This window comes from Sphingomonas sp. CCH15-F11, from assembly GCF_001557005.1.
Lineage (GTDB): Bacteria > Pseudomonadota > Alphaproteobacteria > Sphingomonadales > Sphingomonadaceae > Sphingomonas.
Map to the genome: position 1 here is coordinate 1 of NZ_LSKG01000068.1, position 45,171 is coordinate 45,171.

36 protein-coding genes and 1 tRNA gene are annotated in these 45,171 nt (G+C 67.2%); 23 read left to right on the forward strand and 14 right to left on the reverse strand.

Going from position 1 to position 45,171, the window contains the following annotated elements:
- From AX709_RS06210 to AX709_RS06225, 4 genes are all read left to right on the forward strand, one after another.
- Positions 1–224: enoyl-CoA hydratase-related protein (locus AX709_RS06210; protein WP_231727442.1), on the forward strand; the 224-nt coding region annotated here is incomplete at its 5' end.
- A 4-nt stretch (positions 225–228) separates the two neighbouring features.
- On the forward strand, positions 229–489 hold the full coding sequence (locus AX709_RS06215; protein WP_066482401.1) for a hypothetical protein: 261 nt from the start codon (positions 229–231) through the stop codon (positions 487–489).
- The gene (mmsB, locus tag AX709_RS06220; protein WP_066547945.1) at positions 489–1,379 is read left to right on the forward strand and encodes a 3-hydroxyisobutyrate dehydrogenase; all 891 of its coding nucleotides are present in this window, start codon (positions 489–491) and stop codon (positions 1,377–1,379) included. Before AX709_RS06215 ends, mmsB begins: the two co-directional genes overlap by 1 nt.
- Complete coding sequence (locus AX709_RS06225) at positions 1,376–1,768, forward strand: hypothetical protein (RefSeq protein ID WP_066547947.1); 393 nt, start codon at positions 1,376–1,378, stop codon at positions 1,766–1,768. Before mmsB ends, AX709_RS06225 begins: the two co-directional genes overlap by 4 nt.
- A 105-nt stretch (positions 1,769–1,873) precedes the next feature.
- Here AX709_RS06225 and lepA read toward each other — a convergent pair whose 3' ends face one another.
- Positions 1,874–3,670, reverse strand: a complete 1,797-nt coding sequence (lepA, locus tag AX709_RS06230; RefSeq protein WP_066547950.1) for a translation elongation factor 4 — start codon at positions 3,668–3,670, stop codon at positions 1,874–1,876.
- A 218-nt stretch (positions 3,671–3,888) separates the two neighbouring features.
- Between lepA and AX709_RS06235 the strand changes: the two genes are divergently transcribed.
- Both AX709_RS06235 and AX709_RS06240 read left to right on the forward strand, forming a co-directional pair.
- Positions 3,889–4,707, forward strand: a complete 819-nt coding sequence (locus AX709_RS06235; protein ID WP_066482781.1) for a CsgG/HfaB family protein — start codon at positions 3,889–3,891, stop codon at positions 4,705–4,707.
- A 93-nt stretch (positions 4,708–4,800) separates the two neighbouring features.
- Positions 4,801–4,877: transfer RNA gene (locus AX709_RS06240), tRNA-Pro, on the forward strand.
- Between the two features lie 111 nt (positions 4,878–4,988).
- On the opposite strand, the gene AX709_RS06245 is transcribed toward AX709_RS06240, so the two are convergent.
- Both AX709_RS06245 and AX709_RS06250 read right to left on the reverse strand, forming a co-directional pair.
- Positions 4,989–5,711 carry a hypothetical protein gene (locus tag AX709_RS06245; protein WP_156454176.1) on the reverse strand — a complete coding sequence of 241 codons (723 nt, stop codon included), beginning with the start codon at positions 5,709–5,711 and terminating at the stop codon, positions 4,989–4,991.
- Positions 5,712–5,773: 62 nt separating this feature from the next.
- Positions 5,774–7,915 (reverse strand): carbohydrate-binding protein, encoded by a 2,142-nt coding sequence (locus tag AX709_RS06250; protein ID WP_082731655.1) that lies wholly within the window; start codon positions 7,913–7,915, stop codon positions 5,774–5,776.
- Between the two features lie 343 nt (positions 7,916–8,258).
- On the opposite strand from AX709_RS06250, the gene AX709_RS06255 reads away from it, so the two are divergent.
- On the forward strand, positions 8,259–9,341 hold the full coding sequence (locus AX709_RS06255) for an FAD-dependent oxidoreductase (RefSeq protein WP_066547955.1): 1,083 nt from the start codon (positions 8,259–8,261) through the stop codon (positions 9,339–9,341).
- Here the strand turns inward: AX709_RS06255 and AX709_RS06260 are convergent.
- Positions 9,330–10,142, reverse strand: a complete 813-nt coding sequence (locus AX709_RS06260) for a DUF1499 domain-containing protein (protein ID WP_066547958.1) — start codon at positions 10,140–10,142, stop codon at positions 9,330–9,332. The two genes, AX709_RS06255 and AX709_RS06260, sit on opposite strands and share 12 nt — an antisense overlap.
- 220 nt (positions 10,143–10,362) lie before the next feature.
- Here AX709_RS06260 and AX709_RS06265 point away from each other — a divergent pair, with 220 nt between their 5' ends.
- Positions 10,363–12,036 (forward strand): alkaline phosphatase D family protein, encoded by a 1,674-nt coding sequence (locus tag AX709_RS06265; protein WP_231727443.1) that lies wholly within the window; start codon positions 10,363–10,365, stop codon positions 12,034–12,036.
- A gap of 97 nt (positions 12,037–12,133) precedes the next feature.
- On the opposite strand, the gene AX709_RS06270 is transcribed toward AX709_RS06265, so the two are convergent.
- The gene (locus AX709_RS06270) at positions 12,134–12,619 is read right to left on the reverse strand and encodes a DUF6702 family protein (RefSeq protein ID WP_197417187.1); all 486 of its coding nucleotides are present in this window, start codon (positions 12,617–12,619) and stop codon (positions 12,134–12,136) included.
- Positions 12,616–14,997: a M1 family metallopeptidase gene (locus AX709_RS06275; protein ID WP_066547995.1), complete on the reverse strand. Its 2,382-nt coding sequence runs from the start codon at positions 14,995–14,997 to the stop codon at positions 12,616–12,618. The genes AX709_RS06270 and AX709_RS06275 overlap by 4 nt, the downstream gene beginning before the upstream one ends.
- Positions 14,998–15,127: 130 nt before the next feature.
- On the opposite strand from AX709_RS06275, the gene AX709_RS18555 reads away from it, so the two are divergent.
- The 8 genes from AX709_RS18555 to AX709_RS06310 all read left to right on the forward strand — a co-directional run bounded on the left by AX709_RS18555 (position 15,128) and on the right by AX709_RS06310 (position 23,276).
- Positions 15,128–15,319, forward strand: a complete 192-nt coding sequence (locus AX709_RS18555) for a hypothetical protein (protein ID WP_156454177.1) — start codon at positions 15,128–15,130, stop codon at positions 15,317–15,319.
- Positions 15,320–15,437: 118 nt separating this feature from the next.
- Complete coding sequence (locus AX709_RS06280; RefSeq protein ID WP_156437826.1) at positions 15,438–16,151, forward strand: response regulator; 714 nt, start codon at positions 15,438–15,440, stop codon at positions 16,149–16,151.
- On the forward strand, positions 16,148–17,473 hold the full coding sequence (locus AX709_RS06285; RefSeq protein WP_066547961.1) for a sensor histidine kinase: 1,326 nt from the start codon (positions 16,148–16,150) through the stop codon (positions 17,471–17,473). The genes AX709_RS06280 and AX709_RS06285 overlap by 4 nt, the downstream gene beginning before the upstream one ends.
- A gap of 167 nt (positions 17,474–17,640) precedes the next feature.
- Entirely contained in the window at positions 17,641–19,164 is a 1,524-nt protein-coding gene (locus tag AX709_RS06290; protein ID WP_082731004.1) for a SulP family inorganic anion transporter, read from the forward strand.
- Between the two features lie 122 nt (positions 19,165–19,286).
- Complete coding sequence (locus tag AX709_RS06295) at positions 19,287–21,218, forward strand: S9 family peptidase (RefSeq protein ID WP_197419081.1); 1,932 nt, start codon at positions 19,287–19,289, stop codon at positions 21,216–21,218.
- A gap of 102 nt (positions 21,219–21,320) precedes the next feature.
- Positions 21,321–21,887: a sigma-70 family RNA polymerase sigma factor gene (locus AX709_RS06300; RefSeq protein WP_066482367.1), complete on the forward strand. Its 567-nt coding sequence runs from the start codon at positions 21,321–21,323 to the stop codon at positions 21,885–21,887.
- Positions 21,880–22,632 carry an anti-sigma factor gene (locus AX709_RS06305; protein WP_066547964.1) on the forward strand — a complete coding sequence of 251 codons (753 nt, stop codon included), beginning with the start codon at positions 21,880–21,882 and terminating at the stop codon, positions 22,630–22,632. Before AX709_RS06300 ends, AX709_RS06305 begins: the two co-directional genes overlap by 8 nt.
- A gap of 80 nt (positions 22,633–22,712) precedes the next feature.
- Entirely contained in the window at positions 22,713–23,276 is a 564-nt protein-coding gene (locus tag AX709_RS06310) for a fasciclin domain-containing protein (protein WP_066482364.1), read from the forward strand.
- Between the two features lie 182 nt (positions 23,277–23,458).
- Here the strand turns inward: AX709_RS06310 and AX709_RS06315 are convergent, their stop codons facing one another.
- On the reverse strand, positions 23,459–24,199 hold the full coding sequence (locus AX709_RS06315; RefSeq protein WP_066482361.1) for a sulfite exporter TauE/SafE family protein: 741 nt from the start codon (positions 24,197–24,199) through the stop codon (positions 23,459–23,461).
- Between the two features lie 104 nt (positions 24,200–24,303).
- On the opposite strand from AX709_RS06315, the gene AX709_RS06320 reads away from it, so the two are divergent.
- The gene (locus AX709_RS06320) at positions 24,304–25,557 is read left to right on the forward strand and encodes an MgtC/SapB family protein (protein ID WP_066547966.1); all 1,254 of its coding nucleotides are present in this window, start codon (positions 24,304–24,306) and stop codon (positions 25,555–25,557) included.
- Between the two features lie 75 nt (positions 25,558–25,632).
- Entirely contained in the window at positions 25,633–26,172 is a 540-nt protein-coding gene (locus AX709_RS06325; protein WP_066547968.1) for a hypothetical protein, read from the forward strand.
- 221 nt (positions 26,173–26,393) lie between these two features.
- Here the strand turns inward: AX709_RS06325 and rpoC are convergent, their stop codons facing one another.
- Positions 26,394–30,671, reverse strand: a complete 4,278-nt coding sequence (gene rpoC, locus AX709_RS06330; protein WP_066547971.1) for a DNA-directed RNA polymerase subunit beta' — start codon at positions 30,669–30,671, stop codon at positions 26,394–26,396.
- Between the two features lie 132 nt (positions 30,672–30,803).
- The gene (gene rpoB, locus AX709_RS06335; protein WP_066482351.1) at positions 30,804–34,973 is read right to left on the reverse strand and encodes a DNA-directed RNA polymerase subunit beta; all 4,170 of its coding nucleotides are present in this window, start codon (positions 34,971–34,973) and stop codon (positions 30,804–30,806) included.
- Positions 34,974–35,338: 365 nt separating this feature from the next.
- Between rpoB and AX709_RS06340 the strand changes: the two genes are divergently transcribed.
- From AX709_RS06340 to AX709_RS06350, 3 genes are all read left to right on the forward strand, one after another.
- A complete protein-coding gene (locus AX709_RS06340; RefSeq protein WP_066547974.1) occupies positions 35,339–36,757 on the forward strand; it encodes a M16 family metallopeptidase in 1,419 nt (472 codons plus the stop codon).
- A complete protein-coding gene (locus tag AX709_RS06345; protein ID WP_066482347.1) occupies positions 36,757–38,169 on the forward strand; it encodes a M16 family metallopeptidase in 1,413 nt (470 codons plus the stop codon). The genes AX709_RS06340 and AX709_RS06345 overlap by 1 nt, the downstream gene beginning before the upstream one ends.
- A 236-nt stretch (positions 38,170–38,405) precedes the next feature.
- A complete protein-coding gene (locus AX709_RS06350) occupies positions 38,406–39,650 on the forward strand; it encodes a threonine synthase (RefSeq protein ID WP_066547977.1) in 1,245 nt (414 codons plus the stop codon).
- Between the two features lie 122 nt (positions 39,651–39,772).
- Here the strand turns inward: AX709_RS06350 and AX709_RS06355 are convergent, their stop codons facing one another.
- From AX709_RS06355 to AX709_RS06365, 3 genes are read right to left on the reverse strand one after another with little or no spacing between them, the layout of a single operon-like run.
- Complete coding sequence (locus tag AX709_RS06355) at positions 39,773–40,978, reverse strand: RNA polymerase sigma factor (protein ID WP_197419080.1); 1,206 nt, start codon at positions 40,976–40,978, stop codon at positions 39,773–39,775.
- A gap of 5 nt (positions 40,979–40,983) precedes the next feature.
- Complete coding sequence (locus AX709_RS06360; RefSeq protein ID WP_066482340.1) at positions 40,984–41,349, reverse strand: YciI family protein; 366 nt, start codon at positions 41,347–41,349, stop codon at positions 40,984–40,986.
- 59 nt (positions 41,350–41,408) lie between these two features.
- Positions 41,409–41,816, reverse strand: coding sequence for a YciI family protein (locus AX709_RS06365; protein ID WP_066547980.1), 408 nt, complete (start codon positions 41,814–41,816; stop codon positions 41,409–41,411).
- Between the two features lie 165 nt (positions 41,817–41,981).
- On the opposite strand from AX709_RS06365, the gene AX709_RS06370 reads away from it, so the two are divergent.
- Both AX709_RS06370 and AX709_RS06375 read left to right on the forward strand, forming a co-directional pair.
- Positions 41,982–42,419 carry a hypothetical protein gene (locus AX709_RS06370; protein ID WP_066547982.1) on the forward strand — a complete coding sequence of 146 codons (438 nt, stop codon included), beginning with the start codon at positions 41,982–41,984 and terminating at the stop codon, positions 42,417–42,419.
- Between the two features lie 85 nt (positions 42,420–42,504).
- Positions 42,505–43,497, forward strand: a complete 993-nt coding sequence (locus AX709_RS06375; protein WP_156454178.1) for a hypothetical protein — start codon at positions 42,505–42,507, stop codon at positions 43,495–43,497.
- Between the two features lie 105 nt (positions 43,498–43,602).
- Here AX709_RS06375 and rplL read toward each other — a convergent pair whose 3' ends face one another.
- Both rplL and rplJ read right to left on the reverse strand, forming a co-directional pair.
- Positions 43,603–43,986 (reverse strand): 50S ribosomal protein L7/L12, encoded by a 384-nt coding sequence (rplL, locus tag AX709_RS06380; protein ID WP_066482330.1) that lies wholly within the window; start codon positions 43,984–43,986, stop codon positions 43,603–43,605.
- A gap of 63 nt (positions 43,987–44,049) precedes the next feature.
- The gene (gene rplJ, locus AX709_RS06385) at positions 44,050–44,571 is read right to left on the reverse strand and encodes a 50S ribosomal protein L10 (protein ID WP_066482327.1); all 522 of its coding nucleotides are present in this window, start codon (positions 44,569–44,571) and stop codon (positions 44,050–44,052) included.
- Positions 44,572–45,171 lie beyond the last annotated feature (600 nt).

Below are 45,171 nucleotides of genomic sequence, written 5' to 3' on the forward strand. Positions count from 1 at the left end.
ATCTGGTCGCTGAGGCGGTGAAGACCGCCGCCACCATTGCCGCGATGCCGCCGCTGGCGGCCAAGGCGAACAAGGAAATGGTCAACGCCGCGTTTGAAACCGGGCTGGCCCACGGAGTGGCGTTCGAGCGCCGCCTGTTCTTCGGCCTGTTCGGGACCGAGGACCAGAAGGAAGGCATGACCGCGTTCGTCGAGAAGCGGCCGGGGAATTGGACGGGGCGTTGAGCAGTTGGGTGCCGTTGCCGGACTGCTGATCGCGATTGCGGTGATCGCGGCGTGCCTTGCGCGATGGACCAGGGTCCATCCGCTGCTGATCGCGGCGCTGGGCGGTGTGCCCGGTGGGCTAGTTGGCCTGTTGCTGCCCGGGGAGGTGCCACACAGCATGGATTGGGCATTTGCCGGCATCGTCTATACGGTAACTGCCGTTCCTGCGGCGCTGGGCGCGTTTGCTGGATGGCTGCGACGGAAAACCCGTGAGAGGAATGACTGATGGCACGTATCGCGTTCATCGGGCTGGGCAACATGGGCGGCGGCATGGCCGCGAACCTGGCCAAGGCGGGGCATGACGTCCGCGCCTTCGACCTCTCCGCCGACGCACTCGCGCGCGCGAAGGACGCGGGTTGCCTGCCCGCCGACAGCGCCGATGCGGCGTGTGCGGACGCCGAGGTGGTCGTCACCATGCTGCCCGCCGGCCGCCATGTCGAACAGGTCTATCGCGGTCATGTCTTCGGCGCGGCCGATACCGGCGCGCTGTTGATCGATTGTTCGACGATCGACGTCGATACCGCGCGCCGGGTCGCCGAGGCGGCGGCGGGCAAGGGGTTGACCGCGGTCGACGCGCCCGTGTCCGGCGGCATTGCGGCGGCGCAGGCCGGCACGCTCACCTTCATGGTCGGCGGCCTCGACGAAGCCTTTGCGCGTGCCGAGCCGATCCTGGCCGACATGGGCAAGGCGGTGATCCACGCCGGCGGCAATGGTGCGGGGCAGGCGGCAAAGATCTGCAACAACATGCTGCTCGGCGCGACGATGGTCGCGACCTGCGAGGCTTTCGGGCTGGCGGAAAAGCTCGGCCTCGATCTCCAGCGCTTCTACGACATCAGCTCGGTCTCGTCAGGGCAGAGCTGGTCGATGACCAGCTATTGCCCGGTGCCGGGCGTCGGGCCGGAAACGCCCGCTGATCGCGATTATCAGGGCGGGTTCGCCGCCGCGCTGATGCTGAAGGATTTGCGGCTGGCGATGGAGGCGGCCGCGTCATCGGGGGCCGACGCGCCAATGGGCGCGCGCGCGGCGGAACTGTACCAACAGTTGGTCGATTCCGGGCAGGGCGGCCGCGATTTCTCCGCGATGGCGCTGATGCTGGCGGGGAAGATTGTGAAATGAGCGGACTGCTGCTGGCGATCGCGCTGGTCGCCGCGCCGCTTCAGGAAACGCAGCCCGAAGAGGCCGACGACATCGTCGTGATCGGCAAGCGCCTGGGCCTTTGGCGGGGAAGTTATCGGATCGTCAAGGACAAGGTGCGGTGCAAGACGCGCCAATCGATAGGCGATCGCGCGATCGACGCGATCGGCTGCGATGCGCTTGTCAAGTGCGCGGGCATGCTGGCACCACGCCTCGCCGCGACGGATACGCCCGCGCTGGAGCCATCGGTGCAGGCGACAATGAAGGCCGATGTCCAGCGCCAACTCGGCGCGTGCGTGTTCGAGAAGCGGCGCGACGGGATTGCCGACCTCGCGCGCCGCCGCGCCGAGGCACGACGGTCGGCGAGGTAGGCGACTGTCGGGCTCAATTTGTCCTGCCCGGCGTAGGCCTGAGCCATCGGGCCATCGGGCCGATCGCCTGAGATGCCCGTTTTCACCGGCATGACGACCGTCAGGTTACTTGTCGTCCCCCATGCGCAGCGCGGCGATGAAGGCTTCCTGCGGGATCTGGACGGAGCCATATTCGCGCATCCGCTTCTTGCCTTCCTTCTGCTTTTCCAGAAGCTTGCGTTTGCGCGTCGCGTCGCCGCCATAGCATTTCGCGGTCACGTCCTTGCGCAGCGCCGCGATCGTCTCGCGCGCGATCACCTTACCGCCGATCGCCGCCTGGATCGGAATCTTGAACAAGTGGCGGGGGATCAGGTCCTTCAGCCGCTCGCACATGTGGCGGCCGCGCGCTTCCGCTGCGTCGCGGTGCACGATCATGCTGAGCGCGTCGACGGGCTCGTTGTTGACCAGGATGTTCATCTTGACCAGATCGCCGGGCCGATGGCCGATCTGTTCATAGTCGAACGACGCATAGCCGCGGCTGATCGACTTCAGCCGGTCATAGAAATCGAACACCACTTCGTTGAGCGGCAACTCGTAGGTCATCTGCGCGCGCCCGCCGACATAGGTCAGGTTCTTCTGGATGCCGCGCCGGTCCTGGCACAGCTTGAGCACGCTGCCGAGATATTCGTCGGGGACATAGATGACCGCGTTGATCCACGGTTCGCTGATCTCCTCGATCTTGTTGGGATCGGGCATGTCGGCGGGATTGTGCAGTTCGATCTCGCCGCCGCCATGGGTCAGCTGGATCTTGTAGACGACGCTGGGCGCGGTCGTGATGAGGTCGAGGTCGTATTCGCGCGTCAGCCGCTCCTGGATGATCTCCAGATGCAACAGGCCCAGGAAGCCGCAGCGATAGCCGAAGCCCAGCGCGGCCGACGTCTCCATCTCGAAGGTGAAGCTGGCGTCATTGAGGCGCAGCTTGGAAATGCTCTCGCGCAATTTATCGAAGTCGTTGGCATCGACCGGGAACAGGCCACAGAACACCACCGACTGCACTTCCTTGAACCCCGGCAGCGCCTCGGCAGCGGGCTTTTTCGCGTCGGTGATCGTGTCGCCGACCATCGTCTGCGCGACTTCCTTGATCTGCGCGGTGATGAAGCCGATTTCGCCGGGACCGAGGTCGGTCAGCTGCTCGATCTTGGGCCGGAAACAGCCGACCCGGTCGATCAGGTGGGTGGTGCCCGCCTGCATGAACTTGACCTGCTGGCCCTTCTTGAGCGTGCCCGCCATCACCCGGACTAGGATGACGACGCCCAGATAGGGGTCGTACCAGCTGTCGACGAGCATCGCCTTGAGCGGCGCATCCGGATCGCCCGTCGGCGCCGGGATGCGGTCGACGATCGCGTCCAGGATTTCGTCGATGCCGATGCCCGACTTGGCACTGGCCAGAATCGCGTTGGAGGCGTCCAGGCCGATAATGTCCTCGATCTCCGCCTTGACCTTTTCGGGTTCGGCGGCGGGCAGGTCGATCTTGTTGATGACCGGCACGATTTCGTGGTCATGCTCGATCGACTGATAGACATTCGCCAGCGTCTGCGCCTCGACGCCCTGCGCGGCGTCGACCACCAGCAGCGCGCCTTCGCACGCCGCCAGGCTGCGGCTGACCTCATAAGCGAAGTCGACGTGGCCGGGCGTGTCCATCAGGTTGAGGACATGCCCCTTCCATTCCAGGCGCACGGTCTGCGCCTTGATCGTGATGCCGCGTTCCTTCTCGATGTCCATGTTGTCGAGCACCTGCGCGCTCATCTCGCGCTCGGTGAGGCCACCGGTGCGTTGAATGAGGCGGTCGGCGAGCGTCGACTTGCCGTGGTCGATATGGGCGATGATCGAAAAGTTGCGGATGCGCGAAATGTCGGTGGCCATGATCGCGGCGCGATAGCACCGAACCGCGCAAAGCCAAATGCCTCCCTTCGGGCCACGGCGACGCGGTTTGTACTTACGTGCGACGGGCGGCTTTGATAATGGACGTGCGTCCGGCTGACGGCGCGTGGGGTTGTGGTGCCCGAACGGACATTCGGTTGGGACGCATGCCGGCAACGGACGGCGCGGCGTCCCGTGAAGTGAAGGGGGAGTTCTTCGAGATGCGCGCTTTGTTCACCACCGCGGCCGCCCTGTCGGTCGCCCTGTCGCCCGTGCTGGCGACCGCTGCGCAGGCACAGACCGCCACGTCGTCTTCGGGCAAGACCAACAAGGACGGCACCACCAAGGGCGCATCGTCCGGCCGCCGCGATCAGGAGCGCGCGACCGCTCAGATCCCGCGCTGCACCAAGAAGCTGGGTGCCGTCGCGATCGTCGAGCCCGACAATCAGTGGTGGCGCGAACTGAGCCTGGGCAGCCCGGAGGCGATTCTGCGCGTCTTCGTCCAGCAATCGGGCTGCTTCACGCTCGTCAATCGCGGCCGCTCGTTCCAGAACCGGGCGATGGAACGCGCGCTCGCCGATCAGGGCGAGCTTCAGGCCGGGTCGAACCTCGGCAAGGGCCAGGTGCGCGCCGCGGACTATTTCCTGCAACCCGACATCGTGTCGTCGAATCGCAATTCGGGCGGCAATGCGCTGGGTGGCCTGGTCGGCGGGTTGCTGGGCGGCGCGGCGGGCGGCCTGATCGGCGGCATCAACATCCGCAAGCGCGAAGCCAATGTCACGCTGTCGGTCGTCAATGCACGGACGACCGAGGAAGAGGCGCTGGTCGAGGGGTACGCCCGCAAGAGCGACCTGAGCTTCGGCGCGGGCGGCGGGCTGTTCACCGGGGCCGGCGTGTTCGGGGCCGGCGGCGGCGGCTATCAGAACACCGAAATCGGCCAGGTGATCGTCCTCGCCTATCTCGACGCCTATACCAAGCTCGTGACCGAGCTCGGTGGCCTGCCGGAAAACGCGTCCGAGGCGGCCCCGCGGGCGCGCTGAACAATTGGTGGCGCATCCCCCCTTGCGGGGCGTGCGCCACCCGCTTATAGCGCGCGCTCTCAACGACCGGTCCCGCCAGGGGCCGGCCCCGGTCGGGGAATAGCTCAGCCTGGTAGAGCACTGCCTTCGGGAGGCAGGGGCCGGAGGTTCGAATCCTCTTTCCCCGACCAATTTTCCAAATCATCGCGATTGATGCCGGACGCGGACATGGGTCCCGGCCGTTCAGTCATTGGGCGCGCCTTTCACAGGATCGGCGAGCGCGCGTCGGCTCGCGTGTCCGTTTAGGCGGGCCCGATGCGATAATCTTCGACGGGAATGTCGCGGGGAAGGGCGATCGCGGCGGCGAGCGGCCGGATGGGGCCTTCCAGGTGGATCCCCGCAGAATCATCGAGCACGGCAAGACCCCTGCCGACGATGCCGGCAGGCCAGGTTGCGATCAACCGCGCCACCGCGTCGCCGCACAGGCTCATGTTCATGCCGGCCGACAGGCGCGCGCCCGCCGCATATTGCGCGCGCGCGAGCCCCGGAAGCCGGGCGACGATCAAGCGGCGACCCGACCCGTCGTCAGGGCGGGGGGGACCCACGGCTTCGAAAAGCGGCGCTCGCACCTGCCACTGTTCGGCCCGGTCATTGTCCAGGCGCGCCGGTTTGAGCGCGGGATTGGCGCTTGTCCGGTCCGCGCCCGCAGCATCGGGGGCAAGCCGACCGAGCAGGAGCAGGCGCGCGCTCCCGGCGGAGGCAATCGACGGCGCCACATAGAGATAGATGTCGCCGTCCGCGACGATCGTGCTGCCTGGCCCGGCGTCGGCGGACAGGCTGAAACGATCCGCCTTCTCGAAGTCGAGCCGCACGCCGCCCGCACCCGGAAGGAGGAACCGGGCGCTGAACGCAGCCGGTTGTTCGGACGCTATGCCGGCGTCGCCCGCGCTGCCGTCCTGCTCTGTTTGTCCGCATGCGGCGATCAGGCTGACCGGCAGCGCACCGATCAGGGCCGCTGCCGTCAACACCGCCCGGCGGGATAAGTCGGGGCGCGCGGCCTCGGGCCAGCCGCTCGTTCCGCGCCCCGTCAATTCGGCGACCTGATGCCGTTGCGGCCACCCGCGGAATGATCGACGTTGGGCACCCGGCTCGCCTGGCCGTCCACCTTGTAGTGGAAACCGACCGTCGGGACGGTCTGGCGGAAGATGATTCCGCGCGACGGATCGGGGGTCAGCGACATGTTCTGGCCCCAGGCATTGGTATAGATCGTGCTGCTCGCCGAATTGGCGAACGCCATCGTCGAGAAGTGCGTGTTGACATGCACCGATCCCCGGAAGCTCGAGCGCGGATCGTCAAAGCCGATGCGCGACGCTGACGACGCAACGGTCTCCTGGCATTGCTGCGACGACGCGACGGGATGGGTCGGATCATAGCACAGGTCGACGATGCGCCCCAGGCGGTTGACGAGGCTGGGATCATAGAAGCGCGACGGGTTGCCGATCGTGTAATAGAATGATCCCCCGGTCAGACCCGTCAGCCAGAATTCGATGAGCCGGTTGCTGGCCAGGCGCTTCTGGTCGTCCGTGCTGCCACGCAGGAAGCACGCCGCGCTGGGAATGGCGCGATGGACGCCGCCGACCGGCTGGTTGGCGGGGCTCGGCGCGATCCCGGGGGACACGCCCAGGCCGCAACCTTCCGCTTCGGGTTCCTTGAACGAGCCGGGAATGCCGAACAGCGTGAAGTAGCGAAGCGCGAATGGCTCCAACCCCTCGCATTGCCCGGCGGTTTGCACCTCATGGGCGCTGTTGGCAAAGGCGTCGGGCGAATGCGTGCCGACATGGAGCGACGTCAGCAGGCTGCACCGCTTGGTCTGTGCCGGGTTGGAAGCGTTGTACAGCTGGAATGCGTTGGCGACGATCACCTTGTAGCCGACATGATCTTCGATGCGCTGCAACGCGGGTGCGTTGGGTTCGTGGTTTTCGCTGACATAGCCAAAGGCGAGGTTTCCGGCGAGATTGAAGACGGCCGAGCCCTTCGGGTCACTGCCGTGCTCATGCCCGAACGTGCAGTAGGCGCCCGTTTCCTTGTTGTAGTCGACCGCCGGGTGCCAGGTGGGATAGGCCTTGCCGTCGTCGCCGCGCACCCAATAGGTGTCGTGCAACCATTTCGGGCAATCGCCGGCCTGGCTCGGCGACCATTTGCCGTAGGTGCGCGCCGCCGGAATATCGGAGGTGGGCAGCAGCGCCTCGGTCCGCGTGGGTTTGCCCGCCTGCGGTGTTACCGGCGTCGCCGGATTGGCGTCCGCGGTTCGCTGGACCTTCGACAGCGAATCGATCTGCTGGACCGTGCCGCGCGCCCAGAAGCCGAACCAGTTGAACCGGAGCGCGGGATCGCTGCCGGTAAAGCGAAACGCCAGCGTCTTGTCCGCACCGCGCGCGATCGACGGGTCCACCGCGCAGCGAATGGTCCGGTAGGAACCGACGCCGCCGGTCGAGGGGATGGTGCAGACCGGGCCGGCCAGCGGTCCGGTGGCCGAGTTCATCCGGACCTCGACCGCGCTGCTCCCAGCGGGCAGCGAGACGCGCAGCATGACGCCATCGATCCCGTCGCCCAGGTCGAGCCCGGCATAGGTGGCGTTCGCGCCGTTGGCGGCATTGCCCAGTTCCTGCGTCTGCTGCTGCTCGAGGACATAGGTCGGGTCCTCGGTCCTCTCCCAATAATCGCCCCAGACGGTCGTCAGTCCCTCGCGGGACGCAAAGCGGAGCGCGTTGATGCGTTGGGGAACCAGCCAGGGCGCAGTCGCCGTTGCGGGCACGGTCGCGCTGGCGACCGGGGTGGGTTCGGGGGCGGGCTGCACCGTCACGGTGACCCGATCGGTGCTGGTCGCGGTGCGGGTGCCTTTGGTCCGCAGCTCGAACGTCCACACACCGGCCCCGGGGAACGTCACCTTGGTGGTCAACTGTCTGGACGTGTGAATCTGGACCCCGCTTGGCCCTTTGACGACTGCCCAGATGGGCGTCCCGCTCGGCAGTCGCCCGGTCAGGGTCGTCTCGGTCTGCGGCAGGACGATCGTCTGGTCGGGACCCGCGTCTGCGCGCGTGACGACGGCGCCGGACAGGGTGCTCGACGGCGTCACCACCATGACTCCCGCAGTCGCCAATGCTGCGCCGCTCAGCACGATGGCCCATGCCGTTGCACCGAATTTCTGGCTACGAACTGCACCGATCATGTACGCCCCCAATCTCTTGCGCCAGGGCGAGCCTTGGCTCACCTGCTCCCGACGGGAAGCGGTGGCGCGGATATGCAACGCTAGGGAATTGTTGGCCGAGCCGTACGCAAAAGCGACGTTAATTCCTTATTATTCATGATCTTAGCGACATTTTGCGCAATAAACAGAAAGCGGCAGTCATCATCGCAAAACCGATATTGACGATCACAAGACGAAGCGCCCCGAACGATCGTCGGGCCGTTGAACGCCAATTCCTTGCCGTCGAGGCGGGCGATTCGGCGTGGGCGACGTGCGGGTTGGATCGCACCCCGCCGGACCACGCGATGCCGCGGCCGCTTCGCGCATGAGCGGTCGACTTGTCCTTGTCGGTGGGGGGCACGCGCATCTGGGCGTGCTTGCCGACTGGATCCGGCGCGGTCCGCCCCCGGCCGAGACGATCCTGGTCACGCCGGCTCGCGTTGCGCTTTATTCGGGAATGGTGCCCGGCTGGATTGCCGGACGTTACACGGCCAGCGATGCCGGGATCGACCTGCAGCCGCTCTGCGCGCGCGCCGGCGTCCAGCTGCTCCTGGCCCATGCAATCCGGCTCGACCCGGTCGCCCGGCGGCTCGGTCTCGGCGATGGTTCGGAAATCGGCTGGGATCTTTTGTCCATCGCAACGGGCAGCACGCCTCGACTTCCGCCGGGCGCTGGCGATGGATCGACGGTGCTGGCCGTTCGGCCGATCGAGCGATTGATGGCCGAAATCGCGGAAATCCCATCGGCTGATGCGATGGCGGTGCTGGGCGGCGGCGCGGCCGGCGTCGAGCTCGCCTTTGCCCTCGATGCGGCCGGACATCGGCCGGTCACGCTGGTCACCGGGGATCACGGGCTGCTGCCCGCTTTTGCAGCAGGCGTTCGGCGTCGCGCGGAGGATGCCCTGCGTGAACGCGGCATCGCGATCGTCGCGGCCGACGGCGAGATGCGCGACGATGGCCCGCTATGCGCGGCCGGGCGCATGATCGAGGCTCGCAGGGTCATCGCCGCGATCGGCAGCGGTGCGCCCGACTGGCTCGCCAATTCAGGCCTGGCGCGCGATCCCGCGGGGTTCATCCGGGTCGATGCCGCCCAGCGATCGCTTTCCCATCCCCGCATCTATGCGGCCGGCGACGTGGCGCGTCGGATCGACCGGGCGCTGCCGCCATCGGGCGTCCATGCCGTCTTCGCCGGGCCGGTGCTCGCCGCCAACCTGCGCGCCGCGATCGATGGCCGGCCGCCGTCGCGGCGTTATCGCCCGCGCCGCTGGACGCTGTACCTGCTGTCGACCGGCGACGGGCGCGCGATCCTGTCCTGGGGGCCGTTTGCTGCGCAGGGCAGGTGGGTGTGGTGGCTCAAGGACCGGATCGACCGGCGCTTTATCGCGCGTTTCCGCCGGCTAGCGCGCTGAGCCGAGTTTGGCGCGGATATCCGCCGACACCCCCTCGATCCGCCTGGCATTGGCGCCCAGATCGCTCAACCCAACCCGCGAAATCGAGCGCAGGTCGATCCGCGACCCGGCGCCGTCGGGACGGACGCGCACGATCAGGTCGTCGTCGAACCCGAACCAGAACGATGTCGCCACCGCCTCGATCCGGCCAGTCGCCCGGTCGGCCGTGTCAACGCGCAGCCCCGCGGCGCGCACCGCCGCCAACGCCGCGTCGAACGCGGCATCGGGCGTCGCGGCGACCCGGATCGGGCAGACGTCGGGATAGGCGGTCGTGCTCAATTCGCCGATCGAACGCCTGGCGATGTCGGCAAAGCGCGGTCCCTGATACGCCTTGAGCGTCGCAAGCGGCGCGTCCAGCCGTGCGACCGGGTTGGCGCCCGCGGCGTCGCGTGCCTTCGCCAGCGCGGGCGATGGGGCCGGCGGGTCGGCGACATCGGTGGCGATGTCGTGGATCGGCGGGATGGCCGCGCTCTGGCTGCGCACATAGCCGAGATAGCCGAGCGCGACCGCCGGGATCAGCAGCGCGATCAGCGAGGACCGCCAGCCCCGGCGCGGCCGGCGGACCAGCGCGGCGATCAGCGCCAAGAGCGCGAGGACGAACGCCAGGCCGATGACCCGCGGTCCCCAGGTGACGATCAGGGTCAACAGCCCCGTCTGCCAGCCCCACCAGCCGAATTTGGTGCCGAGCGCCGCGACCGCGAAATAAACCGGCAACGCGAGGGAAAGGACGAGCGCGATCCGCGCAAACGCCGCGCGGGTCAACGCCGCGCTCCACGCATTGGTGTCGAATGACGCTGCATCGCAATTTCCCCTGCCCGTAACGAGTATGTCGGCGCTTATGGGCGATGCGCGCCAGTGGCAACAGGGGGGTGGAGCGCGTGTCGCCGGGCCGGCGGCTTTGGCAAAGCGGTGCGGCCTTCCACGATGTTGCGCACGATCGTCGCGGCCGGGCGGCCGGACGACGGCCTGTCACGGCGATGACATGTTGCCGATTATAGACCCGGCGATGGAATGCGGGCAGCAATGGCTCGCCGGAAAATGGGGATATCGCGTCATGGGTGACTGGGATCGGCTGCGTTCGGCGCGGCTTGACGTTTCGCGGCGCAGTGCGCTCAAGGGCTTTGGCGCAGCCGCGGTGACCGCGCTGGCCGTCCAGCCTTGGCGCCAGGCGATCGCCGATCCGATCTTTCGCACCGATCCGTTTCAGCTCGGCATCGCGGCCGGCGATCCGGCGCCCGACGGCTTCGTGATCTGGACCCGCCTCGCGCCCGAACCGCTGGCGTTCGACCACGGGATGCCGGCGCTCGCGGTGCCGGTCGACTGGGAAGTCGGCGAGGATCAGGGCTTTCGCACCATCGGGGCAAAGGGCACCGCGCTCGCGCGGCCCGAACTTGGCCATGCCGTCCACGTCGAGGTCGCCGGGCTGAAGCCGGGTCGCCCCTATTGGTATCGTTTCGTTGCCGGGCGCGAGCGCAGCGGCGTCGGCCGGGCGATGACGACGCCGCTACCCGGTGCGGCGCTCGATCGCATCCGCTTCGCGGTGGCGGGCTGCCAGCATTACGAGCAGGGCTATTTTACCGCCTATCGCAAGCTCGCCGCCGAAGCGCCCGACTTCGTGTTCTGCTATGGCGACTATATCTATGAAGGCCGGGGCGGCCGCGTGCGCAACACGCGCGAGGGACCGGTCGAGACGATCCGCCAGCACGACGGCGACGAAATCTACTCGATCGTCGACTATCGCCGCCGCTACGCCCAGTACAAAATGGACCCCGACCTTCAGGCCGCGCACGCCGCCGCGCCGTGGTTCACGGTGTGGGACGATCATGAAATCGACAACAACTGGGTCGACCTGTTCGATCAGGACGATACGCCGCCCGGCATTTTCGCGCTGCGCCGCCAGATGGCGATGCAGGCTTATTACGAGCATATGCCGCTGCGCGCCTCGGCGCTACCGGTCGGGCCGCAGATGCAGATCTATCGCCGCGCGCGCTTCGGCAATCTGCTCGACCTCAATCTGCTCGACACCCGGCAGTATCGCACCAACCAGCCGTGCGGCGACCGCTGGCAGCCCGATTGCCCGGGTATCAACCAGGCCGATGCGCAGATGCTGGGCGCGGCGCAGGAAAAATGGCTGATGGACGGCCTCGGCAAGTCCGACGCGCAGTGGCAGGCTTTGGCGCAGCAGGTGATGGTCATGGACCTCGACCGCAATGGGGAACCCGGTGCGACCTATAATCTGGACAGCTGGGGCGGATATCGCATCCCGCGGGCGCGGCTGCTCAAGGGTATTCAGGATCGCCGGCTCGACAACGTCGTCGTGCTGACCGGCGACGAGCACCAGAATTATGCCGGAGAGCTCCACCTCGACGGGCGCAATCCGGGGGCAAAGGCGATCGCGACCGAATTCGTCGCGACCTCGATCACCTCGGGCGGCGACGGCGTCGATGTCCGCCCCGACATGGTGTGGGTCCAGGCGAACAATCCCCAGCTCAAGTTCAACAATGCCCAGCGCGGCTACATGCTGTGCGACGTCACCCGCGAACGCTGGGAAACCAAGGTGCGGGTGATGGATCGCATCTCCGACCGAAACGGCGAAATCTCGACCCGCGCGACAATGGTGGTTCCGGCGGGTGAAACGAAGGTGGTGGCGGGCTGAGCCGCATAGCGCACATCCGCGTAACCCGTTCGCTTCTCTACTTCGCTCGAAGCGAACGGATCGTGATTTGGGGTCAGATCAAGACGTCTCGTCCGCGCTACTCGAAGCTCACCGTCCGCGCGGTTCCGCCGCTCAGCTGCACCGTGCGCACCGTGCCGCGGGCGCGGACATTCACCTGATGCTGCTGGCGGGGATAGACGTCGGTCAGGATGCCCGAGCGCAACGTCACCGCGTCGATGCGGCCGCGCGCGCGCCCGGCGAAGTCGACGCGGACTTCGGCGGTGCTCAGGTCGGTCGCGCGGTGGGCGAGCGCCACCGGCTTGCCGTCGACGATCAGCGTGAAGCGACGTGCCAGATAGGCCTCCAGCGCCGCGATCGCGTCCGGGTCGTCCAGGCTGGTCTGGGCGTTCGGCGCGATGCGGGCCAGCGCAGGCTCGATGTCATGCGCTTCGAAACGGTGCGAGACCGTCACCGTGCCATCCTTCTCGATCATTACCACGCTGATCGCATCATGCCCGCGATGCGCCGATGCGGGCGTGGCGGCCAGCATCGCCATCGCCAGCGCAACGAATACCCCCCTCACTTCGACGGCGGCGCCGGATAGGTGCGCAGCGATCCCGGCTTCACCTGCAGGTCGCTGTCCTTCATCCGGTCCTCGACCTCCTCGGCGTCCTCGATCTCGATCGCCACCCGGTCGATCCGGCCGCGCCAGACATTGTTGGTGCGATCGGCATCGGCGGTTTCCCAAAGCGGATCCAGCTCCGCGCCGGTGATCGTCCGGGGGGTGACATATTGCCACGTCACCTGCTTGGGATCGTAGCGCCACAGCTCCGCGGGAATGCGCACCGTCTCGCTCGCGCCATCGGCGAAATCGAGCTTCAGGATCACCGGCATCACCAGACCGCCCTTGTTGGCGAAGGTGAAGCGATAGAATTTGTCCTTCACCGCCAGCGCGGCGCGCTCCTCCGCGGTCAAGTCATCGACCTTTTCCGCCAGGTCGCGGCGGTCCTGCGGCGTCACCGCGAAACGATCGCGGTCGGTGTAGAAGTCGCGCGTGGCGGGATCGCGCTCGACGACGGTCGCTTCGCCGGCGTTGCGGGTCGCGGTCAGCGATTTGGGCTCGGCGTCGCGCACCCGGCGCTTGGCCGCCGCTTCGCCTTCCAGGTCGGAGCCGACGATCCTGCCCTCGACGATCTTGTCGAGCGAGATGTCGACATGGTCGGTCGAATAGAACCAGCCGCGCCAGAACCAGTCGAGATCGACGCCCGAACTTTCCTCCATCGTGCGGAAGAAATCATAGGGCGTCGGGTGCTTGAACCGCCACCGATTGGCATATTCCCGAAACGCGCGGTCGAACAGCTCGCGACCCAGGATCGTCTCGCGCAGGATGGTCAGCGCGGTCGCGGGCTTGCCATAGCCGTTGGCACCGAACTGCAGGACCGAATCCGACTGGGTCATCAGCGGCACCTGATCCTCGGACAGCATGTATTCTGCGATGTCCTTGGGCTCGCCGCGGCGTGAGGGGAAATCCTTGTCCCACAATTTCTCGGCCTGGAACTGAAGGAAGGTGTTCAGCCCCTCGTCCATCCAGGTCCATTGCCGTTCGTCGGAATTGACGATCATCGGGAAATAATTGTGCCCGATCTCGTGGATCACCACGCCGACCAGCCCGTTCTTCGCGCGCTCGGTATAGGTCAATGCGCCGGTTTTCCTGTCCTTCACCGGGCGCGGTCCGTTGAAGGTGATCATCGGATATTCCATCCCGCCCACCGGCCCGTTGACCGACTGCGCGACGGGATAGGGATAGGGAAAGGAAAAGCGCGAATAGACGTCGATGGTGTGCGCAATCGCCTTGGTCGAATAGGCGTCCCACAACGGCCGCGCTTCCTTGGGGAAGAACGACATCGCAATGACCAGCGGCATCTCGGCCGATGCCTGCTTCACCCCCATCGCGTCCCAGGCGAACTTGCGCGACGACGCCCAGCCAAAGTCGCGCACGTTGCTGGCCGCGAACTCCCAGACGCGCGTGCCGCCGGCCTTGCCCCGCTCGGCTGCCTCCGCTTCCTCCGGCGTGACGATATAGACGGGCGCCTTGGCGGTCCTGGCGGTTTCCAGCCGCTCGCGCTGGCGGGCGCTCAGCACCTGCTCGGGGTTCTGCAGCAGCCCGGTTGCGGAGACGACATGATCGGCGGGGACAGTCAGCGCGACGCGATAGTCGCCGAATTCCAGCGTGAATTCGCCCGCGTCGAGGAACGCCTTGTTGTGCCAGCCTTCATAGTCCGAATAGACCGCGAGCCGCGGAAACCACTGCGCGCCCTGAAAGATGCAGTTGCCGTCCTCGCCGGGCTGGGTGAAGCATTCATAGCCCGACCGTCCGTCGACGACCTTCTGTTCGGCGAGCGGAAAGGACCAGTCGATCGAGAACGTCGTCTCGCCGCCATTGCCCGCGACGGGCTGGGGCAGCTCGATCCGCATCAGGCTGTCGGTGATGGTAAAGGGCAGGGGCTGGCCGTCGGGCCCGCGCACCGCGGCGATGGTGAAGCCACCTTCCCATTCCTGCATCCGCTTGGCCCGGCGGATCTCGCCGATCGTGATCTTGTCCGACGCGGGCACGGTCAGGGTGCGTTCGGCGATCGAGTCCCGCTTGTACTGGTTCTGGTCGAGCAGCAGCCACAGATAGGGCAGGGCATCGGGCGAATTGTTGCGATAGCGGACCGTCTCGGTCCCCGTCACCGTCCTGCGCGCCTCGTCCAGCGTGACCCGCACGTCATAGTCGACCTTTTGCTGCCAGTAGCGATGCCCCGGTGCGCCCGAAGCATTGCGGTAATCGGTCGGCGTCGGCCAGTCCTCACCCTCCAGCTGGCGAAACTTGTCTTCCCAGCTGCCCTTGGTCTGGCGAACGGGATCGGCAAGCGCGGGCGCAACGGTGATCAGGCTGGCGCCCAGCAGCAACGCGGTCATTCGCAGCAAGTCGGATGGTCCTTCGATGACGGGATGTCCCTTCATCGTCGAGCGTGGTTGCCGGGCTGTCAAGCATGCTGGGGAACACCTGGCGCCGCCCGCCGTTGCCCTGTCTAGAAGGAGATTCGAAATGGATACGAGCGATACCATTGGTAGCCTTATGTTTTTTACGCTGATTGCGGTCGCGCTGATCGCGGTGGTGATGCTGGGCGTGTTCCTCCAGCGCCGGTCGAACCGTCATCCGATGGCCGATCAGCCCGAACGCAACGCGGCCGAAATCGAGGCGCATGTGATGCCGGAGAGCGACCGCAACCACCGCTGATCGGCCGGACCACCAGGGAAGCGCGCTGGCAGCGGAGTTGACCTGTCGTGCCGCGTCGGATTAACCCGGCGCGTCGCGCGGTCTTGCGGCCATTATAGAAGTCGACCTTGCCGACCCGATGCAGTCGCCCGGAAAGATCCTGATCGTCGAGGATGACGCACCGCTGCGCATCCTGGTCGCGCGCGCGCTTCGCGATTACGGTTACGAGCCGGTCGGCGTGTCGACCGCTGCGGAAATGTACCCGCTGCTCGAGGCCGGCGACTTTCAGGCGTTGCTGCTCGACATCATGTTGCCCGGCACCAACGGTCTCGACATTTGTCGTGCGGTGCGCGCGACGACATCCATCCCGATCATCATCATCTCCGCGCGCGGCCAGGAAAGCGACCGCATCGTCGGGCTTGAAATCGGCGCCGACGACTATCTTTCCAAACCGTTCGGCCCCGGCGAACTGATCGCGCGGATCCGCGCGGTGTTGCGCCGCGCGGGGGGCGCGCTGATGGCCGCGACAGCGGCGCGCGAAGTCCGCTTCCAGGGCTGGTGCATCGACACCTCGCGTCGCGAACTCGTCGCGCCCGACGGTTCGCAGGTGATGCTGTCGGGGGCGGAATACGACCTGCTGATCACACTCACCGACACCGCCCAGCGCGTCGTCAGCCGTGATTTCCTGCTCGAACAGTCGCGCGATCGGCTCGCGGGCGTGTCGGATCGCTCGGTCGACGTGCTGGTCAGCCGGCTGCGGTCGAAGCTGGGCTCGCACGCGGGCGGTGCCGACCTGATCAAGACGGTGCGCGGCGTCGGTTACATGTTTCTGCCTTCGGTCGAACGGCGATGAGGCGCGTCCGCCTGTGGCCCTCGGGCCTGACCGGGCGGGTGACCCTCGTATTGCTCGCCGCGATCCTCGTCGAGTTCCTGGGCAGCGTGCTCGTCTTCGGCGAGGCGGAACGACTGCTGATGAGGAATGAACAGTCGCAGCGGATCGCCGAACAGCTCGTCGTCGCCGAGCGCGTGATCCAGACGGCCGCCCCGGCCACGCGCGTGCAGACCGCAACCGCGCTTTCGACCCGCCACGTCCGCTTCGACTGGTCGCGTCAGCCGCCCGGCATCGATCGCAAATCGGCGAAGACCGCAGCGATCGTCAGCGAAATCCTGTTGTGGGAGCCGACGCTCGCCCGCCATGCGCTGCGCCTGGGCACGCGGGACAAGGGTGGCGAGAGCTATCTGATCGGCGGCGTCCGGCTCGATGACGGGACGTGGCTCCAGTTCAAGTCGAACGAACCATTGACGCCGTGGGCGACAGCGATCGAGACGCTGCTGTCGGTCGCGATCGTCGCGCTGGCGGTCGTGCTGGTCGCGGCGGTGCTGGTCCGCACGCTTGCCGCGCCGCTGCGCGCGCTGGCGGCCGCGGCGGGCGAAATCGGCTTCGAGCATCGCGTCCATGTCGAGGGCGCGGGGCCGCGCGAGCTGAGCCAGCTCGCCGAGGCGCTCAACGCGATGCAGGACCGGATCGGGCAGCTGATCGACACCCGCACCCAGGCGCTGACCGCGGTCAGCCACGACCTGCGTACGCCGCTGTCGCGGCTGAAGATGCGGATCGGGGCGCCGGCGGCCGCACTGGATGCCGACGCCATGCGCGAGGATGTCGACGAAATGGAGGCGATGCTCACCTCGATCCTCGATTTCATGCGCGGCGGCGAGCTGGAAGCGCCGCGCCGGATTGATGTCGCCAGCCTGCTCCAGACGATCGCCGACGACGCCGCCGACATGGGGCACGATGTTAGCTATGCTGGCCCCGCGGGTCTGAACGCGATGGCACGCCCCGTGCTGCTGCGCCGCGCGATCACCAACCTGGTCGACAATGCCGTGCATTATGGCGGATCGGCGACGATCGGGCTGGAGGCCGGACGTGGCGCGGGTGGTCGTGCCGGGCTTAACATCATCGTGCGCGACCGCGGGCCGGGGATCGACGCAGGGGAAATTGCGCGCGTCACCGAACCCTTCATGCGCGGCGATCATGCGCGTGCGCGCGATACGAAGGGGCTGGGGCTCGGCCTTGCCGTGGCCGATCAGGCCGCCCGCGTACACGGCGGCACGCTGACGCTTGAAAACGCCGATCCCGGGCTGCGCGCGACGCTGTTCCTGCCCGATCACGCCTGAATCGCCGCGCCTGCTCCAGCAACACTTTGTTACGTGCGGGCTGCGCCGCAGCAAAGAAGCCGCGCCATCTTCACAGCGACCACGCTGCGTGTCGGTCGGCTCGGGGAGACGTTCCCGCCAAACGCCGGCGCGCAGCCGACAGGTGAAAGGCGTCGCGAACGATGGACATGAGCAACACACCGACCGGGCCGAAAGCGGGCTTCGACAAGCCGACGATGCGCGATCTGGCGGCATCGTTCGTCGTTTTCCTCGTCGCGCTGCCGCTTTGTCTCGGGATCGCGATCGCCTCCGGGGCGCCGCCCGAAGCCGGGCTGGTGACGGGCATCGTCGGCGGTATCGTCGTCGGTCTGCTCGCCGGTCAGCCGCTGCAGGTCAGCGGGCCGGCGGCGGGGCTGGCGGTCATTGTCTTTGACCTCATCCAGAAGCACGGCATCGAGACGCTCGGGCCGGTGCTGATGCTGGCCGGCGTCATCCAGCTCGTGGCCGGTGCGGCGCGGATGGGTGGATGGTTTCGCGGCGTTTCCCCGGCAGTCGTTCACGGCATGCTTGCCGGAATCGGCGCGCTGATCGTCGTCCAGCAGTTTCACGTCCTGTTCGATGATACCCCGCGCAGTTCGGGGCTCGCCAACCTGAAGGCCATTCCCGAACAGTTCATCGGCCTGACCCAGGGCAGCACGATCGCCGCGGTAATCGTCGGCCTCGTCACGATCGCCGGCATGGTCGGCTGGGAAAAGTTCAAGCCAGCGGCGCTCAAGCTCGTTCCCGGCGCCCTCGTCGGTGTCATGCTGGGCACCCTCGTCTCGCTGCTGGGGATGACCGCGGTGAAGCGTATCTCGCTCCCCGAAAACATCCTGGGCGGGCTCAACATCGCGGGCGGTTCTGACTTCGCTCGGCTGGCCGATCCCACCGTGATCGGGCTGGCGATCGCGATCGGCTTCATCGCCAGCGCGGAAACGCTGCTGTCGGCGGCGGCGGTCGACCGGATGCAGGATCGTACCCAGACCGACTATAACAAGGAACTGCGCGCCCAGGGCGTCGGCAATTTCCTTTGCGGGATGCTCGGGGCGCTCCCGATGACCGGCGTGATCGTCCGAAGCTCGGCCAATGTCCAGGCGGGCGCGACAACGCGCGCATCGACGGTGCTGCACGGCATCTGGCTGCTGGCGTTCGTCGCTTTCCTGCCAGCGGTGCTGGCAGTGGTGCCGACCGCGACGTTGGCCGGCGTGCTTGTCGTGACCGGGTGGAAGCTCGTCAAGTTCAAGGATGCCCGTCACCTGTTCGAGCGATATGGCCTGCTGCCGGCGGCGACCTGGGCGGTGACTTTCATTCTGGTGGTGACCGTCGACCTTTTGACCGGCGTCATGGTCGGCCTGGCGATGTCGATGCTGGAACTGGTGCCGCAACTGCGCCGCATCGGGTTCAAGGTCCATGAAAGCGGCAGCGCGGACGACCATCGCGTCGCCCTGACCGGCGGTGCGACCGTTCTGCAGATCAACCGGCTGACCAAGCTGCTCGACCGGTTGCCCGCGCGCGGACGACTGAAGCTCGACCTTTCGGGCCTGCATTTCGTCGATCACACCAGTAACGAATTGCTGGCGGAAACGCTCAAGCGCAAGCAGCGGTCGGGGCTGCGCGTCGAGCTGATCGGCGAAAACAGCCAGCGCGAGCGACTGGCTGCCAGCCTCGCCTGAGCGCAGCCCCGGCCGCTCGATCGTCACCGCGATCAATGCGCGACCCGCGGGGTCGCGCCGCTTCGCAGTCGCTGACCGCGCGTGTAGGGTGCGCCCGAATCGAACGGGGGACGGGGGTGGCGATGCGTCGAATTGCCTTGGGGCTGTTGCTGGTTGCGGGCAGCGCATCGGCGCAAACGAGTGATCCGATTTTCCTGCCCGAGGACGTCGTTCGCGCCGCACCCGTAACCTTGCGTGGCGCGGACAATGCGGCGGCGGACGTCGCCCGCTTCCTGCTGGTGCGCAGCGCGCGCAGCCCGGTGCTCAGCGCGGACGGCCGCACCATCGCCTATCTGAGCGACGTGACCGGCGTGCCCCAGATCTGGGCGGTGCCCGCGACGGGCGGCGTGCCCGACCAGCTGACCTATGGCTCGGGCGTCGATTGGATCGAGGCCGCGCCGGGCGGCGGCTGGCTCTATGGTGCGGATACCGACGGGGACGAGCGGGTCGGCATGTACTGGCTGTCGGCCGACGGCACGCGCGAGCGTGAAGTCATCGCCAAGACGCCCGCATTTCGCCAGTTCGGTACCTGGTCCCCTGACGGCCAACGCTTCGCCTATGCGTCGACCGAGCGCAACGGTCGCGACTTCGACATCCATGTGGCGGATACCGCAACCGGCCGGAGCCGGCTGGTGTTCGAGGGCAAGGGCGGCTTCTATCCCGTCGCGTGGCAGCCGGGTGGCGATCGCGTCGTGGTCAGCGAGACGCGCGGCGGCCAGGGCAACAATCTCTATCTGCTCGACATCGCGACGGGGCGTGCCGAACCCTTGTTCAAGCCGCGCGACACCGCCGAATATATCGGGGCGGAATTTTCGCCCGACGGCAAAAGCCTGTACCTCGCGAGCAACGAGGGCAGCGATCATCACCGCCTGATCCGCTACGACATCGCGACGCGGCGGACGACCGTGCTTGCCGATCCCGGCCGCGACATCGACGGCGTGACGCTTGGCGCCGACGGCCGTTATCTGGCCTGGACGACGATCGAGACCGGCTTTTCGCACCTGCATGTGCGCGACCTCGCCACGGGCCGCGACGTCGCGGTGCCCGACCTGCCGCGCGGCGTCTTCACGATGCGCTTTGCGGCCGGGGCGCCGGTGCTGGTCATCAACGCCAACGGGCCGACGACCGCGGGCGAGGTGCGCGTGTGGCGCGTGCCGGATGCGCAAGCAACGGTGGCGGTGCCCGCCGACACGCCGGGGCTCGATCTGGCGACGATGGTCGTGCCCGAACCGGTGGCGTTTCCCGCTCGCGACGGCGCGCCGCTCACCGGTCTGCTCTACATGCCGCGCCTGGCGGCCGGTGCGCCGTTGCCGCCGGTCTACCTCAAGGTTCATGGCGGGCCGAGCGCCTATGCCGCGCCCACATTTTCGGCGGAGACGCAATATTATGTGTCGCGCGGCATCGCCGTCCTCGACTTCAACTATCGCGGCTCGACCGGGCAGGGCAAGGCGTTCGCCGAACTGAACGACCGCGAAAAGAAGGTCGACGAGGTCGGCGACCTCGCCGATGCCGTGGCCTGGCTCAAGTCCACCGGCCGGGTCGATGCGTCGCGGGTCGCGGTCGGCGGCGGGTCCTATGGCGGCTACCTGACCAATCAGGCGCTCGGTACCTATCCCGATCTGTTCATTGCCGGCGTCTCGGCGGTCGGCGTGTCCGACTGGGTGACCGCGCTGGAGGGCGCAAGCCCGGCGCTCAAGGCCGCCGACCGGCTCGAATTCGGCGACATCGCCGATCCCAAGGTGCGCGCCTTTTTCGCGAAGCTGTCGCCGATCAACAATGTCGACAAGATCAAGGCCCCGCTGCTCGTCATGCACGGGGCCAATGATCCGCGCGATCCGGTGAGCGAGAGCGACCGGCTGGTCGCCGGCATCCGCGCCAATGGCGGGCAGGTGACCTATCTGCGCTTTCCCGACGAAGGCCACGGCATCGCCCGGCTCAATAATCGCGTTCACGCCTATCGCCGCGTGGCCGAGTTTCTGGAACAGCGATATGCGCAGGCGCGCGGCGGCCAATAGGCGGGTCGGCGCGCATTCGCGCATCTTTTTGGCGGACGAGCCCGTTTTTCCCGGCGCGTGCGGGGGGATTTACGGGTGCTTGGTAAGGTTTAGGATCGCATCATGACGAGGGAGGACGACGATGCGCGCCGCGCCAGGCTGACGGCCGCGCTGGAGCGTGTGGGCAGGGGGGATCGTGACGCATTGCGCGACGTCTATGACATGACCGCCGCGAAACTATTCGGCATTTGCCTGCGTATCTCGAAAGATCGGGAGATCGCCGAGGATATTTTGCAGGACGTGTTCATCAAGGTGTGGAACCGCGCGGGGCGGTTTGAGGCGGGGCGGGCAAGCCCGATCACGTGGCTGAGCGTCATCGCGCGCAACACCGCGATCGACTGGCGCCGCGCCCAGCCGCGTGCGCGCTTCGTCGATCAGGATCACGCGATGGATGTCGCCGATGACCGGCCCGATGCGGTGGCGGCGATCGGCGCGGCGCAACAGCGCGCGCGCGTCCTCGACTGCCTCGACGCGCTCGACCCGCGCCAGCGCGATGCGATCCGCCAGGCCTTTTTCGACGGCTTCACCTATGCCGAGCTGGCCGACCGGCTGCAGGTGCCGCTCGGCACGATGAAGAGCTGGGTGCGCCGCGGCCTGCTCCAGATGCGGGAGTGCGTGGGCGATGCCTGATCCCGCGATGACCGACGAGGAGCGCGACGTGCTCGCGGCCGAACTGGCGCTCGGCGTGCTCGACGGGGCCGAACGCGCGGCCGCCCAGCGCCTCCGGCTCAGCGATCCCGATTTCGCGGCAGCGGTCGAGCGTTGGGCGAGCCAGCTTGCGCCGATGAACGACGCCGCCGCCGATGTCGCGCCCGACGACGGCGTGTGGGCGGGCATCGACCGGCGGCTGGGCGGTCCGGCGGAAGCGCCGGGGGACGCCGACGATGCGCGCGTCGTCATGCTGGAGCGCCGCGTGCGCGGATGGCGCTCGGGCGCGTTCGTCTCCGGTGCGGTCGCCGCGGCGCTGGCGCTGGTGATGATCCTGCGTCCGGCACCCGCACCCGTTGAGATCGTCCGCGCGCCCGACCAGCTCGTGCTTGCGCAGTTGACCGGCAGCCCGGACGGCGCGCTGCTCGCGGCGCGCTATGATCCCGAACCCGGGGCGCTGCGCATTCGCGCCATCGCTCTGCCGGAGGGCGAGCGCGCCGGGCCCCAGCTCGCGCCCGAACTCTGGGTCATCCCTGACGATGGCGTACCGCGGTCGCTTGGCCTCGTGGCCCAGACCGGCACGAGCATCGTCGCGGTCGCGTCGGAGAACCGCGCCTTCATCCGCGACGGCGCGACGCTGGCGATCACCATCGAGCCTGTGGCCGGTGCACCCCACGCCGCGCCCGGCAGCGCGCCGGTCGCCGCCGGAAAAATTTCCACGCTCTGATGCATCCGGCCCGCTTCGGGCTGCGTAGCTTCCTCCGCATCCCCCGATGAGGGTTGCAGGAATTCAGGAAGGAAGCTCGAATGACGAAGCGTGTTCTCAGCCGCGTGTCGATGTCGGCGCTGGGCGCCGTCGCCCTGCTCGCCGGATCGGCGGTGATCGCCAAGGATTACCCGATGGTCGGCGGTGCCGCGATGTATCCGACCAAGACGATCGTCGAAAATGCGGTCAATTCAAAGGATCACACGACGCTGGTCGCCGCAGTGAAGGCGGCGGGGCTGGTCGACACCCTGTCCGGCCCGGGTCCGTTCACCGTGTTCGCGCCGACCAATGCCGCCTTTGCCAAGCTGCCCGCCGGAACGGTCGAGACGCTGGTGAAGCCGGAGAACAAGGCGACGCTGACCTCGATCCTCACCTATCATGTCGTGCCGGGCAAGCTGATGGCGGCCGATGTCGCCAAGGCCGTCGCGGCCGGCGGCGGCAAGGCAATGCTGACCACGGTCAACGGCGCCAAGCTGACCGTCAGCAAGTCGGGTTCGGGCTATATGCTCACCGATACCAAGGGCGGCACCGCCAATATCACGATCGCCGATGTCGGCCAGTCGAACGGCGTCATTCACGTGATCGACGGGGTGGTCCTGCCCTGATCTGACGGGACGTTACGGTTTGGCGCGGCAATTTCCCGGGCCGCGCCGGGACGCCGATCGATCGTTGCCCCCTTTCGATCGACGGCGTCAATCCAGGCCGGGGTTGGTTGCCCTCCGATTTGCCATCCCCGGCGCCGCCGCCCGGTCGTTCCCACCGGGCGGCGGCACTTTTTCGTGGGGTGTCAGGTCAGCACCAGCTTGGCACCCGCGATCAGCAGCACGAGCCCCAGCACCTGGAACAGCCGCGTCGACGGCAGGCGCACGACGCCCAGATGCGTGCCGATCAGCGCACCCGACGCCACGGCGGCGACGAACCACGGCAGCTCTGCCGGCAGGCGCCCGACGCTGGACAGGTTTCCGGCAAGCCCCGCGATCGAATTGCACAGGATGAAGACGGCGGCGATGCCGCTCGCGCGGCGTGGCGCCGCCCAGCCGCAAAAGAGCAGCACGGGGCTCAGGAAGATGCCCCCCCCGGTGCCGGTCAGGCCGGACAAAAGGCCGATTCCCGCCCCGCCGAGGAGTCCCGCCAGAACCGGGGGTGCGGTAATCATGCGCTGGCGGTCGAGCGGGCGCGGCCACAACAGCCGGATGCCCGCCAGCCACAGCACCACGCCGACGATCGGGCGATAAAGTTCAGCGGGCAGTTGCACCGCGCCGCCGAGGAATGCGAAGGGCACCGCACCGGCGATGAAGGGCAGGGCGGTGCGCAGGTCGAACTGGCCGGCCCGCACGAAGCGCCAACTGGTAAAGCTCGCGACCAGGATGTTGAGGACCAGCGCGGTCGGCTTCATCGTCTCGGGCGCGAAGCCGACGAGCGCCATGATCGCCAGATAGGCGGATGCGCCGGCATGGCCGACCGAGGTGTAGAGCAACGCGCCAATCCCCATCAGGAGCGCGGTGAGCAGGATCAGGTCGGGGGCCATGCCGCGCCGTCCTATCGGGTGTGCGCGTAAAACGAAACCGCCATGGCGACGATCGCGTCGCTGCAGTATGTCCGTTGGGGGGGCGTCGAACGAATGGCGGGGCGATGACCTGGGACGATGAATATCTGGGCATCGGGGCCGCCGTCCTGGCGGGACTGCTGATCGGCATCGAACGTGGCTGGAAACTGCGCGATGCCGCAGCGGGCAGCCGGGTTGCCGGCGTGCGGACGTTCAGCCTGCTGGGATTGCTCGGCGGCATGGCCGGGCTGATCGGACGCGGAGACCAGATATTCGCCGCCGCGGCGCTGATCACCGCGGCCGCCGCAACCATCGTCATCGGTTATATGCGCAGCGCGACCCTGGCCGCGCGGCTGGACGCCACATCGGCCATCGCCGGTATCGTCACGCTCGCGCTCGGACTGCTCGCCGGCGGTGGGCGGCCGGTATTGGGGATCGCCGGTGCCGCGCTGGCGATGCTGATCCTTGCGGCCCGGCGCGAACTGCACGCCTTTATCGACCGGCTGGACGCGCAGGACGTGAAATCGGCGGCGCGCTTCGCCGTCATCGCGGTCGCGGTACGGCCCTTCCTCCCGGCGGGCAACTACGGTCCCTATGACGCCTGGAATCCGCAGTCGCTCTGGCTTGTCGTCGTGCTGGTCACCGGCTTCTCCTTTGCCGGCTTTGTCGCGAACCGGCTGTTCGGGGCGCGGCACGGGACGATCGCGACGGCGGTGATCGGCGGTGCCTACAGCTCGACCGCCGTCACCCAGTCGCTGGCACAGACGCTGCGATCCGAAACGGCGGGAGGGGCGGAATGCGCCGGCATCGCGCTGGCATCTGCCGTCATGTATCTGCGTGTCGGCGTCCTCGTCGCGATGCTTGCCCCCATGGTTTTTCCCGCGTTTCTGGTGTTGATCGCGCCGGCGTTCGTCGTTTCGGCGCTGGCGGGACTTTGGCTGTTGCGCACGTCGATTGCGGGTCATCGCACGCCGCCACCCGGCAATCCGATCGCGCTGTTGCCCGCGCTCGCCTTTGTCGTGTTCATCGCGATTGCGGCGGTGGTGGTACGCTGGGCGGAGGGGCGGTTCGGGGCCAGCGGGATTGCGATCCTGATCCTCATCATGGGGAGCCTGGATGTCGATGCGGCGATCGTCACCGTCGGCGGGCTCGATGCCGGTGCGATCGCGCCGACGCTGGCCGCCCTGGCGCTTGGCGGCACGGTGCTCGCCAACATGGCGGTAAAGCTGGGAATCACCATCGGCTATGCCCGATTACGCGGGCGCGATGCCGCAATCGCGCTGGCGGCCAGCATGGCCGCGCTGGCGCTGGCGCTCGCCTGGGGGTGGTTCGGCCGTTAAGCGGCATGTGCCGGGTTGACCAGTCGGCCGATTGGCGCTGGACTGACGTCGTCGATGCGATGGTGGGGAGCGCGCATGTTGATGGGTATCCTGAGCAGCCTGGCCGCCCTGTTCGCGCCGTCGGCGGCGTCGGGACAGGCTGCGCCCGCAACCTGCGCGGTCGAACCGGCGCTGCCGCGCGAATGGCAACGCTGGCCGATGCGGATCGGCGTATCCGCCGCCGCATCGTCCGCGACCATGTCTGTAATCCGCGTCGACCAGGCATTTGACGTGACGCTGGTGCCCGGCAGCCTTGCCCGCTTCGTCGTGCCGCCCGGGCGCAAGCCGGAAACCGGCGGCCATGCCGGGCTGGTCGAGCTGAACGTGATCCAGCCGGGGCTGCATCAGGTCGCGCTCGGGAGCGCCGCGTGGGTCGACATCGTCCAGAGCGGACGAACGATCGCATCGGTTGATCACGGACATGGCCCGGAATGCTCGGGCATCCGCAAGATCGTGACCTTCAATCTCCAGCCCGGACGCTACGTCATCCAGCTGTCGGGGGCGGCGGATCCCGCATTGGCGCTGATGGTCCGCCGCCGCGAAGCGCGCGAGCTGCGCCAGTCCGGCGGGATGTAGCGCCGGATCGAGCGCGGGCAATCAGGCGGGTTTCTCGACTTCGCTCGAAACCAACGGGGTTCGGACGCGCGAGGCATTCCGTGCCCGTTGGTTTTGAGCTCAGCGCCCGTTCGTTTCGAGCGACGTCGAGAAACGCATGACCCGCTGACCGAAAAACGCCGCCGCCGGGCATCCCCGACGGCGGCGTTTTCATGTGACAGCCGGTATCCGGGCGAGGGGGCTTATTCCTCGTTCAGATACTCGCCCGCATCCGCATCGGTGCCGTGGCCGCTGGCGGCGACCTTGCCCAGCGGATCGTCGCCGGTGCCCTGCGCGTCGCGGGTGCTGCGCGCCAGTTCGGCTTCATGCTCTTCAGCCGCCGAATTGGGCGCGATCAGCGACACTTCCTGCATGCGGCGCGCGGCAACCCGCATCGCGGCATCGCGCGACGAGGCGGCGACGCGCAGGCGGTTCATGCCCGCACCCGTGCCCGCCGGGATCAGGCGGCCGACGATCACGTTTTCCTTCAGGCCGATCAGCGTGTCCTGCTTGCCCTGGACCGCCGCCTCGGTGAGGACGCGGGTGGTCTCCTGGAACGACGCCGCCGAGATGAAGCTGCGGGTCTGCAGCGACGCCTTGGTGATGCCGAGCAGCACGGGCTTGCCCTGGGCGCGCGCCTGGCCGGGGGCCAGCTTTTCGTTGATCGCGTCCATTTCCTCGCGATCGACCTGCTCGCCGACCAGCAGCGTGGTGTCGCCGCTTTCGATGATCTCGACCTTCTGCAGCATCTGGCGAACGATCACCTCGATGTGCTTGTCGTTGATCTTCACGCCCTGCAGTCGATAGACTTCCTGGATTTCGCTGACCAGATATTCGGCCAGCGGCTCGATGCCGAGCACTTCCAGAATGTCGTGCGGATCGGGGCTGCCGCCGATCAGGTTGTCGCCGCGCTTGACGTAATCGCCTTCCTGCACGTCGATGACCTTCGACTTCGGCACCAGATATTCCACGACCTCGCCGCCGTCCTCGGGCTGGATGCCGATCTTGCGCTTGGCCTTGTAATCCTTGCCGAACACGACACGGCCGCTGACCTTGGCGATGATCGCGTTCTCCTTGGGCTTGCGGGCCTCAAAGAGTTCGGCGACGCGCGGCAGACCGCCGGTGATGTCGCGGGTCTTGGCCGCTTCGCGGCTGACACGTGCCAGCACGTCGCCGCCCTTCACCTCGGCCCCGTCCTCGACCGACAGCGTCGCGCCCGGCGCGAGCATGTAGCGGCCGGCCTCGCCCGAACCCGAATCGAGCAGGGTCAGGCGCGGACGAAGATCCTCCTTCGCCTTGCCACGATATTCGGTGACGACGCGCTGGGTGATCCCGGTCGCTTCGTCGGCCTGTTCGGTCAGCGTCTTGCCGTCGATCAGGTCGACATACTTCACGATACCGGGATTTTCCGTGATCACCGGCATGGTGAACGGGTCCCATTCGGCCAGCCGGTCGCCGGTCTTCACCTGGTCGCCGTCCTCGAACATCACATACGCGCCGTACGGGATGCGGTGCACCGCGCGCTCGCGGCCTTCCTCGTCGATGATCGCCAGCTCCGCTGAACGCGACAGCACGACGCGACGGCCGCGCTGGTCGACGATCATGCGCATGTCGCGGAACTCGATCGTGCCGTCGCTGGTCGCTTCCAGGTTCGACTGCTCGTTGAGCTGCGCCGCGCCGCCGATGTGGAACGTCCGCATCGTCAGCTGCGTGCCCGGCTCGCCGATCGACTGCGCCGCGATGACGCCGACCGCTTCGCCGATATTCACCGGCGTGCCGCGCGCCAGGTCACGGCCATAGCACTTGCCGCACACGCCGATCTTGGCTTCGCAGACCAGCGGCGAGCGGATCTTGACGCCCTGGGTCCCGACCGCCTCGATCTGGGTGATGTGCGCCTCGTCGAGCAGCGTGCCGACCGGGATCACGACTTCGCCCGTCTTCACGTCGACGATGTCCTCGGCCGTGGTGCGGCCCAGGATGCGTTCGCCCAGCGACGCGATGGTCGATCCGCCCTGAACGATCGCCTTCATCTCCAGCGCGCGTTCGGTGCCGCAATCTTCCTCCATGACGACGCAGTCCTGGCTGACATCGACCAGACGGCGGGTCAGGTAGCCCGAATTCGCCGTCTTGAGCGCGGTGTCGGCCAGGCCCTTGCGGGCGCCGTGCGTTGAGTTGAAGTACTCAAGGACGGTCAACCCCTCCTTGAAGTTCGAGATGATCGGCGTTTCGATGATCTCGCCCGACGGCTTCGCCATCAGGCCGCGCATGCCCGCCAGCTGCTTGATCTGTGCCTGCGAACCACGCGCGCCCGAATGCGCCATCATGTAGATCGAGTTGATCGGCTTCTCGCGGCCCGTTTCCGGGTCCTTCTTCACCGCCTTGATCTCGTCCATCATCGCGACGGCGACCTGGTCGCCGCAACGCGACCAGGCGTCGATCACCTTGTTGTACTTTTCCTGCTGGGTGATCAGGCCGTCCTGGTACTGCTGCTCATAATCCTTCACCAGCGCGCGGGTCTCGTCGACCATCGCTTCCTTGGCGTCGGGGATGATCATGTCGTCCTTGCCGAACGAGATGCCGGCCTTGAACGCGTGCTGGAAGCCCAGCGTCATGATGCCGTCGGCGAACAGCACCGTCTCCTTCTGGCCGGTGTGGCGATAGACGGTGTCGATGACGTCGCCGATTTCCTTCTTCGTCAGCAGGCGGTTGATCGTCTCGAACGGGACGCGATGCGACTGGGGCAGCTTCTCGCCCAGCAGCAGCCGGCCCGGCGTCGTTTCGACCCGCTTGAGGTAGCTGTTGCCGGCCTCGTCGACCTGGGGCACGCGCGTCGTCACCTTGGTGTGCAGCGTCACCGCACCGGTATCGAGCGCGTGGTGCACCTCCGCCATGTCGGACAGCAGCATGCCTTCGCCCGGCTCGCTTTCCTTCATCATCGACAGGTAATAGATGCCCAGCACCATGTCCTGCGACGGCACGATGATCGGCTTGCCGTTGGCGGGCGACAGGATGTTGTTGGTCGACATCATCAGCACGCGCGCTTCCAGCTGCGCCTCGAGGCTCAGCGGCACGTGCACGGCCATCTGGTCACCGTCGAAGTCGGCGTTGAATGCCGAGCAGACCAGCGGGTGAAGCTGGATCGCCTTGCCTTCGATCAGCACCGGCTCGAACGCCTGAATGCCCAGGCGGTGGAGCGTCGGCGCGCGGTTCAGGAGAACCGGGTGCTCGCGGATCACCTCGTCCAGGATGTCCCAGACTTCCTTGCGCTCCTTCTCGACCCATTTCTTGGCCTGCTTGAGCGTCATCGACAGCCCCTTGGCGTCAAGGCGCGCGTAGATGAACGGCTTGAAGAGCTCGAGCGCCATCTTCTTGGGCAGGCCGCACTGGTGCAGCTTCAGTTCGGGCCCGGTCACGATGACCGAACGACCCGAATAGTCGACGCGCTTGCCGAGCAGGTTCTGACGGAAGCGGCCCTGCTTGCCCTTCAGCATGTCGGACAGCGACTTCAGCGGACGCTTGTTGGCGCCCGTGATCGTGCGGCCGCGACGGCCATTGTCGAACAGCGCGTCGACGGCTTCCTGCAGCATGCGCTTTTCGTTGCGGACGATGATGTCCGGCGCGCGCAGTTCCATCAGGCGCTTGAGGCGATTGTTGCGGTTGATGACGCGGCGATACAGGTCATTGAGGTCCGACGTCGCGAACCGGCCGCCGTCGAGCGGCACCAGCGGACGCAGCTCGGGCGGAATGACCGGCACGACGTCCAGGATCATCCACTCGGGACGATTGCCCGATTCCAGGAAGCTTTCGACGACCTTCAGCCGCTTGATGATCTTCTTGGGCTTGAGTTCCGACTTGGTGACCGCCAGTTCCTCGAGCAGCGCGGAACGCTCGCCTTCGAGGTCGAGGTCCATCAGCATCTGCTTGACCGCTTCCGCGCCGATGCCGGCCGAGAACGCATCCTCGCCATACTGGTCCTGCGCGTCGAGCAGCTCGTCCTCGGTCAGCAGCTGATACTTCTCAAGCGGGGTCAGGCCCGGCTCGATGACGATGTAGCTTTCGAAATAGAGCACGCGCTCGAGCTGCTTCAGCTGCATGTCGAGCAGCAGGCCAATGCGGCTCGGCAGCGACTTCAGGAACCAGATGTGCGCGACCGGCGCGGCCAGTTCGATATGGCCCATGCGCTCGCGGCGGACCTTCGACACGGTCACTTCCACGCCGCACTTTTCGCAGACGATGCCCTTATACTTCATGCGCTTGTACTTGCCGCACAGGCATTCGTAATCCTTGATCGGGCCAAAGATGCGCGCGCAGAACAGGCCGTCACGCTCGGGCTTGAACGTGCGGTAGTTGATCGTCTCGGGCTTCTTGATCTCGCCGAACGACCAGCTGCGGATGCGATCGGGCGATGCGATGCCGATCTGGATCTGGTCAAAGGTTTCCGGCTTGGCGATCGGATTGGCGAAATTGGTCAGTTCGTTCATTTCTTGGCTCCGTCAAAGCCCTCTCCCCGGCGGGGAGAGGGTTGGGAGAGGGGCAGTTCGGAAGAGGGAGCGCGCGTTGCACATCCCCTCTCCCCGACCCTCTCCCCATGGGGGAGAGGGAGGTGGTGTCGGCTACTCCGCGGCGATCTGGACGCCGTCCTCGTCGAAGCCCAGTTCAGCGGTCTTCAACTCGACGTTCAGGCCCAGTGAGCGCATTTCCTTGACCAGCACGTTGAAGCTCTCCGGAATGCCGGCCTCGAAGGTGTCGTCGCCTTTGACGATCGCCTCATAGACCTTGGTGCGCCCGACCACGTCGTCGGACTTCACCGTCAGCATTTCCTGGAGCGTGTACGCCGCGCCATAGGCCTGCAGCGCCCACACTTCCATTTCGCCGAAGCGCTGGCCGCCGAACTGTGCCTTGCCGCCCAGCGGCTGCTGGGTGACGAGGCTATACGGCCCGATCGAACGCGCGTGGATCTTGTCGTCGACCAGGTGGTGGAGCTTGAGCATGTAGATGATGCCCACCGTCACCTTGCGGTCGAACGCATCGCCCGTGCGGCCGTCATACAGGACCGACTGGCCCGACGTATCGAGCCCCGCCAGGTCCAGCATCGCCGACACGTCGCTTTCGCGCGCGCCATCGAACACCGGCGTGCCCATCGGAATGCCGGTGCGGACATTGTGCACCAGCTCCTCGATCTGCTCGGGCGTGCGCTGCTCGATCTCGCCGGCATAATGCTCGCCATAGACGGTCTTCAGCCGTTCGCGCACCGCGTCGGGCATCTGGCCCGCCGCCGCGTCGGGATTGGCCTCGCGCCAGTCCTCAAGCATCGTCGCGACCTGCATCCCCAGGTTGCGCGCCGCCCAGCCGAGATGCGTCTCGAAGATCTGGCCGACATTCATGCGGCTGGGCACGCCCAGCGGGTTGAGCACCAGGTCGACCGGCGTTCCGTCCTCCAGGAAGGGCATGTCCTCCTGCGGCAGGATGCGGCTGATCACGCCCTTGTTGCCGTGACGGCCGGCCATCTTGTCTCCCGGCTGCAGCTTGCGCTTCACCGCAACGAAGACCTTGACCATCTTGAGCACGCCCGGCGGCAGCTCGTCGCCACGCTCCAGCTTCTCGCGGCGATCGTGGAACTTGTCCGTGATCTTCTTCGCCGCTTCGTCATACTGGGCCTTCACCGCTTCCAGGTTCGACTGCATCGCGTCGTCCTGCACGGCGAACTTCCACCATTCGTGGCGCTCGACCGAATCGAGCAGCTCGTCGGTGATCTCGACGCCCTTCTTCAGGCCCTTGGGTGCAGCCGTCGCGACCTGACCGATCAGCATCTCGCGCAGCCGCGACCAGGTCGCACGGTTCAGGATCGAACGCTCGTCGTCCGAATCCTTTTTCAGCCGCTCGATTTCCTCGCGCTCGATCGCCATCGCGCGCTCGTCCTTGTCGATGCCGTGGCGGTTGAACACGCGCACTTCGACGACCGTCCCGGCCACGCCCGGCGGCAGGCGCAGCGACGTGTCGCGCACGTCGGACGCCTTTTCGCCAAAGATCGCACGGAGCAGCTTCTCTTCCGGGGTCATCGGCGATTCACCCTTGGGGGTGATCTTGCCGACCAGGATGTCGCCCGGCTCCACTTCGGCGCCGATATAGACGATGCCCGCCTCGTCGAGGTTGCGCAGCGCTTCCTCGCCGACATTGGGGATGTCGCGGGTGATGTCTTCCGGCCCCAGCTTGGTGTCGCGGGCCATGACCTCGAACTCCTCGATATGGATCGAGGTGAAGACGTCGTCCTTCACGATCCGTTCGGAGATCAGGATCGAATCTTCGTAGTTATAGCCATTCCACGGCATGAACGCGACGAGCGCGTTGCGACCGAGCGCCAGCTCGCCGAACTCGGTCGACGGGCCGTCGGCGATCACGTCGCCGGGATTGACCACGTCGCCCACCTTCACCAGCGGGCGCTGGTTGATGCAGGTGTTCTGGTTCGACCGCTGGAACTTCATCAGGGTATAAATGTCGACGCCGCTTTCGGTGGCATCGACTTCGCCGGTCGCACGCACCACGATGCGGCTCGCGTCGACCTGGTCGACGATGCCGGCGCGGCGCGCCGAAATCGCGGCACCCGAATCGCGCGCCACGGTTTCTTCCATGCCGGTGCCGACGAACGGCGCTTCCGCCTTCACCAGCGGCACCGCCTGGCGCTGCATGTTCGAACCCATCAGCGCGCGGTTGGCGTCATCGTTTTCCAGAAACGGAATGAGCGACGCCGCAACCGACACCAGCTGCTTGGGGCTGACGTCCATCAGCGTGATCTGGTCGCGCATCGCCATCAGGAACTCGCCCGCCTGACGTGCGGAGACCAGCTCCTCGGCGAACGAGCCATCCGGATTGAGCTCGGCCGACGCCTGGGCGACCGTGTGCTTCTGCTCTTCCATCGCCGACAGATAGACGACGTCGTTGGTCACCTTGCCGTCGATCACCTTGCGGTACGGCGTTTCGATGAAGCCGTACTTGTTGACCCGGCTGAACGTCGCGAGGCTGTTGATCAGGCCGATGTTCGGACCTTCCGGCGTCTCGATCGGACAGATGCGGCCATAATGCGTCGGATGGACGTCGCGGACCTCGAAGCCCGCCCGTTCGCGGGTCAGACCGCCCGGCCCGAGCGCCGACACGCGGCGCTTGTGCGTGACTTCCGACAGCGGATTGGTCTGGTCCATGAACTGCGACAGCTGCGACGATCCGAAGAACTCGCGCACCGCGGCGACCGCCGGCTTGGCGTTGATCAGGTCGTTGGGCATGACGGTCGAGACATCGACCGACGACATGCGCTCCTTGACCGCGCGCTCCATGCGCAACAGGCCGACGCGATACTGGTTCTCCAGCAATTCGCCCACCGAACGCACGCGGCGGTTGCCGAGATTGTCGATGTCGTCGACTTCGCCCTTGCCGTCCTTCAGGTTCACCAGCGTCTTGACGACTTCCAGGATATCCTCGGTGCGCAGCGTCGTCACCGTGTCCGGGCAGTCCAGGTCAAGGCGCATGTTGAGCTTGACGCGGCCCACCGCCGACAGATCGTAGCGGTCGGGATCGAAGAACAGGCCCGCGAACAGCGATTCCGCAGTCTCCAGCGTCGGCGGCTCGCCGGGGCGCATGACGCGGTAGATGTCGCTCAGCGCCTGTTCGCGCTCTTCCGCCTTGTCGGCGGCCAGCGTGTTGCGGATCCACGGACCCGTCGTCACATGGTCGATATCGAGCAGCTCGATCCGGTCGAGCCCGGCCTTGTCGAGCTTTTCCAGGTTTTCCGCCGACACTTCGTCGCCGGCCTCGATATAGATTTCGCCCGTCGCTTCGTTGATCAGGTCATAGGCCGAATAACGGCCATAGATTTCGTCGGTCGGGATCAACAGCGTGGTCAGGCCGTCCTTCGCCGCCTTGTTCGCAGCGCGCGGGCTGATCTTCTGCCCCGCCGGGAACACGACTTCGCCCGAATTGGCGTCGACGATGTCGAACGTCGGCTTGGTGCCGCGCCAGTTTTCCGGCGCGAACGGGATCTGCCAGCCATTGGGCCCGCGCAGGAAGGTGACGCGGTTGTAGAAGTGGTTGAGGATCTCCTCGCCATTCAGCCCCAGCGCATAGAGCAGCGTCGTGACCGGCAGCTTGCGCTTGCGGTCGATGCGGACGTTGACGATGTCCTTGGCGTCGAACTCGAAATCGAGCCACGAGCCGCGATAGGGGATGACGCGCGCGGCGAACAGGTACTTGCCCGACGCATGGGTCTTGCCGCGATCATGATCGAACAGCACGCCCGGTGAACGGTGCATCTGGCTGACAATCACGCGCTCGGTGCCGTTGACGATGAACGTGCCGTTCTCCGTCATCAGCGGCATGTCGCCCATGTAAACGTCCTGCTCCTTGATATCGAGCACCGAGCGGGCTTCGGTATCGGGATCGACCTCGAACACGATCAGGCGCAGTGTGACGCGCATCGGGGCGGCATAGGTGATGCCGCGCTGGCGGCATTCTTCCTGGTCGAACTTCGGCGGCTCGAGTTCGTAATTCACGAAATCAAGCTCGGCGGTGCCGGCGAAGTCGCGGATCGGGAACACGCTGCGCAGCGTCTTTTCCAGGCCCGAGACATAGCCGATCGACGGGTCGGAGCGCAGGAACTGCTCGTAGCTTTCGCGCTGGACCTCGATCAGGTTCGGCATTTCCACGACTTCGTGGATGTCGCCGAAGACCTTGCGGATGCGGCGCTTCATCGTGCCGCCCTCGATCGCCTTGCTCTCGATTGCCTTGGTTGCCATGAAAAGGGGTCGCCTCTGGTTCGATCAAAAACAGGTCGAGCCCGCCAGTTGCGGCAAGGCTCGCACGCAGACGACGCCAAAAGGCCGCGTGCCACCCCGGCTGGGGCAAGACAGCGGCTTTCTGCGTCGTGTGAACCCGTGACCCATTCGTCCGATGCGCTGCGCGACGGCGCATCATTTCCCGATCAGCAGGTAAACGCGGATATATGAACCGTGGCGCGGCTTGTCAAACCGGCGAGTGCGCCCTTCTGCCCGTGCACGATCCCCGGCCGGGGCTAAACGTCCCTGCCGCCCGCAACCCCCCTTGGCGATCGCACAAAGCCGCTGTAGCATCTCGCTAACACAGCCGAATGGGGAGATCAGCCATGCGATTCCGAACTCTGGCGGCGAGCCTTGTGCTCGGCGTCGCAACGCTTGCGCCCGCCGCGCCGGCGCTGGCGCAGCAGGCGGCACCCGCCCGCGTTGCGATCGATACGCAGTATTTCACGCTGCCCAACGGGCTCCGCGTGGTGATGTCGAAGGACAATATCGCGCCCACCGTCACGGTCGGCGTCTATTACGGCATCGGCTTCCGCATCGAACCGCGCGAGCGCACGGGCTTCGCGCATCTGTTCGAGCATCTGATGTTCCAGGGATCGGCCAACGCGCCCAAGGGCGTGTTCGACAGCACGATCACCAATTCCGGCGGGGTCAACAACGGGTCCACCCGGTTCGACTTCACCAACTATTTCGAAATCGTGCCCTCGAACGCGCTGGAGCGCATCCTGTGGCTGGAGGGCGACCGCATGGCGCGCCCGGTCATCAACGACGAAGTGCTCAAGAATCAGCAGGGCGTCGTCGGCAACGAGGTCAAGGTCAACGTCCTCAACCAGCCTTACAGCACCTGGCCGTGGATCGACCTGCCGATGCTGGCCAACACCAACTGGTACAACAGCCACAATTTCTACGGCGACCTGACCGAGATCGAGGCGGCGACGGTCGAGGACGCCAAGCAGTTCTTCGACGCCTTCTACCGCCCGTCCAACGCCGTGCTCGTCATCGCGGGCGACATTGATTACGCCGCGACCCGCGCGATGGTGCAGAAATATTTCGGCGCGATCCCCAAGAAGGACGCGGTCAAGCTGCCCGACATTTCCGAGCCGCGCCAGACCGAGGAGAAGGTGAAGAGCCGCGTCGACGCGCTCGCGCCCAAGCCCGGCTATGCCGCGGGCTATCACGTGCCTGCGCGCGGCACGCCCGAATGGTATGCCATGGGGCTGATCGACCAGATCCTCGTCCAGGGCGAGGACAGCCGGCTGTATCGCAAGCTGGTTCAAGAATCCGGCATCACCGGCGATATCTCCGGCGGCATCAACGCGCTGCTCGGCAACATGTACAATTACAACGGGCCGATGCTGTGGAGCTTCAGCCTCGTCCACGACGCGACGCACAAGCCCGAGGACGTGACCAAGGCGGTCGACGAAGTGATCGAGGGCCTGCGCACGACCAAGGTCGGCGCGGAGGAGCTGGCCCGCGCGCGGACCAAGGTGCGGTCGCAGCTCTACAGCCAGATCGACGGCGGCGGCCGCGTCGGCCTGATCGACCTGCTCGCGGTGCATGCGCTGTTCGACAATGATCCGTCCAGGGTCAATCAGATCGAGGCCGGCTTTGCCCAGGTGACCCCTGAGCTGATCCAGAAGACCGCGCAGGAATATCTGCGTCCGACCAACCGTTCGATCTACACGATCGTGCCTGGCGCCGCCGCAAAGGCGGCCGTCGCCACCCCCAATTCGGGAGCCAATTGATGACCCGCGCACGCACGCTGCTGGCCGGCCTGGCCGCCACCTGTCTGGTCGCGCCGGCGATCGCCCAGGACTATCCGCCGCCGCCGCCGATCGCCGCGCCCAAGCCGTTCAAGCTGCCCGCGACCGAGACCTTCCGGCTTTCCAACGGGATGCAGGTGACGCTGATCCCGTTCGGGGTCACGCCCAAGACGGTCGTGTCGCTGCGCATCTTTGCCGGCAACCTGAACGAGGGCGAGGATACCTGGATCGCCGACATCACCGGCGATCTCATCAAGGAAGGCGCTGGCGGCAAGTCGGCGGCCGAGCTTGCCGCCACCGCCGCCAGCTTTGGCGGCGACCTGGGCGTCGGGGTCTCGCAGCAATCGACCGCGATCAGCATGAGCGTCCTGTCCGAACATACCGCGCACGCGATCCAGCTGATCAGCGACGTCGCGCGCCGCCCGGACTTCCCCGCCGATGCCTTTGGCCGGGTCAAGGCGAACTGGCAGCGTCGCCTGGCGCTTACCCTGTCGCAGCCTCAGGCGCTGGCCGATGCGGCGCTGGCGCGCAGCTGGTACGGCGACCACCCCTATGGCCGCAATTTCCCGACCGCCGCGCGGTTGAACGGCTACACGCTCGACCAGGCCAAGGCATTCCACGCCGCCAATTACGGCGCGCGCCGGGCGCACCTCTATATCGCCGGGCGCTTCGATGCGGCGGCGGCAAAGGCCGCGATCCAGCAGGCGTTCGGCGATTGGGCGGCAGGGCCGGAGCGGCTGAGCCTGCCCCCCCGCGTCAATCCGGGGCCGCGCGTTCTGCTGATCGACCGCCCGAACGCACCGCAGTCGACGCTGCGGGTCGCATTCCCCGCGCCGGTGGCGGGATCGGCGGACGATATTCCGTTGCGCGTCACCAATGCGCTGCTCGGCGGCGCGTTCAGCTCGCGTATCACCCGCAACATCCGCGAGGAAAAGGGTTATACCTACTCCCCCGGATCGGGGATCGCGTTCCAGCCCGGCGACGCGCAATGGACCTTCGACGCCGACGTCACCACCGCCGTCACTGGCGCGTCGCTGACCGAGGTGTTCAAGGAAATCCGCACGCTGCAGACGACCGCACCGACGCCCGAGGAAGCAGCGGGCATCGCCACCTATATGGCCGGCATCTTCACCATCCAGAATTCGACCGCGCCCGCCGTGGTCGGCACGCTCGCCAACCGCGACACGCTCGGCCTGCCTGCGAACTGGCTGGAGAATTACGTGCCCGCGGTTCTGGCGGTGAAGGGCCCGGCAATGACGGCGGCGGCCAAGAAAGCCTTCCCGCTCGACAAGATGACGCTGGTCGTGGTCGGCGACCTCAAGACCGTCGAGCCCCAGGTCAAGGCGCTGCCGGAACTGAAGGGCTACAGCTTCGAAACCGTGACGGTGCCGTAAGGCGCTTGAGGCGGCCGGTGCGCGTGGACACCGGATCGAGTCCGGCATGACGCGGGGGAGGGGGAGCGGTCATTTGCTCTGCCTCCCCCACCGCTTATTCCGCCAATCTGCCAACCTTGCCCCCCAACTCGTCACCCCGGACTTGATCCGGGGTTCATACGCACCGTGGCTTCCGTCTGCGCATAGACCGCACCTCCCCCTTGACCTCGACCCGATGTGAGGGAACGAGGGCCCACATGACCGCATCCCCCTTCGCCAACCTCACCGCCGATCGCCCCAGCTTCGTCACCCATCTCGAATGTTCGATGACGGGTGAGCGCTACGAAGCCGACACGATCCAGGGTCTGTCGCGCGTCGGCCGGCCGCTCTTGGTCCGCTACGATCTCGACGGCGTCCGCGGCGCGCTCAGCCGTGATGCGCTGGCGGGGCGGCCCGCTGACCTGTGGAAATGGCGCGAGCTGCTCCCCGTCCGCCGTGTAGAGCACATCGTCAGCCTGGGCGAACAGGCGACGCCGCTCATCGCGCTCGACCGCATCGGTGACACGCTCGCCGCACGACCGCCGCTGGTGAAGGACGAGGGGCGGCTGCCGACCGGATCGTTCAAGGCGCGCGGGCTGGTGATGGCGATTTCGATGGCCAAGGCGCTGGGGGTGCGCACCATCGCCATGCCGACCAACGGCAATGCCGGCGCCGCCGCTGCCGCCTATGCGACACGCGCGGGCATCGAGACGATCATCTTCTGTCCCGACGATACGCCCGAAATCAATGTGCGGGAGATCGCCGCACAGGGCGCGCGCGTCTATCGCGTCAACGGCCTGATCGACGATTGCGGCAAGATCGTCGCCGAAGGCTGCAAGACCAATGGCTGGTACGACCTGTCGACGCTCAAGGAACCCTATCGGATCGAGGGCAAGAAGACGATGGGGCTGGAGCTGGCCGAACAGCTCGACTGGGAATTGCCCGACGCGATCTTCTATCCGACCGGCGGCGGCACCGGCCTGATCGGCATGTGGAAGGCCTTTGACGAACTGGAGGCGATCGGGCTGATCGGGCCGAAGCGTCCGCGCATGTTCGCGGTCCAGGCCTCGGGCTGCGCGCCGATCGTGCGCGCCTATGAAGCCGGTGAGCGCCATGCCGAACGCTGGGAGGACGCGCACACCATCGCCGCCGGCATCCGCGTGCCGCGCGCGGTCGGCGACTTCCTGATCCTCGATGCGGTGCGGGCCAGCGGCGGCGCGGCGGTCGCGGTCGGCGATCCCGCCATCCTGGCCGCGGTCGACGAAGCCGCGCGCGACGGCGTGCTGCTGTGCCCGGAGGGCGGCGCGACGCTGGCGGCCTATAAGCAGGCGCTGGCCGACCGGGTGATCGGCCGCGACGACCGGGTGGTGCTGTTCAACTGCGCGACCGGGCTGAAATACCCCATGCCGGACAAGTCTCGCACGCTTGACCGGCACGGCCCGATCGACCTGGCGGCGCTTTGAGGTTCGGCCTAACGCCCGAAATCCGTTCGCTTCGAGCGAAGTCGAGAAGCGGCTTCCCGAGCGCCCGCGCCACGTTTCTCGACTTCGCTCGAAACGAACGGCATTCGTAAGGTTCGCCGTCGTTAGCCGCGCGCCAGGAACGCGCGCACCGCAGGATCCTCGGTCAGCCCGATCGCCCGTTGGCGCGCCTCGGCGGCCTGCGTCACCCAGCCCAGCCGGTCGAGCGCGTGCATCCGCGTCACCCAATAGGGCTGATAGGCCGCCACCCGGTCCGCCGGCAGTGCGTCGAGTGCCGTGAGCGCCGCATCTGGCGAGCCCGCCTCGGCCAGCACGGCGGCGCGGCTGACCATCACCCCCAGGCTGGGCACATGCCGGGCCAGCAAATCATAGAGCGTGACCAGTGCATCCCATTGTGTGACCCCGGTGACCGCGCGCGCGCTGTGGACCGACTGGATCGCGGCTTCGCATTGGTAGCGCCCGAACTGGTGCGCCATCGCCGCGTTGGTCAGCAGGGCTTCCGCCTCGATAATCATCTCGCGGTCCCACAGTCGCATGTCCTGCTCACCCAGCGGCACGAACGCTCCCTCCGGCCCGCGCCGCGCCGCCCTGCGCGCTTCGCAGTAAAGCATCAGCGCCAGCAGCCCCTTGGGTTCGGGTTCTCCGGGCAGCAGATCGACGATCAGCCGGGCGAGGAAAATCGCTTCCGTCGTCAGACCGCGCACGCCCTCGTCAGCACCGGGCAGCGCGTCCCACCCGGTGCCATAGGCGGCGTATATCGCGTCCAGCACGTCGGCCAGGCGCGGCGCGAGTGCGTCGGGATCCGGCGTCTCGAAGCGCAGCCCGGCATCGCGGATCTTGGCCTTGGCACGCACCAGCCGCTGGCCCATGGCTGCGGGCGCAACCAGGAACGCGGCCGCAATTCGCGCGGCGTCGAGGCCGAGCACCGTCTGCAGCATCAACGGCGTGCGCACCCCCGCATCGATCGCTGGGTGGGCGCAGACGAACAGCAGCTTCAACCGCTCGTCGGGAAATTCGGCAGGGTCGCGCATTTCGGCTTCCTCCTGCAGCAGCGCAATCGCCTGTGCCGCATCGGCGCGGACCCGCGTGGCGCGTGCGCCATGCCCGATCACGCGCCGGGCAGCGGTCAGCAGCCACGCCTCCGGACGGTCGGGGACGCCGCGCACGGGCCAGGTGGCCAGCGCGGCGGCAAAGGCATCGGCCAGCGCATCCTCCGCCGCCGCGACATCGCGGGACCGGCTGGCGACCAGCGCCACCAGCCGGCCATAGGAGGCGCGCGCCGCCGCCTCTGCCGCACGGCGCGCGTCCATCCCGATCAGGCCGGGTTGCCCGGCGGCGGCAGCACCGGGCGAACCTCGACCGATCCGGCTTCGGCCGCCGGTGATTTGGCCGCCCAGTCGAGCGCCGCGTCGAGATCGGCGACCTCGATCACGAAATAGCCGGCCAGTGCTTCCTTGGTGTCGGCGAACGGACCGTCCTGAACGATTCGCTGGCCGTCGCGCACCCGCACCGTCGTGGCGGTGTGCGGCGGCTGCAGGCCATCGCCGTTGACGATGATGCCCGCCGCGGCCAGCGCGCCGATATAGGCGTTCCACGCCCCCCAATAAGCGGGCGCGTGTTCGGGATGATCGCGCTTGGCGAAATCTTCGGCGGTTTCGGTGAACATGATCATGTACTGCATGGGGTGTTCCTTCGTCTTTCGGTAGCGTTCCAGATTTGGTTGGGCTGCGCCAGCGGCGATCAGCGCGGCGGCTGCATCGCAGGGGCGGGATAGGTCGCGCGAAGCTCGGCGCGGCCGCCGCGGCTGACGCTGGGGGCGAGCGCGGCCAGCCGTTCGGCGGTGGCGCGGTCGGGGGCGTCGATGACGAAATAGCCGCCGAGCACCGGGTCGGGGCCTGCGGTCCGTTCCGGCAGCGCGAGCGGGGCTCCGCCGCGGATCGCGTTCGCCTGTGCCAATGCGGCGGCGAACTTGGCGTAGGCCGCCCAATAGGCCTGGCCCGCGGCACCCGTGTCGCTGCGCAGCGCGAGGTCGGCGGGGGTTTCGTAGACGAAGATCGTATATTCCTCGGCCATGGCCGGGGCGGGCAGCACCGCGGTTGCCATCGCCAGCATCGGCAAGGCGAAGGGCAGGGTCAGCTTCAGTCGCATCGGATCGGCTCCATCAGGTCGATCAGCGAGATCATCCCCGCTGACATGACGATGAGCCGCGACGCGACGGCATTTCGACATCGGCGGTCAAAAAAATTTGGGGGACGGCTCGAAAAGCGGATTCGACCCGCGACAAGCGCGCGCATCGAAGGCTAAGGGGGACGCATGACCCGGTCCGCCACCGACGTGATGCACGACATCCTGTTTTCCGCCGTCACCGATGCGATCGTGGCGTTGAAGTCGGCGTCAAAGGGGCTGCCCAACAATCTGCTGCGCGACCTCAACGCAATTCACGCCAACACGACCGTCGCGGATCTTCCCCCCGAACTGCGCAGCGCGATCGACGCGTCGGTCAAGGCGGCGTTCGCGCGGCTGTTGAAGGAGGGCTATTCGGTGGCGCCGCGCCAGCCGGGGGCAAGCGCGCCGCGCCCCGCCTCGCCGATTCCGTCGCGGGATCGTCCGCGCGGCGGCGGCCGGCCGCAGGGCAAACCAGGCGGTGCCGGCAAGCCGGGCGGTGCGGGCAAACCCGGCGAGCCGAGGGGCAACGGACCGGGTGCCGGTGGCCCTGCACGGCCGCGCCCGCCCAAACCGCCACGGGGCTGACGCATCGTCCATCGGTCGGGCAAGCTGCTCGCTTCGTCGCAGCGCCGGGAACGGAATTTGCCGATCGCGGCTTGTCGTTCCCGCTATGACCCAGTCAGCTTCAAAAGCTCGCCCGGCCATCGCGGCGTTGATCGCCGCGCTCGCCGCCTCGACCGCTCCGGCGGTTGCCCAGGATGCGCCGGCCACACTGCCGCCGACGGTGACGACGGTGCCGGCCCCCGCTCCCGCGCCGCCGACGGTGGTCGCGCCGCCGCTGCTGTCGACCCCGGCACCCGCGCCAACGGTCGCGCCGCCGTCGGTGATACGGACCGCGCCCGCGCCGGATGCCGCGACGCCTGCCCCGGTGGACACAACGCCGGCTGCGGCGCTGACGCGATCCACCCCTATCGAAGCGCCGGCCCGGACTGCGCGTCGCACCGCGACCGTCGAACCGCCGGCACCGCGCGAGGCGACGGCCGCGCCGACCGCTGTTGCACCCGCCGTAACGACCAACGAGGCGGTTCAGTCGAGCCCCGCTGAGCCCGTCGCGCCGCCCGTCGATGCGCCGGCCGCGACCGAGACCGACGTCGCACCGACCGTGCCGAGCGCCTCTGCAAGCAATGATTGGCTGTTGCCGCTGATCGGCGGTCTGGCGGTGCTGGTTGCCGGCGCGGCGTTCGTCATCGCCCGGCGGCGTCGTGCGCCCCGTGCCGCGGTTGCACCGATGCGTTCGTCCGTCGCCGTACCCGCCGCCCAGCCCATGCTTTCGCCGCATCCGGCCGTGACGCCGATGGCTGCGCTTCCGCTGGGTGAGGGGCCGGGCCGCCATGCGGCGCGGGCGGAACAGGGGCCGACGCCGGACAATCCGTTCCTGACGCGCCGCAATCGCCTGCGCCGGGCGCGCTTCTACGACCGTCGCGAGCGGTTGGCGCTGGAGGCGGCGCAGCCGAGCCCGGTCGCGCCCGCGCCGGCACCCGTCATGCGCGACGCGACCGCGGCACCGCGCCCCGCCGCCGCGCCGGCGCGCGCGGTCCCGCAGCCGGGGTTCCGGCCGCAGTTCGGGTGGCCGAATTCGCGCCCGGCGTTCGGGGATGCCTGATCGCCCGATCCGGAACGCATGAAAAAGGGGGCGGACCCGCGAAGGTCCGCCCCCATTTTTTCGTCAGCCCGGCCGCGGGGCGCGCCCGCCGCCGGTCGATGAAGCTTACTTGACCTCGACGGTCGCGCCGGCTTCTTCGAGCTGCTTCTTGACCTTCTCGGCCTCGTCCTTCGACACGCCTTCCTTGACGGCCTTGGGCGCGCTTTCGACCAGCGTCTTGGCTTCGGTCAGGCCCAGGCCGGTGATGGCGCGGACTTCCTTGATGACGTTGATCTTCTTGCCACCGTCGCCGGTGAGGATCACGTCGAACTCGGTCTTTTCTTCGGCGGCAGGCGCACCCGCACCGGCACCACCGGCGGCCGGGCCGGCAACCGCGACCGCAGCCGCGGCGGAAACGCCCCACTTTTCTTCCAGCATCTTCGACAGCTCGGCGGCTTCGAGGACGGTCAGTTCGCTCAGCTGGTCAACCAGCGCGTTCAGATCAGCCATTTCAATACTCCAGATTCGATAGGTTCAGTTCAGATAGTCAGGGTCGTCAAAGCGGGCGCGCGATCACGCCGCTTCCTTGTCCTTGTCCGCATAGGCCGCAAACACGCGGGCGAGCTGCGCCGCCGGTGCCTGGGTGACCGTGGCGAGCTTGGTCGCGGGGGCGACCAGCAGGCCGACGATCTTCGCGCGCAGTTCGTCGAGCGACGGCAGCGCGGCGAGTGCCTTCACGCCTTCGGCGTCGAGCAGCATGCTGCCCATCGCGCCGCCGACGATTTCGAGGCGATCGTTGGTCTTGGCGAAATCCGACACCACCTTGGCAGCGGCGACCGGATCGGCCGACGTCGCGAGACCGGTCGGGCCGGTCAGCAGGTCGGCGAGCACGGCATAATCCGTGCCCTCTGCGGCAATCTTGGCAAGGCGGTTCTTGGCGACCTTGTAGCTCGCGCCGGCGTCACGCATCTTGTTGCGGAGTTGCGTCGACTGGGCGACGGTCATCCCGAGGTTGCGGGTGACGACCACCACGCCGACCTCGCCAAAGGTGCGGTTCAGCTCGGCAACGGCGTCGGTCTTCTGGGAACGATCCATGCCGGTCTCCTCAATATGGGCCCGAAGGCCCGGTTACGCCGAGGGCCGGGCGGTTGCCCGACCCCCTCGTCCGTGAGGGGGCATGATCGTCAAACGGCCGGGGACTGAACGACAGGCCCGGAACGGCTGACCCGGCACGCGGGCGACAGGCGACCACGAACCGGTGAATTTCATTTCCCCGTCTTGGCGGGAGATTAAGGCGGGGCAAATCCCCACCACCCGCTGTCTCGGACGGACGCCGGCCGGGCACAGGCCCGAACGGCAAGCGCGGGCAGATACAGATCATCCCGGCGAAGTCAATCGAAAGGTGACACTAGGTTGACACTATGCGTGAAGGGCAGGCGACGTGAATGGGTGCCGGCGAGCGCGGCGGCGGGAGCGAGCGAAGCAAGCGTGTTCATCGCGGGTCCTCAATGCGACGGGCGTCGCGCGCCCTGACAGGGGACCGAACAGATATGCCGAAAAGGGGGAAGTAGGACAGCCCCGCCGAGCGTCCGAGGAATCAGCGCAGCTGATTACGAGGCCCGCGCGAAGGCGCGGGAGGCGAGGCCGGCCGGCGGGTAGCGAAGCCAACCCGTCCGACGAGGGGCGGGATTAACT

What these genes read in the sequence shown, in the direction of transcription:
- AX709_RS06365 (WP_066547980.1), bottom strand. Translation starts at nt 41,816, where the DNA reads ATGCGACTGAAGCTGACCCTGCCCTTCGCCTTGCCGATGCTGGCGATG.
- AX709_RS18555 (WP_156454177.1), top strand. Translation starts at nt 15,128, where the DNA reads ATGGATACGAGCGATACCATTGGTAGCCTTATGTTTTTTACGCTGATT.
- rplJ (WP_066482327.1), bottom strand. Translation starts at nt 44,571, where the DNA reads ATGGATCGTTCCCAGAAGACCGACGCCGTTGCCGAGCTGAACCGCACC.
- AX709_RS06320 (WP_066547966.1), top strand. Translation starts at nt 24,304, where the DNA reads ATGACCTGGGACGATGAATATCTGGGCATCGGGGCCGCCGTCCTGGCG.
- AX709_RS06305 (WP_066547964.1), top strand. Translation starts at nt 21,880, where the DNA reads ATGCCTGATCCCGCGATGACCGACGAGGAGCGCGACGTGCTCGCGGCC.
- rpoC (WP_066547971.1), bottom strand. Translation starts at nt 30,671, where the DNA reads ATGAACGAACTGACCAATTTCGCCAATCCGATCGCCAAGCCGGAAACC.
- AX709_RS06285 (WP_066547961.1), top strand. Translation starts at nt 16,148, where the DNA reads ATGAGGCGCGTCCGCCTGTGGCCCTCGGGCCTGACCGGGCGGGTGACC.
- AX709_RS06290 (WP_082731004.1), top strand. Translation starts at nt 17,641, where the DNA reads ATGAGCAACACACCGACCGGGCCGAAAGCGGGCTTCGACAAGCCGACG.
- AX709_RS06350 (WP_066547977.1), top strand. Translation starts at nt 38,406, where the DNA reads ATGACCGCATCCCCCTTCGCCAACCTCACCGCCGATCGCCCCAGCTTC.
- AX709_RS06295 (WP_197419081.1), top strand. Translation starts at nt 19,287, where the DNA reads ATGCGTCGAATTGCCTTGGGGCTGTTGCTGGTTGCGGGCAGCGCATCG.
- AX709_RS06315 (WP_066482361.1), bottom strand. Translation starts at nt 24,199, where the DNA reads ATGGCCCCCGACCTGATCCTGCTCACCGCGCTCCTGATGGGGATTGGC.
- AX709_RS06360 (WP_066482340.1), bottom strand. Translation starts at nt 41,349, where the DNA reads ATGCAGTACATGATCATGTTCACCGAAACCGCCGAAGATTTCGCCAAG.
- AX709_RS06300 (WP_066482367.1), top strand. Translation starts at nt 21,321, where the DNA reads ATGACGAGGGAGGACGACGATGCGCGCCGCGCCAGGCTGACGGCCGCG.
- AX709_RS06280 (WP_156437826.1), top strand. Translation starts at nt 15,438, where the DNA reads ATGCAGTCGCCCGGAAAGATCCTGATCGTCGAGGATGACGCACCGCTG.
- lepA (WP_066547950.1), bottom strand. Translation starts at nt 3,670, where the DNA reads ATGGCCACCGACATTTCGCGCATCCGCAACTTTTCGATCATCGCCCAT.
- AX709_RS06325 (WP_066547968.1), top strand. Translation starts at nt 25,633, where the DNA reads ATGTTGATGGGTATCCTGAGCAGCCTGGCCGCCCTGTTCGCGCCGTCG.
- AX709_RS06225 (WP_066547947.1), top strand. Translation starts at nt 1,376, where the DNA reads ATGAGCGGACTGCTGCTGGCGATCGCGCTGGTCGCCGCGCCGCTTCAG.
- AX709_RS06310 (WP_066482364.1), top strand. Translation starts at nt 22,713, where the DNA reads ATGACGAAGCGTGTTCTCAGCCGCGTGTCGATGTCGGCGCTGGGCGCC.
- AX709_RS06265 (WP_231727443.1), top strand. Translation starts at nt 10,363, where the DNA reads ATGTTGCCGATTATAGACCCGGCGATGGAATGCGGGCAGCAATGGCTC.
- AX709_RS06255 (WP_066547955.1), top strand. Translation starts at nt 8,259, where the DNA reads ATGAGCGGTCGACTTGTCCTTGTCGGTGGGGGGCACGCGCATCTGGGC.
- rpoB (WP_066482351.1), bottom strand. Translation starts at nt 34,973, where the DNA reads ATGGCAACCAAGGCAATCGAGAGCAAGGCGATCGAGGGCGGCACGATG.
- AX709_RS06250 (WP_082731655.1), bottom strand. Translation starts at nt 7,915, where the DNA reads ATGATCGGTGCAGTTCGTAGCCAGAAATTCGGTGCAACGGCATGGGCC.
- AX709_RS06375 (WP_156454178.1), top strand. Translation starts at nt 42,505, where the DNA reads ATGACCCAGTCAGCTTCAAAAGCTCGCCCGGCCATCGCGGCGTTGATC.
- AX709_RS06345 (WP_066482347.1), top strand. Translation starts at nt 36,757, where the DNA reads ATGACCCGCGCACGCACGCTGCTGGCCGGCCTGGCCGCCACCTGTCTG.
- AX709_RS06355 (WP_197419080.1), bottom strand. Translation starts at nt 40,978, where the DNA reads ATGGACGCGCGCCGTGCGGCAGAGGCGGCGGCGCGCGCCTCCTATGGC.
- AX709_RS06370 (WP_066547982.1), top strand. Translation starts at nt 41,982, where the DNA reads ATGACCCGGTCCGCCACCGACGTGATGCACGACATCCTGTTTTCCGCC.
- mmsB (WP_066547945.1), top strand. Translation starts at nt 489, where the DNA reads ATGGCACGTATCGCGTTCATCGGGCTGGGCAACATGGGCGGCGGCATG.
- AX709_RS06235 (WP_066482781.1), top strand. Translation starts at nt 3,889, where the DNA reads ATGCGCGCTTTGTTCACCACCGCGGCCGCCCTGTCGGTCGCCCTGTCG.
- rplL (WP_066482330.1), bottom strand. Translation starts at nt 43,986, where the DNA reads ATGGCTGATCTGAACGCGCTGGTTGACCAGCTGAGCGAACTGACCGTC.
- AX709_RS06340 (WP_066547974.1), top strand. Translation starts at nt 35,339, where the DNA reads ATGCGATTCCGAACTCTGGCGGCGAGCCTTGTGCTCGGCGTCGCAACG.
- AX709_RS06275 (WP_066547995.1), bottom strand. Translation starts at nt 14,997, where the DNA reads ATGACCGCGTTGCTGCTGGGCGCCAGCCTGATCACCGTTGCGCCCGCG.